Source organism: Asaccharospora irregularis DSM 2635 (assembly GCF_900129815.1).
GTDB classification, from domain to species: Bacteria; Bacillota; Clostridia; order Peptostreptococcales; family Peptostreptococcaceae; genus Asaccharospora; species Asaccharospora irregularis.
Genome location: NZ_FQWX01000012.1, coordinates 1 through 57,671, shown reverse-complemented (window position 1 = coordinate 57,671; position 57,671 = coordinate 1). Strand labels below are relative to the sequence as shown.

The window sequence follows — 57,671 nt, the reverse complement described above, 5'->3', positions numbered from 1 at the left end:
TATACGAGGAAGATTTATTAGAACCTATGGCAAGAGTTCTTATGAACATAGGAATAAAAGGAGCTATGATTGTACATGGTAGCGATGGTTTAGATGAAATAACTATATCAGACACAACAAAAATCTGTGAAATTAAGGGTGAAAAATTAATTAAATACGAATTAGATCCTAGAGATTATGGATTTAAGCTATCAGATAAATCTGAGGTAGTTGGTGGTAGTGCCTATGACAATTCTCTAATTACATTAGATATACTAAATGGAAAAACTGGCCCAACTCGAGATATAGTTTTATTGAATGCAGGGTGTGCCATATACATTTCAGGCAAGGCTAGCACTATATCTGAAGGTATTGAAATGGCCAAAAAGTCTATAGACTCTGGTGCTGCGCTTTCTAAGTTAGAAGAATTAAAAACATTTTCAAATAGTTTTTAGGGGGAAATTCATGATATTAGACCAGATAGTAAAAAAAAGAAAAGAGCAATTAGAACATGAAAAAAATAATATTCCTTTGGAAGAAATAATTTATCTATCTCATTGTAGAACTAGAGACATAAAAGACTTTAAATCAGCTATTGATAAAAAAAATACACTATCTATAATTGCAGAAGTAAAAAAAGCGTCACCTTCAAAGGGAATTATAAGTCATAACTTTAATCCTACTCTAATCGCTAAGAAATACGAAGAAAATGGAGCAAGTGCTATATCGGTTCTTACAGAAAAATACTACTTCAAGGGTGATAAAAGCTATCTAGAGGATATTAGAAATAACATAGATTTACCAATTTTGAGAAAAGATTTCATTATAGATCCATATCAAATATATGAATCAAAGGCTATTGGGTCTGATGCTATCTTACTTATAGCCTCCATATTAGATACTGATACACTTATGGAATTTTTAGATATTGCTAATAATTTAGGGCTCCACTGCCTCACTGAAGTACACAATGAAAAAGAACTATCCTCTGCCCTAAAAGCAAATTCGAGTATCATAGGTATAAATAATAGAGATTTAAAGACTTTTTCTACAGATTTATCAACCACTACACTACTTAGTAAGTTAATACCTAGCAACCTTACTATAGTTTCTGAGAGCGGTATAAAAAATAGATCACATATGAAAACCGCTTATGACTCTGGTGCAAATGCTGTTTTGATAGGAGAAACTTTGATGAAAAGTAGTGATATTAAAAAAACCTTTGAAGAACTTAAATACCCAAATGAGAGATATAATGAAAATTAAAATTTGCGGTATAAGGCGTCATCAGGATATAGAGTATGTAAATGAATTTTTGCCTGATTATATAGGATTCATATTTGCTAAAAGTAAAAGACAGATAACATCGGCAGAATGTTTAGTTTTAAAAAAAGAATTAGATCCTTCTATAAAGACCGTTGGTGTATTTGTAAATGAATCCTTAGAAAAAGTAATCTCTACTACTTTAGTTGCTAATTTAGATGTAATCCAACTTCACGGCGATGAAACAAGGGAATATATACTTGATCTAAAAAATATACTTAAAAACTCTACATCGCTAAAAGATACCCTTGTCTGGAAAGCAATAAGGGTAAAAGGAGAAAAAGATATAATATCGGGTGATAAGCTCCCTGTTGATTGTCTGCTTTTAGATAGCTTTTCAAAACAATCTTATGGAGGAACCGGAAAAACTATAGATTTGGATATTATAAAAAGTTCTACTATAAAAAATCAATTCTTTTTAGCTGGAGGATTAAACATTGATAATATATTAAACACTTTGTCTGAGGTATCTCCGTATGGTGTTGACATCTCAAGTGGTGTTGAAACTGATGGTTTTAAAGATAGAAATAAAATAGAAAAAATAATAAATTGTATAAGGAGAAAGTAAATGAAAAAAATAGGAAGATTTGGTCAATTTGGAGGACAGTACGTCCCTGAAACAGTAATGAATGCTGTCTGCGAACTAGAAAAAGCTTATAACTACTATAAAGATGATGAAGATTTCAAAAAAGAACTTCACGATTTATATGAAAAGTATGCAAATAGACCTTCTATGCTATACTTCGCTAGACATATGACTCAAGACTTAGGTGGAGCTAAAATATATCTTAAACGTGAGGACTTAAATCATACTGGTGCTCACAAAATAAATAATGTTTTAGGTCAAATCCTTCTTGCCAAGAAAATGGGCAAAAAACGTATCATAGCAGAAACTGGTGCAGGTCAACATGGTGTTGCTACAGCTACCGCTGCTGCATTATTTGGTCTAGAGTGTGAGGTGTATATGGGAGAAGAAGATATAGAAAGACAGTCCCTAAATGTCTACCGCATGGAACTTCTTGGAGCAAAAGTAACAGGTGTAAACAGCGGAACTAGTACACTTAAAGATGCAATAAACGAGGCTATGCGTGATTGGGCTACTAATATAGAAAATACCTATTATCTAATAGGTTCTGTTATGGGACCTCATCCCTACCCTCAAATGGTGAGAGATTTCCAGAAAATAATAGGTGAAGAAGCTAAAAAACAACACTATGAACTTGAAAACAAGCTTCCAGATTGTGTAATAGCCTGTGTTGGAGGTGGTTCTAATGCTATGGGAATGTTCTATGATTTTATACCAGATGCTTCTGTCAAACTTATAGGTGCAGAAGCTGCTGGAAAGGGAGCAGATACAGAACTTCATGCAGCTACAATTGCCAAGGGCTCAACTGGAATTTTCCATGGTATGAAATCTATTTTCTTACAAAATGAAGAAGGCCAAATAGCTCCAGTTTATTCTATTTCTGCTGGTCTTGACTACCCTGGAATAGGGCCAGAACACGCAAACCTACATTCAACTGGTAGGGCTGAGTATGTAAGTGTCACAGATGAAGAGGCTGTTTCTTCTTTTGAATACTTATCCAAAATGGAGGGGGTTATCCCAGCTATAGAATCTGCACATGCAGTTTCAGTTGCTAGAAAAATTGCACCTACTATGAGAAAGGACCAAAGCATAATTATATGTTTATCTGGTCGCGGAGATAAAGATGTATACCAAATAGCTAGATACAGAGGAGTTGATATTAATGAATAGAATAGATATGAAATTTGAAGAATTAAAAAAAGAAAACAAAAAAGCCTTAATTACATTTATTACAGCAGGAGATCCAAACCTTGATATGACAGAAAATTTAGTTTTAACTATGGATAAAGCTGGTGCCGATATTATAGAGATAGGTGTTCCATTCTCAGACCCTATAGCTGAAGGCCCGGTAATTCAAATGGCTAGTAAACGTTCGCTTGATAATGGAACAAAGCTAGTTCATATATTTGACCTTGTAAAACGCCTGAGAGAAAATACCGAAAAGCCAATTTTGTTAATGCTATACTTAAACTCAATATTCGGATTTGGAACAGAGAAATTCTTCTCCCTTTGCAATGAAAGTGGAATTGATGGAGTTATAGTTCCAGATATGCCGTTTGAGGAAAAAGATGAAATCCAAAGTTATGCTGATGAATACAAGGTTCATTCTATAAGTCTTGTAGCTCCTACATCTGGAGATAGAATACAAAAGATAGCAAAGAATAGCAAAGGATTTTTATACTGTGTATCCTCTACTGGAGTTACTGGAACAAGAAATGAATTCTCCACTGATTTTGATAAATTTTTTACTGAAATCAAAAAATCAGCAAGTATACCATATGCAGTAGGATTTGGAATTTCTTCCCCAAAACAAGTAAGAGAAATGAAAAAGTACTGCGATGGCGTTATAATCGGAAGCGCTATTGTAAAATTAGTAGAAAAACATAAAGAAAAAGCTGAAAAACCTGTTTTCGACTTTGTAAAATCTGCTAAAATGGCACTAAATGATTATATAGTTTTATAAAGGTATACTATTATCGACGCTTCGGGTAGGTTCGATATGAGTCTCCTTCCAAGCAATCAAGTTGCAATGTCAGTACGACTCATATCTTCTCCTCCCCTTCGCTCGAATTAGTTATTACTTTTATAAATGATTAGGTGAGGGCGCTTCGGGTAGGTTCGATATAAGTCTCCTTCCAAGCAATCAAGTTGCAATGTCAGTACGGCTCATATCTTCTCCTACCCTTCGCTCGAATTAGTTATTACTTTTATAAATGATTAGGTGAGGCGCCTTTTTGCTTATCATTTTATGAATTTGTTTTTTAAGCCTATCTTATTTGTGATATTTGTATATAATATATTTATGGTAGATATTGTGTTATAATAATTTGTTAATACTTTCTACATTTACATATGATGACCAATTAAGGAGATGATTTAAGCGTGATAAAGATAGGCGATTATAATAGACTTGAAGTAAAAAGAAAGACTGACTTTGGATTTTTTTTAGATGCCAAAACTGGGAATACTAAAGATGATGTACTTCTTCACAATAGACTTTTAGGAGATAACAAAGTATCTGTTGGTGATGAAGTCGATGCTTTTATATTTAAAGATTCAGAGGATAGAGTTGCTGCAACTTTAATTAAGCCTCTAGCTAAGGTTGGTGAGGTTGCTCATTTAAAGGTTGTCGATAATACTGATATAGGTAGTTTCATTGACATGGGTCTTCCTAAAGATATATTAGTACCATTTAAAGCTAAAACTTATCCTATATTTAGAGATGAAAAATACTTGTTTTATATTTACTTAGATAAGAGTTCTAGAATAGCTGCAACTACTGATATAGACCCTTATCTATCTACAGAACACACTTATAATGTTGGAGATATGGTTAGTGGAATTGTTTATGGTTTCCAAACTAACGACTCTGCTATGGTTTGTGTTGACAATAAGTATGCAGCAGTTATTCTTCACAATGAATACTTCACAGAACTAAAAATAGGTGACTGTTTAGAAGAATTAAAAGTTATAAAGGTATATGAAGACGGGAAATTAGGACTTTCTCCTAGAGTAAGCAGAGAAAATGAATTAGATAAACTTGAGAGAAAGATTTTGAGTTATTTAGAGGGTTCTGACGGATATATGAGATTTAATGATAAATCTGATCCTAATGATATTTCTATATTATTTAATTCTAGCAAGAAAAACTTTAAACGTGCTCTTGGGGTTTTGATGAAAAAAGGACTTATTACTCAGGACGAAGAAGGGACTTATTTGAAATAAATGTTTGTATTGGCCGCTCGGGTTGGCTATATATAAACTTTGCTCCAGACAGTCAAGCTGCAATGTCGCTAAAGTTTATATATACGCCACCCCTCGCTAGATAATACTTTACATTTTTATCGGCATCGATACGAGGGAAGAACTTTTTAATAAATGAGTATTTAACCACTTAGGGATTATACTTGATATAAACTTTGCTCCAGGCAGTCAAGCTGCAATGTCGCTAAAGTTTATATATACGCCACCCCTCGCTGGATAATACTTTACATTTTTATCGGCATCGATACGAGGAAAGGACTTTTTGATAAGTGAATATGTAATCACTTAGGGATTGATTGATATAAACTTTGCTCCAGACAGTCAAGCTGCAATGTCGTTAAAGTTTATATATACGCCACCCCTCGCTGGATAATACTTTACATTTTTATATGTTGATTCTATAGTGGTTATTGTGAAACTGATATGCTTATAAGTTTTGCAATAACCACTATTTTTATAATGCCTTATCATTATAACTAATGCTCTATTTTAGACTGCACAATTGCTAACATAACAACAATACACATAGTACAGCTATTAGTCGAAATAAGTTATACCTAAAAATAGGTATAGTAAAAATCCCTATACGTGTATAAAATACATATAGAGATTTTCCTTTGAGTTAATCATAATATTTCTTAAATTATATTCTATTTACTCCTGTTTTTATCGCTGCTTCTTTTACTGCTTTGGCTACGTTTTCGACTACTTTTTTATTAAATGCATCTGGTAGTATATAGTCTGGTGATATTTCATCATCGCTTATTGTGTTTGCTATTGCGTGTGCTGCTGCTATTTTCATTTCTTCGTTAATTTCAGAAGCTCTAACATCTAGCGCTCCTCTGAATACTCCTGGGAATGCCAATACATTATTTATCTGATTAGGGAAGTCTGAACGTCCTGTTCCAACTATAAATGCTCCACCTTCTTTTGCCTCATCTGGCATTATTTCTGGTGTCGGGTTTGCCATTGCCATTATTACAGGTTTATCTGCCATAGTTTTGACCATTTCTTTAGTTAATGCATTTGGCCCTGAAACTCCTATAAATACGTCTTTACCTTTTATTACGTCTTTTAAAAGTCCTCTTTCGTTGTTCTTGTTTGTTAGAGGGAGCATATCTCTTTGAGCCCAGTTTAAAGATTCCATATCTTTATGAAGTGCACCTTCTAGATTACATAGTACTATATTTTTCACATTCATACTAAGTAATATTTTAGCTATGGCCATACCAGCTGCACCTGGTCCATTTATTACTATTTCTAAATCCTCTATTTTTTTATCTATTAATTTTACTGAGTTTATTATGGCTGCTGCAAGAATTATAGCTGTACCATGCTGATCATCATGAAATACTGGTATATCCAATTCTTTTTTTAGTTTTTCTTCTATTTCAAAACATCTAGGAGAAGATATATCCTCTAAATTTATTCCTCCGAAAACTGGCTCTAATAACTTTACAGTTCTAACTATTTCATCTACATCATTTGTTTTTAGACATATAGGAAATGAATCCACTCCCGCAAACTCTTTGAATAGTATTGCTTTTCCTTCCATTACTGGTATAGATGCTTCTGCTCCGATATCTCCTAAACCTAGTACTGCACTCCCGTCACTTACTACAGCTACTAGGTTTCCTTTTGAAGTATATTTATATACATCATCTTTGTTTTTATTTATTTCTAAACAAGGTTGAGCAACTCCCGGTGTATATGCAATAGATAAATCATCTTTGTTTTCAACCTTAACTTTGCTTTCTACGCTAATTTTTCCTTTTTTTTCTTCGTGCATATCTAATGCTAATTTTTTGTAATCCTTAGCCATCAAATTTTCCTCCTGCGTTATATGTATATTTCAGTTTTTATATTTCTTTACTTTTCATATAATTTTCTTCCAGTTTCATAAATATTATTGCCTTTACTATCTATGGCAACTATCAGTTGTAAGTCCTCAACGACAAGTTTTCTTACAGCTTCTGCACCCAAGTCATCATATGCAATTACTCTGCATGATTTTATTGAGTTAGATATATAAGCCCCTGCTCCACCTATTGCAGCAAGATACACAGCCTTGTATTTTTTCATCCCTTCTATTACTTCTTGACTTCTCTTCCCTTTTCCTATCATAACTTTTAATCCTCTTTCAAGTAAAGGTACTGTCAAGTCGTCCATTCTATAACTTGTAGTAGGTCCTGCTGAACCTATTACTTCTCCTGGTTTACTTGGAGTTGGGCCTACATAATATATACCTTGTCCATCGACATCAAATGGTAATTTTTCACCTTTATTTATACTATCTATCATTCTTTTGTGTGCTGCATCCCTACCTGTGTAAATAACTCCACTTATACTTACTACATCTCCAGAAACTAAATTTTCTATCTCTACACTATTTGTTGGCATTTTTATCTTTTTCATAGTTTTCCTCCTATATTATTGCCTTTTTATGTCTCGCTGCATGGCAATTTATATTTACTACAACAGGTAATCCTGCTATATGAGTAGGAAAAGTTTCTATATTTATAGCAAGTGCAGTTGTATTACCACCCAAACCTTGTGGCCCTATTCCCAACTTATTGATTTTCTCTAGCATTTCTCTTTCTAAATCTGCTAAAAAAGCATCTGTGCTATGCTCTCCAACATTTCTAAGAAGTGCCTTTTTCGCTATTTGTGCACACTTATCAACTGTACCACCTATTCCTACACCTATTACTATAGGAGGGCAAGGATTTGGTCCAGCTTCTGAGACAGTTTCTATTATAAATTTTTTGATTCCTTCTATTCCATCTGAAGGTTTTAGCATCTTTAGTTTACTCATATTCTCACTACCAAAACCTTTTGGAGCAAATTCTATAAATATTTTATCTCCTTTTACCATTTCATAATGAATGATTGCCGGGGTATTGTCTTTCGTATTTATTCTACTAAGTGGATCCACTACAGATTTTCTTAGGTATCCTTCTTCATATCCTTGTTTTACACCTTTATTTATAGCATCAGTTAGAGTATCTCCCCTAACAATTACTTCTTGTCCTAATTTAACAAAAAACACAGCCATACCCGTATCTTGACAAAGTGGTATACTCTTTTCTTCTGCTATAGTTGCATTCTCAAGCAGTATATTTAATATATTTTTACCTACACTACTCTCTTCATTATCCAAGTTGTATCTTATACAACTTTTTACATCATCGCCCAAGTAAAGGTTCGCATTTATGCAAAGTTCCTTTACTTTTTCTACTATTTCTTCAGACTGTACTATCCTCAAACGAACGTACCTCCTTGCTTTATTAAAAATATTCGCATCTATATTTACACTTTAACATTTTTTTTTATTTTTAACAACTTAAATGAATATTTTTAGAATAAAGTAAAAAAATTTTCTATGCATTATAAAAAAGGCCTTATTAAAACAAGACCTCTTTTCATTCTATTTAATGATGTCAGCAAACTCACACCCTACTACTTTTTGTAAATCTAGTGGAGATAGCTCTATTTGATATCCTATCTTACCAGCACTCATTATCATTGTTTTTAAATTTTTTGCAGTATCATTTACAAAAGTTTTGTACAGCTTTTTCATTCCTATAGGAGAACATCCTCCTCTTATGTACCCTGTAAATTTATTTATATCTTTTACATGGATCATTTCAACACTTTTTTCATTTGCAATCTTAGCCGCTTTTTTTAAATCTAAATTTTCGTGAACTGGTATTACAAATACATATAAACTTTTGCTAACTCCTTGGGTTACTAGAGTTTTGTAAACTTCATCCACTCCTCTACCTATTTGGTTCGCTACCTCTACTCCGTCTACATGGTCATCTTTGACTGAATATGATAGAGTGTTATAACTTATTTTATTAGAGTCCAATATCCTCATCGCGTTTGTTTTTACTGCTTTTGACATAATTCTAAATCCTCCATATCGAATCAACAAAAAAATTTTCTATACTTATATTAAACTATATAAGCTGTTTTTTTCCAAGTTTTTATTGTTATCTAATATATCCTTTATATTTACAGGGGAGTCCCCTAATATAAATATTTTATCCGCTAAAAGCAGTGCTTCTTCTATATCATGAGTTACAAAAATAGCTGTTCTCTTTTCTTTTTTGAAAATCTCCTTTAAACGTTCTATTATCATTTTTTTGTTTTTAGCATCAATTGATTTAAATGGTTCATCCATAATAATAACTTTTGATGGACAAATAAAGGCTCTTGCTATATTTACTCTTTGTCTAATTCCACCACTAAGCATTTGAGGGTAATATTTTTTATACTCTCCAATACCCACCAATTCTAAGTACTTGTCACATACACTGTCTATAACAGATTCGTCATAATATTTTTTACCAATTAATTTTATGTTTTCCTCAACCGTTAGCCACTGTATAAGCCTATCCTCTTGAAATATATAGCTTAATTTGAACCTTTCTAATGTTTCAAAATCCTCTATGTCGCTTTTTATAACTCCACTTATAATATTTAAAAGAGTAGTTTTACCACAACCAGATTTTCCTATTATACAATTTACCTTATCCCTATAAAAATCAATCTCAAAATCTCTAAATATAACTTTATTTCCATATGTCTTATTTATATTTTTTATATTAAAAGTCATCTCTTCCATATAAATGTTCTCCTAACTAATATTCTTTGAACTATTTCTAATATAATAGAGATTAAAATTATAATTATTATCCATGCAAATATACCTGGTGTATTAAAATTTATTTTTTCAATTTGTATCATAGTTCCAATCCCATATGTAGGCTGTCCATGAACTTCTCCGGCTATTACCACCTTTAATGCCAAGGAAAATGTGGATACTAGAATTGGTACCAGCTGAAACTTTATTGACGGAAGATATACTTTTAGTATTTTATCTTTTGTGTTTATCTTGTACAAACTTAGCATTTCTATTAAATTCCTATCTATATTTAACAGTGCACTTAAAACACTATCGTACAAAATAGGAAAAACTATGGCAAATCCAACAACAAATGGTGCATTATCCTTTTCAAACCAAATAAGTGCAAGTACTACAAGTACCATAGTGGGTATTGAGCTAACTAAAGCACTTATTGGTTTTAGAAGATTTCTAAACACTCTACTTATATAAGCTAATACTCCTAAAATAAAAGCAAAAAGAATAGCAAATACAAAACTAAAAATACACCTAGCCATAGATGCGGTTATATCTAAATAAAACCTTTCCTGAGTAGATATCTCCATCATACTTTTTATAACTTCACCTATAGTTGGCAAAAATATATTATTGTTTAACTTTATAGCAATAATCTGCCACAAAAACAATAGGATAACACATGAAAGTGTTATCTCTATTTTGCTTATTAAATCTTCTTTATTTTCTTTATTATTCAGAAAGATAAATTTTTTCATCAGGTAATTTTCCACCTACCGTCTTAATATCATAGTCAAATAATTTTTTAAAGTAATTGTTATAATCCTCAATCATATCTTTTGCTAAAATAAACTTTAAATTTGATCTTTCCATAGATTTTTCTATTATTTTTGGTTCTGTAGATACACCTATTTCTTTTGCATATTCTCCAGCTTCCTTAGAATTTTTGTTTGCCCACTCAATGCTATTTGATAATTGACCTAAAAACGAATCTACAAATTCTTTATTTTCATCGGCAAAGTCAGCTTTTACAATTACTGTAGATTGAGGGTAGCCGTTCTCTGTTTTGTTTGCTTCTTTCCATGCATCATTTAAACTTTTTACTATCTTCATATTTGGATTTTTAATCATCAACGCAGTTAAAGCTGGTTCTGGTACAAATCCTGTAGATATCTTCTCAGTTGCCAATAAAGGTACTAATTCACTTGCTGAATTAACATAGTTAAACTTCAAACTTGATAGATCTACTTCATTGGCTTTTAACACACTTTGCACTGTTATATCTGGAGTCAAGCCTTTTCCAGTATTTCCTACTTCCTTACCTTCTAAATCCTTAATTTCTGATATATTATCTGTGGATACTAGGTAAAACGAACCCATTCCAACCGTTCCTGCTATTTTATAATTTGATGTCTTGTTATATGCTATGGCTGCCATATTTGATGGAACTATAGCTATATCTGCCTCTTGTTTCATAACTGTAGTTGAAAGTGACTCAGGTGATTTCTCTACTGTATATATTAAATCATAGCCATTTTTTATCTCTGGATTTTCTTTTGCTAATTGAGCTATAGCTATAGATGGCAATCCATCTGGGGCTACTATGTTTACTTTTTTAACTGCTTCTTTAATCTCTTCTTTTTTATTCTCTTTAGGACTAGCGCACCCTGCTAAAAGAGTCATACCTAACACCATAGATACAAGTATAGAGATAGTTTTTCTCATATTATTTCCCCCTTCAGAAACCCTTAACATATTAGTTTCTACATTATTTTAGTTCATAAATTGATAATATGGTTTATGTTATTCTACCAAATAATTATTATTTTCTCAAGTAATTTTCAGAAAATTCAGACCTAGTTATATTAATAAATTAATCTTTATCATCAAATTTAGGGCTTACTAAGTTTATTTTTCCGATTTAATTTACCTATAAGACGTATAGACTATAGGCTACAAATAATTTATTTGATCTATACTTAAAATTATAAAAAAAATAGAAATGTATAAAGTTATGATATTAACTCAAGAACCTTATACATTTCATAATTATTTTGTCTACCAATTATATAGTTTCTTTAAAACTATATAATTTCCTTTTTTATTTACTAAAGTTTTTACTTTTTCTTTTTTCTCTTGATATTTGATTTTTTGTCTACTTTGCTAAAATTATTATTTTTATCCCTATTATTTCTATCCCTATTGTTTCTATTCTTACCATTTTTATCTTTTTTATTTTCAGTTTTAGAGCTCTTTTGTTTATTAGATCCATATCTATTTCCATAATATCTATCTTCTCTAGGTTTTATTAGACATCTATGTCCATAACCTATTAAATCTTCTCTACCTGCTTCAACCAAAGCATTATATACCAGGTCATAATTTCTTGGTGCTCTATACTGAAGAAGCGCTCTTTGCATAGCCTTTTCAGTTTTTGACTTAGGTACATATACAGGTTTCATTGTAAGTGGATCGATCTCTGTATAAAACATTGCTGTAGATAAAGTCCCTGGTGTTGGATAAAAATCTTGAACCTGCTCTGGTTGGTAATGTGTATCTCTAAGGTATTCAGCTAATTCAATTGCACTATTTAATGTTGAGCCTGGGTGACTTGACATTAAATAAGGTATTAGATATTGCTTTTTACCTAGCTGTTCATTTATTGCAAAGAATTTTTGTCTAAACTTATCATATGTTTTTCCTGCTGGTTTTTGCATATATTCTAATACTTCATCTGCAACGTGCTCAGGAGCAACCTTTAGTTGACCACTTACATGGTGTTCTATTAATTCTCTCAAGAATTTATTGCTTTTATCTGCCATAACATAGTCATATCTAATTCCTGAACGCACGAATACTTTTTTAATATTAGGCAGATTTCTAACCCTTCTAAGTAAATGTAAGTACTCTTCGTGATCTACATCTAAATTCTTGCACACATCAGGAGATAAACATTGTCTATGCTTACATGCACCCTTTGTAATCTGCTTTTTACATGCGGCTTTTCTAAAGTTTGCAGTAGGTCCACCCACATCGTGAATATACCCTTTAAAATCTGGTAGTGTAGTTATATACTTGGCCTCTTCTACTATTGAATCCTCGCTTCTACTTTGTACGGCCCTTCCTTGATGGAATGTTATTGCACAAAACGAACAACTTCCAAAACACCCTCTAGAACTAACGATACTAAATTTTACCTCTTCTATAGCTGGAATTCCTCCCATCTCCTTATATATCGGATGGTAAGTCTTTTGATAAGGAAGTCCATACACCTCATCTAATTCTTCTCTATTTAAAGGTTTTTCTGGTACATTTTGTACTAAGTACTTATTTCCGTGTCCCTGAACTATAACCTTTCCTCTAAATGGGTCTTGCTCATCATATTGAACTTTAAAAGCCTCTACATATTTCATCTTATCCTCACATACCTCTTTGTATGAAGGTATTTGTATATAATCTCCATATATTTCATCCAAACTATCCGCTAAATAGCATGTACCATTTATATGTCTAATATATTTAGGATCGTACCCATCATTTAATGCATCAGCTACCTCAACTATTTGCTTTTCACTCATACCGTATACTAATAAATCCGCACCACTATCTATAAGCATTGACTTTCTTACTTTATTACCCCAATAGTCGTAGTGGGCAAATCTTCTTAAACTAGCTTCTAGTCCTCCTATTACAACAGCTACATCACTATATGCCTCTCTTATTTTGTTGCAATAAACTATTACAGCTCGATCTGGTCTACATCCCATTTTCCCACCTGGGGAATATAAATCCTTATCTCTACGTTTTTTACTTACCGAATAATGATTTACCATTGAGTCCATGTTACCTGAGTTGACTAAAAATCCAAGTCTAGGCTTTCCTAGTTTCATAAAATCATCAGTTGATTTCCAATCAGGCTGAGCTATTATACCAACTTTATAACCAGCGGCCTCTAAGACTCTAGATATTATCGCAGTTCCAAAACTATGATGGTCAACATAAGCATCTCCCGTTATCAGTACAAAGTCTAATTGTTCCCATCCTCTATCTATCATATCTTGCTTACATATTGGCAAAAATTTATTTTCCATTAACATCACCTATTTCTCTATATTCAAACTTCTATAGTAATTTATTTTATCCTAAACTCTAATTATATCACTAAATTAAAACTTTTTATATCAAATATAATCTGTTGAAACATCATTTTGAAATTTCTAACTAAGTTTTTTTGATATAATATAATGAGCGCTAAATAAATCCATAATTCACATAAAAAATATGGTTATCTATGGATTTAAAGTATCAGAACTTTTTTAACTATTTAATATTATAAAATTGTCAAAACTCAAATGTTATAAATTAGATTATTGACATAGACGTAATTTTTATAAGGAGTGAGTATGAAAATTTCTATTATAATTCCAACTTACAATGAAGAAAAACAAATTAAGTCTTTAATAGATAACCTCAAAATTCTTGAAGGAGACTTTGAAGTTATATTTAGTGATGGAGGAAGTACAGATGATACTCTTTCTATAATTGGAAATGATTATACTGTAATTCATAGCAAAAAAGGACGAGCTAATCAAATGAATTTCGGTTCTGAGTATGCTACAGGTGATATATTATTTTTCCTTCACTGTGATAGTACCCTAGAAAAAGATGCACTTACTAAAATAATAGATAAAATAAACGATGGTTACTCTGTAGGTTGTTTTAAGCTTAGATTTGATTCTAGAAATATATGGATGAAAGTTTGTGCATATTTTTCAAACCTAAGAGTCAAATTAAGATGCATTGCATTTGGAGACCAGGGTATATTTATAAAAAAAGAAGTTTTTTATGATATCGGAATGTTTCCAGATATACCTATAATGGAAGACTATCAACTATCCATATATTTAAAGGAAAAATATAAAATTTGCCAAGTAAACAGCAAAATTACAACTTCTTCAAGAAGATTTTTAGATACTGGAATCTTTAAGACCATGTGGAAAATGCAAAAACTTCAAAGGATGTTTAGAAATGGCGAAGATATTAATTTAATATCAAAAATGTATAGAGATATAAGGTGATTTATATGAAAAAAGAAGCAATTATAATTTTCACAAGAGTACCTATCCCAGGTAAAACGAAAACTCGTCTACAGACGTGTCTATCTCCAAAAGACTGTGCTTTAATACACAGTAATTTTTTGAAAGATATTTTTAATGTATGTAAAAAAACTAAAAAAGATATTCTTATTTTTTATACTCCTAAATCAGACAAGCATATTCTAGTAAATTTGCTTGGAGAAAATAATACCTATATTCCTCAGGAGGGCTCCGATTTAGGTGAAAAAATGGCAAATGCTATTTCATATGTACTTGATAAAAATTATGAATCATGTGTACTTATAGGCACTGATGTTCCTCAAATAAAATCAGTAACACTACTAAATGCCTTTTATTATTTAAATAATAAGGATGTAGTCATAGGCCCTACATATGACAAAGGCTACTATTTAATTGGAATGAAAAAAGTTCATAGGGGGATTTTTGAAAATCAAACTTATGGTAGTGGTGATGTTTTATCAAATACTATAGGACAGTTTAAAAGATTAGGTCTTTCATACGAACTTGTAGATACTTGTTTAGACATAGACGATGAACAGGACCTAAGTATATTAAAAAAAGATATACAAAATAGAAAAACTGTAGATTGTATAAACACAATTAATTTTTTAAAAAATAAATAATAGTTAATATACTTAAAAGTAACTATATACTAGGGGGTTATTTACAATGGATAAACTAGAATACTTAAATAGATATGCAAAAACATCTAAATTTAGAAATGCTCTAAAAATACCACTTGAGTACGACCTAGAATTCAAATTACTAGCCCAGGGTGAATACAATGTCAACTATCTATTCATCCATCCATCCAGTGGCCAAAAATTACTTCTTAGAGTAAACACAGGTAGCCAGATGCATTTAGATAACCAGATAGATTATGAGTACAATGCTCTTAAAGAATTATTTTCTAGTGGCAGAACTCCTCAGGTTTATTATGTGGATGGCACTAAAAAAGATTTTCCTTTTGGGGTTCTCGTTATGGAGTTTTTAGAAGGAAAACCTCTAAATTATTTAACGGATTTAAAAATAGCAGCCGAGTGTCTATCAGATATACATAGTACAAAAGTATCTAGTGATACCACTCTAATTTCACCTAAAAATCTTTTATATGCAATGGTAGATGAATGTGAGAATATGGCAAAAGTATACTTAGATTCGCCACTTGGGGATACTAGAACTAAAAATCAAATTAAAAGACTTATAAATTACTGCAATGAAAAAATTAAATTTGAAAAGGACTATGATGGAGACCGTCATTATATAAATACTGAACTAAACTCCGGAAATTTTTTAATTAACGGTCCACAAAAAAATAATTATATTATTGATTGGGAAAAACCCTTGCTTGGGGAGCCTGCACAAGACCTAGCTCACTTTCTTGCACCAACAACAACTTTTTGGAAAACAGACGTAATACTAGAAAAAACTAAAATGTATAAATTCATAAATGATTATATAGATTTAGTCAAAGATAGATTCGACACATCAAATATAATCGACAGATTTGAAACCTATATGCCACTTACATGTTTAAGAGGTATTACGTGGTGTTCTATGGCATGGATTCAGTACAATCAATCAGAAAAAATCTTACAAAATGAATTTACATATAAAAAAATAGAGTCTTATTTAAAACACAGCTTTTTGGATGAGATAGAAAGTAATTATTTTCTATAATCTTTTTCTATATAAAAAATAAACTCTAAAGGATTTTATTAAAATCTATTTAGAGTTTATTTTTAATAGTTAAACATTAAGCTATTCTAACATCAGCATACTTACTTTCTTCAATTTCATCTCTACAACTTCTCATTATCATTCTAGCCATAACAAGAACTACAACCTCAGATACCACAGTCGCTATCCATATACCCTTGCCTCCAAATAAAAACAGCATTACTACTAAGCTAATTGTTATTACAACAACTCCTCTTCCTATAGAAACTACCCCCGCTAACATAGGTCTTCCTATCGCAGTACAAAATCCAGAGGTAATTACATTGTATCCCATTATTAAAAATGCAAATGAAAATACTCTTAAAGTCGTTACAGTATAATTGAACATATTTTCATCTATTTTATCAATAAACATTGATACTATCTGATTAGTAAAAATAACAACTATTAAAAATGATGCTACAGATGCTACCTTTACGACTTTTAATCCCATATCTAAGATATTAAGCACAGCTTCCCTGTCTTTTTTGCCATAATAATAGCTACAAATTGGTTGCATACCTTGAGAAATACCTATCATTGTACTTAAAATCAATGTATTTACATAGCAAATAACACTATAACTTACAAGTGCATCCTCTCCAATAAATCTTAGTATACTTTGATTGAATAATAATACTACTACCGCCATACTAGCCTCTGTTACACAATCAGGTATACCTATTGACACTATTCTTTTTATAATGTCAAAATCAAACTTAAACTTAGTGAATCTTAGTTTGCCTTTTCTTCTTAGGAAGTGTATAAAGAAAAATGAAAAAGAGAACACTCTTGCAAATCCGGTTGCAATCGCTGCTCCCTCAACTCCCCAGTTTAATTTAAGTACAAATACATAGTCCAGTACTATATTAGTTATTGCCGATATAACAACACCTATTGTTGAAAGGTGAGGATATCCATCACTTTTAATAAGAACTTCCAACGAATACGATACTATATAAAACCCTACAAACAAGATTATATTTCCTAAATAACCTTTCACATATTCAAGTGTCGATGTAGTTGCCCCCAAAAATACTGCTATTCTATCTAAATTAGACAAGCTAAGCACAAGTATAATAGCAGATAAAATTACTAGAACAATTGTATTTAGTGTAAAGTACTCACTTGCTTTTTTGTCATCGCCTCTACCTAGTGTCATAGATACCACGGTTGTTGCTCCTGTTGAAAACAGTATAGATAAAGCAAATATAGTATTTATGTAAGGTGTTGATATATTTACAGCCGCCAACGCCTCACTTCCTACTCCTTTGCTTACAAATATTCCATCTACCATTGAATATAAAGAGAATACCCACATAGCTGATACCGAAGGTATTACATATTTTTTAAATTGTGATTTTAAATCCTTTATTGATTCCATATAAATCCCTCCTTCTTCCTAGAAAACTATAAACTGTGGTATAATACTCAAGTCAAGTTTTTTTAATTTTAGGAGGTGGCTATTATAAAAAGAAAATACTATAAAACAGGTGAGCTTTCAAAAATATATAAAATAGGTAGAGATTCTATAAAATACTATGAAAAATTAGGTCTGTTAAATCCTGACCGTGACACCAATTCTTATAGGATGTACACTATTAAAGATATCTGCAACCTCAATCTCATAAGAGAGCTTAGAAGCCTTGATTTTTCTATGCAAAGAATAAAAGAATACTTGCAGAATAGGAATATTAATAGTACTAAAAATATGCTTCAAGAAGAAATTTCACTTATAGATGAAAAATTAAATGAATTAGCTAGTCACAAGGAATCATTAAAAAAAAGATTATCATCTATAGATAATACTATAAATCATACTAACTTCAATAGAATAGAACTCTTGTATATGCCTAAAAGAAAAGCACTCACTATAAACACTAATGTCACTTTTGATGAAAATGTAGATTTTCTTATACAGAGATTAAATGAAAAGTTCGATGATAAATTTTATCTCTTAGGAAATAGTAACTTTGGTGCTGTATTTGATTCTAAGAGTATATCAAAAGGAATATTTAATAATTTTAAATATATCTTTTGTTTACTTGATGATGATGCTACCAATTATAATTTTGTTTTAGAAGAAGGTTATTATGTCACTTATACATATAAAGGTGACTATAAAAAATCTTCCCAAATACTTCCCATGCTACATAAGTTTATAACCGCTAATAACTATACAATACTTGGGGATCCCGTTGAAATTTATAAGATAGATATATACGAAACAGCTTTAGAAGATGAGTACGTTACCCAGGTTCAAATTCCTGTTAAACTGTTAAGCGAATTATACTTTGTTTAATACCCATATTATAAACTAAAAATAGTGGTAGATTAGCCAAAATTGCTATTCTCCCACTATTTTTATAATATCTTATATTTTTATAGTTTAATATTTTTTACTTCTTCAATAGGAACAGGTTTTGAGTAATAATATCCTTGAATATAGAATCTGGTGTTTTTATTATCCTGTATAATTTGTTTTTGATCATCACTTTCTACACCCTCAACTACTATTGTCTTATTTGTAGCAATAGAAATATTAGATAAAAAGTCCAGTATCTCTTTTCTAAGCATTGACCTTTCTATATCATCTATAAAATATTTATCTAATTTTATCATATCACAGTCTAATTTTTCTAATATATCTAGATTTGAATACTCAACACCAAAATCATCTATAGCTATCATTATTCCACTTTCTTTTAGAGATTTTATTGACTGTTGCATTTTAAACAAATCATTTATCCTTATTTTTTCTACTATCTCTAGGCAAATCTTGTTTCTACCTATTCCACTTTCTTGCTTAATTTCCTTTACTTTTTTTATAAACTTTTCATTTTCAATCTCATTTAAAGAAACGTTTATAGATATATAAAAATCTTTATTAATTACATTTTTATACTCTCTTATTATTTTATAGTCGTTTATTGCATTTTTTAATATCCATAAAGATACATCAAAAATCATATCATTATCTTCTATTTCTTTTATGAATTTATTTGGAGGTAGTATCCCTTCTTTAGAATCGTTTAATCTTAATAATGCTTCAAACCCCATTATACTATTTTTTTTAGGATCAATTATAGGCTGGTAATATAATAGGTATTCATTATTCTTCATTCTATTTTTTATTATATTTTGTGTTCTCTTTTTTATTATAAGTGGAGTTAGTTTATTTAGTACAATAGTTATCATAACTAGAATTAGTAAAATACTTATACTTAAAAGTATTCTTAACCTATATCTATTTTTGTATTTATTTTTACCATGATCCTCCTGATGATATTTTTTTGTATATCATCTATTGGATTTCTTTTTTTTTCTTTATATTGATCTAGCAATCTATCTATTTTATTTATATATTCCATACTATTTTTGTTCCCACATATATACACTGGGCCTAATGAATATTCATATATATTTTTACCTTTGACATCGGAGTCTCCAGCTACACTACACATAGCGTCAACCTTACCTGATTCTAAAAGATCTGCTGATGTATCATAAGAGTTTGTTATGACTTGATTTATACTTATACTTTTTTCTTTCAAGAAATCTTTCATCCACCTTGAATTTATATCATCTTTTACAAAGGCGATTTTGCCTCCATCTAGTTTCTTTAATTCACCGTAATTAATATTTTTATTGGTATACAGTCCATACATTTCAACGGTGATATAATTATCTGTATACTCTAACTTTCTAAGCCTCTCATCAGTCCTATGCAATCCGAAAAGAAGGTCAATTTCTCCGCTTTCCAGTTTATCTATACAGTCTGCAAAATCAGCCATTACATATTCGTATTTTACATCTAATTCGTCTGATATCAAATCCCATACTTCTTTGTAATAACCATCTATCTGTCCTCTATCATTTATGAAATAGTACGGATTTACCTCATAAAAACCTACTTTAAGTGTATCCTCTGTGGTCTTCGAGGCACTATTAACTTTAGCCATAGCAGTATTTGTACTTTAAAAAAATATTATACATACCGTAGCAACTATTTTCTGTTTAAATATCCTCATATAATCATTCCTTAATTTTAAGTTGTTACTATTATGTAATAATGTCTTTTAAAAGACATTATTACATAATATTACATTTATTGTATAATTCTAACATTTTTTTTGATTGTTTAGTATATTTTTTTAAAAATTTTAAAATACCATATAACTTTTAATCAAATATACAAGACAATAATACAAATTTCTAGTATAGATATATATTTTAGTTAAAACTCTATTTTTTAATATTAAAATTCTATATAATCTGGTAACTCGTCTTCTGTATTTATCCACTCATCGCCTTCTAACTCTTCATCTGTTATCTGGCTAATAGGCATCTTCATGTATTTTCCTGTGGCTGTAGCTGCTATATCACCATTTTCTAAAATTATTTCTCCACTTCCTTCAAATAATTTTCTATTTTCTTTTGTTATCCTACCCACTATTTTTATTTGTTGGTCTGTTGGAACTGGTTTTTTATATTTTATCTCTAGTGACACAGTCACTCCCCATATAGTTTCATCATTAATGCTAATAGCCCTTCCTATAGTCTCATCAAGAAGAGCAGCAGAAATTCCTCCATGAACTCTACCTGGATAGCTTTGATGCCAGTCTTTAGTATTGCAAACAGCTAAGAGTTCACCATTTTCAAGTTCATAAAAAGATGTTTTTAATCCTAAATCATTGTCTGTTCCACAAACAATACACCTTCTGCCAACGTTTTGTTTCTTTAGTACCTTATGCTTCAAAATAGTTCCTCCCCACCGAATTATAATCCACTGTATATCATTTAGATTAAAAATTTATTCCAAAGAAATCCACAATCTCATCTTCGTAATAATTTATAATTAATTTATCTGGAAATTCTACTTCTTCTAATACTCCTTTACAATTGTCAAACTTACCTATTGTATAAGATATATGTGAATCACTTCCTAATATGACTTTTGCATCATACTTTTTACAATACTCAAGTAACACCTTTAAGTTATCCTTTACACCAGTTCTATAAGAACCTGTATTCAAAGATGAATTATTAATTTCTAAAAGAACATTGCGCTCCTTTGCTTTCTTTATTATAGGCTCATAGTCTACAGGAAATCCACTATCATCTAGATGACCAATTATCTTTACCTTAGGTTCATCCATAACTTTCAGTATTGCATTTGTATTTTCTTCTTTTGTACCTGGTTCTATACAAGGTCTATGAAGACTCGCAATTACATAATCTAATCGACCCAATATTTCTTGGTCTACATCTATACTTCCATTGTAATCTATTATATTTGCCTCTATTCCTCTAAGTATTGCTACACCATCTACCCTTCTTGGTATTACATGCATATTTTGAAAGTAAAATGGATGAGGTCCTCCAGGCATATTAGGTGCATGGTCTGATATTCCTAGATACTTAATACCATTTTTTTTAGCTCCTTTTATATTTTCCTCTAATGTGCTGTAAGCATGACCACTTACAATAGTATGACAATGTACATCTAATATAGCTTTCATTTCTATTTTCTCCTATCTTGCAATTTTTCCACACTATATATTGTATATATATTCTTGGATTATATGTTACAAACAAGGTCTTTATACACTATAATGACCCGTATATTAAAAAGCCATACTGCATTATGCAAATATGGCTAGTTTTAATAATTATTATAACTCTAAGTCTTTAAACTTATCTTTAAGTAAGTCTCCTAAAGTTCCTAAAGATTCCTCTACTTCCATATACTCTGATATATCTTCCTCTGGCTCTCTATTTGCTTCTTTTATAGATACTAACATTCTCTTGTCCTTTGGCTTGAAATTAAGAACTTTTACCTTAATCTCATCATCAACATTAACTACATTAGTAACTTTTACAACTCTATCATCACTTAGTTCAGATATAGGTAAGTATGCATCTACACCTTCTCTTATCTCAACAAATGCACCTTTTTCTATTATTCTAACTACTTTACCAGTTATAATATCCCCTTCTTCTAGCTCCTTTGATATTAGATTCCAAGGGTCATTATTTATGTCTTTTAATGCTAAGGCTATTCTTCTAGTTTCCCTGTCCACATCTAAAACATATACCTCTACATCCTGACCTTCTTGTAGCACATCTTCTACAGATTCTACTCTTTTCCAAGATAAGTTGTTTATATGAGCCAATCCTTCTAGTCCTCCAATGTCAACAAAAGCTCCGTAAGTCATTATTTTTGTAACCTTACCTTCTCTTTTTTGACCTACTTCTAAAGAGTCAAATAATTCTTCCTTCTCTGCCTTTATGCGGGCTCTCTCTGCTTCTCTATCAGCTTTTATACGTGCTCTTTCAGCTTCCTTTTCCGCTTTTATACGCGCTCTTCTCTCTTCTCTTTCCTTATCTAAACGCTCCTGTAAAACATCTCTATGTGATGCTACAAATTTATTTTTACTTTGGTTTAATTCTATTATATATACCTCTAGGTTTCTACCTATGTACTCATTTGTATTTTTAACAAATTTAGTATCTATATGTGATATAGGTATAAAGAATGTGTGAGTTTTGTAGTTAGCGAATAACCCTTTTTCTATACTTCTCTCCACATTAACAGTTATTATTCTATGCTCTTCAAATGCTTTTTCTATCTCTACGAAATCATTAGCCTTATCAGCAGCTAATTTTGATAGTTTGATTACTCCATCTTTTTGATAAACCTTTGTTATAACTCCTGTTATTTCATCACCTATTTTATATACTTCATCAGCGTATTTACCTTTTTCTATATTTAATTCGTCTATAGATATAGAACCATCAAAGCCGTAATCTAACCCTAATATAACTTCATCAGATGTTATTTTTATTACTTTTCCCGTTATTATCTCTCCAACTTTTATCTTACTAAGTGCTTGTTCTTCTTGATCAAGCAATTCTTGCATTGATAAATTATTTGTCATTATAATACATCCTTTCTCCTAATTATATAACTTTGTAAATATTATACCATTAATACCAGCAATACTTACTACTTTCTTATAATATTTTCATCCCAATTTCAAAAAAATACTCCCATGAATATAACTTTTATCAATGAGAGTATTTTTAACTAAAACTTGATTTTCTATTTCTTCTTTTAATTAATACTATACAGTTACATCATTTACACCTTCGGATTCCCATTTAGCTATTTCCTTTAGTCTCTCTATTATCGGTAAGTGCTGTGTACATTCACTTTCACACTTTCCACAGGCTATGCACTCAGATGCTTGGGCTTTACTATTCATAGTATAATTCCAATACTCAAGTCCATAAACCAATTCAGTCATCTCTTTATCAGTCTTTTTAAACATTTGTTTTTCGTTATAAAATAACATATATGCAGGTGTATTTATTTCTTTTGGACAAACTTTGCAGTACCCACAACCACTACATATTGCATTCATATTTTCGCCTAGTCTATTTTTTATTTTTTCTATATCTTCCTTTGAATAAACTTCATTTTCATCCACTATTTTGCAGGCATCATCTATATCTTGTTTTTTGCCAAATCCAATTAGAGAAACCGTTATCTCTGGACATCCTATATTAAATCTAAGTGCAGCTTCTATTGCTGTTTCTCCCTGTTTTGCTAGAAAAGACAATTCTTCACTATGTTTTGGAATTGTTCCTCCACTTAAAGGATTCATTGCTACTACCCCATATCCATTTTTAGCTGCATATTCAGCACCTTTAAATCTATATGGGAAATTTAATATATTTATTCCCATAGTAACCCCTTCAAATTTGTTTTTATCAAGTATTTCCATAACCTCATCTCCTGGTTGGTGAGATGAAAATACTATATGATCTATTAGACCTTCTTCTTGGCACTTTAGTAGCCCTTCGTATTGTCCACCCTTTTTCATGGCCAACTCATAGTGCTCCATCTTTCTAACACACCATACATGATAAAAGTCTATTTTTTTTACCCCTAATCTTTCTATAGATCTTTTTACTGCAGCTATTGCCTTTTCTGATGTATCAAACATCTTAGGTTTTCCCTTAGTAGATACATAAAAATCAGTCTTACCCTCTTTTATCATTTCTCTAAACGCAACTCCAAAAATATCCTCACTTCTATCATCACAATACCCTGGAGCCGTGTCAAAGTAGTTTATTCCCTTTTCATATGCATATTTTATTAACTGTGCATTTTCCTCGTTGCTCTTATCTAAGTCAAATCTTAACCCACCAAATCCAACTACCGAAACTTTTTTGCCTGTCTTTCCATAATCTACATATCTCATGATAGACTCTCCCCTAAAAATTATTTAATTTTTTTTACATCTTCTTCCCACTTAGATATTTCCTTTAATCTGTCTATAATTGGTAAGTGTTGTGTACACTCTTTTTCACATTTGCCACATGAGACACACTCACTCGCTTTTACCTTGCTACCTGTTGTATAGTTCCCATATCTAGTTCCTAATAACAGGTTTGTCATATCTTCATCGTTTTTCTTAAACATTTGTTTTTCATTGTAGAAAAGCATATACGCAGCTGTATTTATTTCTTTTGGACATACTCTACAATAACCACATCCACTACATATTGCATTCATGTTTTCGCCAATTTTACTTTCTATTTCATCTATATCTTGTTGTGAATAATCTATATTTTCATCTGCTATTCTACAAGCATCGTCTATGTCCTGTTTTTTGCTAAATCCAACTAATGAAATATTTATTTGTGGAATACCTATATTAAATCTAAGTGCAGCCTCTGTTGCTGTTTCTCCATCTTTAGCTAAAAATGATAGCTCTTTGTTATGTGCTGGTATAGTTCCACCATTTAATGGGTTCATAGCCACTACTCCATACCCATTATCTACTGCATGTTGGGCCCCTTTTATTCTATAAGGGAAGTTTAATATATTTATTCCTAGAGTAACACCTTCAAATTTATTTTCATCAAGGACCTTTATAACTTCATTTCCTTCTTGATGTGATGAGAATACTATATGATCTATTAGACCCTCTTCTTTACACTTTAATAAACCTTCGTATTGTCCACCTTTTTTCATGGCTAATTCGTAGTGCTCCATTTTTCTAACACACCATACGTGGTAGAAATTTATTTTTTTTACGCCTAGTCTTTCTATAGATTTTTTTACAGCTTCTATTGCCTTTTCTGCTGTGTCATAGGTTTCTGGCATACCTTTAGTAGATACGTAAAAATCCGTTTTCCCTTCTTTTATCATATCCCTAAATGCTATTCCGTATATATCTTCACTTCTATCATCACAATAACCTGGCGCTGTATCAAAGTAGTTTATACCTTTTTCATATGCATATTTTATTAGCTCTGCATGATCTTCATTACTTTTTTCTAAATCAAATCTCAGTCCACCAAATCCTACAACTGAAACCTTTTTCCCGGTTTTTCCATACTCTGTATATCTCATAAAATGCTCCCCTCTTTGTTATAAAGTCTAATTAAAAATATTATATCACTAAAACATTGTTAAAACATTGATAAAATTTTTCAAACTACCATTATAACCAATCATTTTATTCTATCTAAGTACTCATTTAAAGTAATATTTACATACTCATCTTCTCCATCTATTAGATTTGATGTTGTTATCCCCAAAAGCCTTACACGATTTTCTTTTATAGTTATATTTTTTAAAAGTGAATATACGGTTTCTCTAATTCTTTTATGTGAGTTTACATATTCACTTAAGGTTATGCTTCTAGTAATCTGTTTGAAATCATCATACTTTACCTTCAAGGTTATAGTCTTACATAGTTTTCCTGATCTTATTAATCTATCTGATACCTCTTTACTAATAGCATCTAAAATATCACTTGCCTCTTCGTCATCGATAAATATATCATGATTTAGTGTTGTCTCTGCCCCTACAGATTTTCTCTCTCTATGCGTTTTAACTTCTCTATTATCTATTCCTCTCGCGAACTGATATAGTGTATATCCCTTTTGCTTAAACATATTCTCAAGTTCATACAAACTTAGACTCCTAAGATCATATCCATTGTTTATCCCAAACCGTCTAAGTGTTTTTTCTGTAACCTTTCCAACACCAAAAAACTTATTTATAGGTAAACTATCTAAAATTTCTTGAGTATTTTCCTTGGTTATAACGGTTAATCCATTTGGTTTTTGATAATCTGAAGCAACCTTTGCCAAAAACTTGTTATAGGATACACCTGCTGATGCACTAAGGCCCAGTTCATTTAAAATATCTGACTTTATACTTTTTGCTAATGAGGTAGCATATTTAATATTTTTCTTGTTATGGGTTACATCTAAAAAAGCTTCATCTAAAGAAAGTGGTTCTACTATATCTGTATATCTATAGAATATCTCTCTAATTTGGTTTGATACTTCATGATAAACTTCAAATCTAGGTTTGACAAAAATTGCATAAGGACATCTTTTATATGCTATTTTTGACGGCATAGCAGAGTGAATACCGTATTTTCTAGCTTCATATGAACAAGTAGCCACTACTCCTCTACTTTGAGGATTCCCCCCAACTATAACCGGTTTTCCCTTTAGTTTATTATTATCTCTTTGTTCTATTGATGCATAAAATGCGTCCATATCTATATGTACTATTTTTCTATTATATTCCATAATATCACCTTTTAAAATCTATATTTTTCGAACTTATGTTCTGTCTGTATCATAATTATATCAAATAATAGTTGTATTTCTATAGATTTCCTAGATTTAGCGTTTATTAATAAATATTTTCTAAAAAATCCTTGCAAAATACTAAAAAAAGATTTAAAATAAATATTCCAAGGAACTAAATTATAATTCCTTATTGATAACCAGTTACTAAAAAAGACCATACCTCTTAGCAATGATATGGTCTACTTTTTTTGATTTTTTATTTTTTACTTTTAATTATAATAAAGATTTTGTGATGGATATTCAGGATCGCAAGTAACATCTATACCTAGCTTTCTAAATGTTTGTTCATCATCCTTACTAAGTATAGTAGTTGAATGAGCTTGGGAACCTTTTAGCATATGTAATTTTTCCATCGCAAATTGTGCAATAGGACTTGTAACAGCACATATACTAAGTGCAGTTAATACCTCTTGGCAACTAAGTGAAACATTTCTACTAGATAGTGTTTTAGTTTTTAAGTTTATAATTGGTTCTAGTATTACTGGAGATATCAAATGCATATCATCAGAAATACTTGCTAGATATTTTACTGAATTTAATATTGCAGCGGCTGTTGCATTCATTAAATCAGAACCCTTACCTGTCAATATAGTCCCATCGTTTAATTCTATTGCTACTACTGGACATATATCATTTTTATCGGCATTTTCTCTTAATTTATTGCTATAATTTCTTGCGGGCATAACAACTTTTCTATCTTCTGGTTTTAAATTAAGCTCTTGTAGGATCATGCTCATTCTATCGTAAGCGCCTTTGTCTACTTGACCCTTTTTATATTCACATGAAGTTTTAAAGTATCTTCTTATTATTTCTTCTATAGATGCTTTTTTTACTACTTCATCATCAATTATTCCAAAACCTACTCTATTAACACCCATATCTGTTGGAGACTGGTATATAGCTTCTTTTCCTGTTATCTTTTCTATTATTTTTCTAAGCACTGGAAACAACTCTAAGTCTCTATTATAGTTTACAGACATTTTCCCATATCTTTCAAGATGGAATGAATCTATCATATTAACATCTTTTAAATCTACAGTCGCAGCTTCATATGCAATGTTTAGTGGATGTTTTAGAGGCACATTCCATACTGGGAATGTTTCAAACTTCGAATATCCTACTACATTACCTCTTTTATTTTCATGGTATAGCTGACTTAAACAAGTTCCAAGTTTACCACTGTTTGGTCCAGGAGCTGTAAGTACAACTATAGGCTTAGTTGTTTCTATATATGGATTGGCACCATATCCTTCATCACTTACTATAGTATCTACATCTGATGGATATCCCTTTGTAGGAGTATGTTTATATACTTTTATACCTCTACGCTCTAGTTTATTTATAAATACTGTTGTTGCAGGCTGACCTTCAAATCTTGTTATAACCACACTGTTTACATCTAATTCATACATTCTCAAATCATCTATCAGTCTTAAAACTTCCATATCGTAGGTAATACCAAAATCGCCTCTTATTTTATTTCTTTCTATATCACCTGCATAAACACATATGACTACTTCTACTTTTTCTTTTATCTTTTGTAATACTTTTATCTTAGCATTTTCGTCAAACCCGGGTAGAACTCTCTTAGCATGAAGATCTCCAATAAGCTTTCCGCCAAATTCCAAATAGAGCTTGTCAAAATTATTGACCCTCTCTAGTATGTATTTTGACTGTTCTTCTAAATACTTTTCATGGTCAAATCCTATTTTCATTTTTTGCACCTCACTAAATTAAATTAATTATTGATAACCAGTTTTTATATTTTTTCTAAGCTAATATTATAACTCTAAAAAAATAAATTTTCAAGACAATTTATAACGCAAAACAAAGACTATCGTCTAATTAGACGATAGTCTCTATTTTAATTATTTTTTTATTATTAGCAGCATCCACATCCACCATCAAACATTTCTCCTGCTCCACAAACTATTAATAATAATATTAAGAATGGTATCCATGCAGTTAAATCTATATCAACACAACTATCTTGGAAAGCTAAGAATAAAAAGAATAAAACTATTATCCATATTCCACAACCGCCCATAAAACCATCTTCTCCAAAAAATCTTTCTAACATATATGTTACCCCCTTGTTGATTTCTAATAATGAGTTTTAACTCTAATATATACTATGTATCTGGGGATAATTTTGACATTACTTTCTGGATAAATATATATTAGTCAACAGATTTCAACGATTCTACCATTTGTACTTGCTTTAACTTATAGTACATTGCAAGGTTGACCACTACTCCCATAACTATTGTTAACACAAATGCTATCAAATAGCTTTTAATACTTATCACCCTACCAAACATCATATTTTCAACTTCAACAGTTATCATTATAAATTGGTGCAATAATTTTCCAAGTCCAAGCCCTACAAATGATCCAATTACAGTTAAAATTATATTTTCTCGATATATATATGCCGATACTTCATTGTCATAAAATCCTAAAACTTTTATCGTTGCTATTTCCCTGATTCTCTCCGATATATTTACATTTGTTAAGTTGTAAAGAACTACAAACGCTAAAGATCCCGCAGATAAAATCATTATCAGTACTACATAATTTAGATTTTTTATAGTATCTCCAAAGGTTTCTTTTACTGCTGTGTTATAACTAACTCCTTTTATATTTGTACTTCTAATTATATCCTTAGATAAGCTTTCCTCTAAGTTTTTTGATGTATCTCTTAAGGTTGCTATAACTGTATTATGTTTTGTTTTTCTTCCAAATAGTTTATTGTAATACTCCTCTGACATATACGCATAATGTGAAACATAGTTTTCTGCAATTCCCATTACCTCAGCTTTTACTTTCTTGTCACTACTATTTACAACCTCAATTATATCTCCTGTTTTAATATCTAGTTCCCTTGCTATCTTTTCCGTTATTACAATACCATTCTTTCCAAGCTTTATACTTTCTTTACTCTTCCTATCTTGCAGATGTATAAGTTTACTCATATCATCTATGTCACTAGGAACTAAAATAGAAACATCTTTCTCACTGTTTTTTGATCTTAACTTTCCATTTTGCTGATTTATAAATTGATAATCTTCTATTCTATTATCTTTTTGTATATATTCTGATAGTTTATCTATATCACTTAACTTAGGATTATTATCAAGGGTGATTGTCATATCGTATTTGAATATAGTACCATATTGACCGTCTACTATCATTTGAATAGAATCACGAATTCCAAAACCTGTCAATATTAGAGCTGTACACCCTGCAACACCTAAAACTGTCATTAAAAATCTTTTCTTATACCTGAATATATTTCTAATAGTCACTTTTCCTATAAAACCTATCTTATTCCATATAAAGTCTACTCTCTCCAGTAAAATCCTCTTGCCATTTTTCGGAGCCTTTGGTCTCATTAATACAGACGGAGACTCTTTAAGTTCTTTGTAGCAAGCTAAATAAGCTGATAGTGTGGTTATAGCTATCGATGTTATTGTTACATTTAGTGCTAAAGGTATATTGAATGTTAAAATAGCTTTAGGCAAATTGTACATCATTCCATAAGCATCAAATATTATGGTTGGAAACAAAGTATACCCTATCAATAGCCCCATAGCACTTCCGATTAAGCTAGCTGCTAGTGAATATATTATATATTTTTGAGCTATCTTCCAAGTTGTATATCCAAGTCCCTTAAGCGTACCAATATTTATCCTTTGCTCATCTACCATCCTAGTCATTGTTGTTAGGCAAACAAGGGCTGCCACCGAAAAGAAAAATACTGGAAATATTCCAGAAAGGGCATCTATACTTTTTGCGCATCCTGAATACTCTCTATATGAGTAGTGACTGTTTCTGTCCAGAACATACCACTCTGGTTTTTCTATTTTTGCTATTTTGTCCTCTGCATCAATTATTTTATTTTCTGCTTTTTGTAACTCATCTTTTGCTTTTTTCCTATTGTCTATCAATTCATACTCTGCTTCTTTTATCCTATTTTTTTGTTTACTTAACTCATTTTCCGCTTTTTTGAACTCTACCTTTGATTTAGATTCCATCAAGTCCAAAGTAGATTTTTCTTTTTGTAATTTATTTTTTGCTATAACTATATCATTTTTTGCTTTTTTTAATTTTTCCCTAGTTTCTACTAGTTCCTGTTTTTTTGAATTTAATTGATTTTTGCTACTCTCATATTGAGGTACAATACTGTTTATTATAGCATTATTCTTAGCCATTTCCTGTTTTATAATCTCTTTTTCCGATTCACTTAAATTTGTGTCATTTAACCTAGTTTCTAAAGTTGAATTTAAATTTTTTAATCCTGCTATTTTAATCCCTAGTTCATTTATTTGTACTTCTGCTTTTGAAAACTCATTTTCTGCTAAAGTTTTATTTTGGTTAAAAAGCTTTAGATTTTTCTCATACTCTTTTTCCCCTTGAATTAATTGTTTCTCGGCATTTAATATTTTAGATTTTCCGCTCTTTATCTGACTTTGTACTTCTAATTTTTTTATTTTTAACTGTTTTTCACCAGTATTTATTTTTTGTTTATAATCTTCAAGTTCTCTTTGTGCATCATCCAGCTTTTTATTTACATCTACTTTATTTTGCTCAAATTCTTTTTTGCCTTTACCTAGCTCTTCATATGCCTCTTGTCGCACCTCTTTATATCTTGATTTTATCCTGGAATCTGATATATCTTTTAATTTATTTGTTGTCTTGTCAACTATATTAAAGTACTCATCGGTATAAGAATTTTCATCTTTGGCACCTTTAACTGTCAAGAATATATCTGTGTAAGCATCCATTATGAAATCACTCTGTGGAATCATAATTACACCATTTACAATACCGCTTCCTATGCTACTACTACCTTTCTCGTGTGATAGGTAATACGGTGTTTCTATAAATCCAACCACCTTATATTCTGAGTTATTTAAACTTTTTGTTAGACTTTCATCTGTCCCAGACTTTAGGTTGAGTTTATCACCTATCTTCAGACCTAAGCGATCTATTTTACTTTTTTCTACTACACACTCACCGCTTTTTTGAGGTAATCTTCCTTCTAGCACATTTACTCTATTTATATAATCCTTACTTTCTTTTTTTATATCCTCTAAAGGAAGTGCGTGTATCTTAAATACCTTTTCCTGACTACTATATTTTGCCAATACATCTAAAGAATAAGTCGGTAAAACACCTTCAATACTATCAATTTTAACTATTTCCTCTACGTCTTTATCTGTAAGCCCTAGTGTAGATACCAGCCTTATATCCATTAGATTATTATCATCAAAGTACTTGTCTGAGGTATTTCTCATCACCATAGGAGAAACTTTTACTCCCGAAAAAAAAGCAACCCCTAAAGCCACAATACACATTATAGATAAAAACCTGCCCCTACTCTTTTTTATATCTCTAATAATATCCTTCCATAAAGCACTCTTCATATCTACCATTCAATCCTTTCTACCGGTACTGGATTTTCATTGATAGTAGAACTCTCTATCTTTCCATTTTTAACTTTTATAACTCTATCCCCTATAGGCACCAATGCCAAGTTATGAGTGATTATTATCACAGTCATACCCATTTTTTTGCATGTATCTTGAAGAAGTTTAAGTATTGATTTACCTGTATTATAATCTAATGCTCCTGTAGGTTCATCGCATAGAAGGATTTTAGGATTTTTAGCAAGTGCCCTAGCAATTGCAACCCTTTGCTGCTCACCTCCTGAAAGTTGAGCTGGAAAATTATTTTTTCTCTGCTCAAGTCCTACGGATTCCATTACTTCGTCTATGTTTAAGGGCTCTTTACATATTTGTGTAGCTAACTCTATATTTTCTCTGGCAGTTAAATTTTGAACTAAATTATAAAATTGAAACACAAACCCTATATCATATCTTCTATATGTTATAAGTTCCTTGTTTGAATAGTTATTTACTTTTTTACCATCTACAATTACCTCGCCACTACTAGGGCTGTCCATACCTCCTAGTATATTTAGTATAGTACTCTTTCCTGCTCCACTAGCTCCTGCTACTATTACAAACTCTCCCTTATCCACTGAAAAGTTAACACCACTCAATGCAGAAATTTCAACTTCTCCCATTTTATATACTTTTTTTACATCTTTGAATTCAATATATTTACTCAACAATATTCCCTCTATTCTCATCTAGTTTTTAGTATATTATATCATAACAATATATTTATTTTACCTACACTTTATTACTAACTTATAAGGTTTAAATCTATACCGCATAATGAAAAAAGGTTATCTTTTTTATTATTAAAGATAACCTTTGGTAGTATTTATAATACAGGTTTAAACATCCATTATTATAGGAAATATGATAGGTCTTCTTTTTGTTCTATCATATAGAAGTTGCTCTACTGATTTTTTTACACTTGTCTTTAGTATGTGCCATTCTACTACATTGTTGTTTAAACAAGCTTCTACTTCTTCTCTTGAAATTTCTTTTATGTCGTTTATAAGCTCTTCCGCCTCTCTTGCATATACAAATCCTCTAGTTATTATATCTGGACCTGCTACTATACTATATGTTTCTCTATCTATAGCTATGACAATTGTCACCATGCCGTCTTTAGCCAAATATCTCCTATCCCTAAGGACTATATTTCCTACATCTCCAACTCCTATTCCGTCTACATAAATACCCCCTGTACGAACTCGTTTAGACGTATCAACTCCTTCATTAGAGACTTCTAATACTTGTCCTGTTTCTAATGTAAATACATCTTTTTGATACATACCTAACCTTATAGCTAAATCACTGTGATGTTTTAAATGTCTATATTCTCCATGAACAGGCATAAAATACTTTGGTTTTGCTAGGGTGTGAACTAATTTTAATTCTTCCTGGTATGCATGACCTGATACATGTACCTCTTCTAGATCCTCATATATAACATCTACACCTTTTCTAAATAGTTGATTTATTACTTTAGATATCATCTTATCATTTCCAGGTATAGGAGAGGCTGATATTATAAATAAATCATTTGAGTTTATAGTTATTTTTCTATGAGATCCATAAGCTATCCTTGAAAGTCCAGCCATAGGTTCACCTTGGCTACCTGTTGTTATTATAGTTATATTTTCATCTGAGTATTTTGATGTATCGTCTATATCTAAAATGCTTTCTTCTGGTATGTGAAGATAACCCAAATCCATAGCAACTTTGGATATGTTTTCCATGCTTCTTCCACTAAAGGATATCTTTCTATTATATTTTAGAGATGCGTTTACTATTTGTTGCATCCTGTGAATATTAGATGCAAATGTAGCTACTATTACTCTACCCTTTGCATTTGAAAAAATCCTAAGTAAAGTTTCTCCTATTGTTTTTTCGGAGATTGAGTGTCCACTTCTTTCTACATTAGTACTATCTGCTAATAAAAGTAATACTCCTTCTTCTCCTAGTTCACCTATTCTATTTAAGTCCATTACTAATCCATCTATAGGAGTGTAGTCTATTTTAAAGTCTCCTGTGTGAAGAATGATTCCTAGAGGCGTGTGTATTGCCAATGCGCATGAATCCGCTATACTATGGGTTACTCTAATAAATTCAACCCTTATCTTATCAAGTATTACATCTTCACCTGCATCAACAGGCACTAAAACACAATCAGATAGCATATTATGCTCTCTTAATTTATTTTCAACCAAACCAAGTGTCAATTTTGTACCATAAACAGGCATATTCAATTGTTGTAAGATATACGGTGTTGCTCCTATATGATCTTCGTGCCCATGGGTTAAAAATAGACCTTTTATATTTTCTTTTTTATCTATTAAATAATTTATATCTGGAATCACTAAGTCCACTCCATACATTTCTTCATCTGGAAATGATATACCGCAGTCCACTACTATTATTTCATCACCGTATTCAATCGCAGTTATGTTTTTTCCTATTTCTCCAAGTCCGCCTAACGGAATTACTCTTACTTTTTCTTTGTTCATATCTATAAATTTCCTTTCTAAGATATTTATCAAAATCTATTTATTCTAATATATAAATATATTTTCTATATAAATTAATTGGTTATATATATTTAGTTGTTTATATATATATTGTTTGTTTATATAAGTTTTATAAACCTATTTTTTAAAATTTATATATTCTTTTGTGAATAATACATACATTTATACAAATACTATGGTTGGAGGTGTTTATTATGATAAATTTAACTACAAAAGAAAAATTTCTATTAGAAGATGAAAAACAACAAGAACAACTATGCGTGGACAAATACAATAGTTTTGCCAACAAAGCAGAAGATCCTGAATTAAAAAATCTTTTTTCACAACTTGCACAAAAGGAACAAGAACATTTAGACTCAATAAACCAACTTCTAAGTGGTGTTGTTCCAAGCACAAATCAACAGCAAGGCCAACAACAAAGTCAACAAATGCAAAACTCCCAACAAAATTTCATGAATTTAAATTCATCAAGTATGAATTCTGGACTACAAAATAATTCTTATAGCGAACATGATAAAACTTTATGTATTGATGCCCTTTCAACTGAGAAATATGTTTCATCTACATATAATACTGCTATATTTGAGTTTGTAGATAAAGACGTAAGACAGTTATTAAATCATATACAAAAAGAAGAACAAGAACACGGTGAGAAAATATTTAACTATATGAGCCAAAAAGGTATGTATAACGTACAATAAAAAAATAGCGATGAGAAATTTCTCATCGCTATTTTTTTATTCTATTATTTTGACATTTCCTTGTATTCTTCTGGAGTACCAGGAACTTTTATTTCACCTTTTTTTAACTTACCTTCTATTTCTTTTACATAGTCTATTATTTCTTGTGGAACTAATTTACTTGTAGTATCTGGTATACCTATTCCGTCTTCTTCTAGTCCATAAACTTTACTTGTTCCTCCTGGGAACTTATCTTCTACTAATTCTTTAACTGTTTCAAATACCCCTACATCAACTCTCTTTATAGCTGAAGTTAATATATTATCTGGAGCTTCATTGCTTTGATCTCTATCTACACCAATTGCAAATTTATTATTTTCTCTAGCCGCTTCTATAGCACCTGTTCCAACTCCACCTGCTGCTGCAAATATTATATCAGCATTTTTGTTGTGCATTTGTTGAGCTATAGCTTTTCCTTTAGCTGAGTCAGTAAATGAGTTTGCATATTGTCTTTGTACAGTTACTTCAGGGTTTGTATCTTCAACACCTTTTAAGTATCCATATTCAAAAGTTTGTACAGAAGGTATTTCTACCCCTCCTATAAATCCTACGTTATTAGTTTTTGTCATTTTAGCTGCTACTGCCCCAACTAAATATCCAGCCTCTTGAGCATTAAACAGTATACTCTTTACATTCTCAGGAACTTTGTCGTAAGTAGCATCTACTATTGCAAATTTTTGTTCTGGGAATAATTTAGCTGAATCTTCTATAGCTGGTGCTATTTTAAATCCAACCCCAACTATTAAATCTACTTCTTCATCAACTAATGTTTCTATATTTGACATATAATCTGAATCTTTGTGTGATTCTAAGTATTTTACTTTTACTCCTAATTCTTTTTCTGCTCTTTGAAGCCCTTCCCATGCTGATTGGTTAAATGATAAATCGTTTACTCCACCTGTATCAGTTACCATTGCTATAGTAACGTCCTTCTTTTTATCATCAGACTCTGATTTTGAACCTGAACATCCAACTAATAAAGATGTTGACAGTATAGCTGTTGTCGCTAATGCAACTACTTTTTTGAATTTCATGCTATTTCCTCCTAATGTGTAAGCTATATGTATTTGCAAAAAAGCCTTTCCTAAAATATATTTAAAATCGGCTTTTTAAAAATGACTACTGTGAAACTATATTTATCAGCGATATTAAAGGAATATAATTTCTTAGTCATTATAAGGTAATTTTGACATCTTTTTGTATAATTGTCAATGTTTTTAAATGTTTATTAGTAGTATTTCTAACACAAATAATTTTAGATTTTTGCCCACCTATTTTTTTTAATTTTTCTTAAAATTATGCCTATTATAATAATTATCCCTAGTGCTCCTGATAGAGGATATATAATATTTACTAAAGCTGCAAATGGCAACCTACCACCAAAAAAACCTAGTATACCGCATATAAGTGCTATTATATTAAACTTTACCGTTTTTTCTTTTGCAAAGCTATTACATACGCTCCAAAGTAGAGGAACAGCTGTAGTATATATACCAGCAATTAAAATAAATGAAAACATAGTCCCAACTAGAGGTGAAATCTTATCCGCCATATATAAAGTCGGAATCTCTGTAGTGTATACATTTTTTATATCAGCCATTAGTCCAAAGTTCAAAATTATAGCTGCCGCCATAAATGCTACTCCACCTAAAATTCCACCCCATATACAATTTTTTCTATTTTTAGCAGTCGATCCTACTCCAATTAAAAATGGTGTTACTATTATTATATTTAGGCCGCTATAAATCAGCCCTGACAACCACCATTTATCAACCGCCTTTGTCATATTTAAGCTTGGAAGTATTTCATTTATATGTAAAAGACTTTCATAGTTTCTGGCAATAGTTATAACCCCTATACCTATAGATACAAATATTATTACAGGTCCAATATTCCCAAGTATGTCTATAACCCTATTGATTCCTAATAAAACTGATAGAACCACTACAACACTTAAAATTAAACTTCCTATACTCTTACTTATTCCGTAGTATTGATTCATGGTAGCCCCTGACCCTGAAATCATAACAACAAATGAGCAGAAGAAGAATAACGGCATAAACATCTTGAAAAATTTACCTACAAAATCACCACACAAATATGTAAATATGTCATTACTTGATCTTAGCCTCACAGTATTTCCAATCTCTAATAACTCCCCCCCACAGTAAGATAGTATTACCATGCATATCATACTTCCTAAAATACTAATCATCCCATGTGCCGAAAAAAATTGCATAATTTCTTGCCCTGTTGCAAACCCGGAACCTATACATACAGATATATAAGTTCCGGCAAACTTAATAATTTCTTTAAAGTTACCATTCCTATTCATTTTAACCTCCCAATCTTTGTTAATCCCCTACTAAGTTAATTGTGTTTATAGTAATTTATTTCGTACTCATATTATTTATATGCCTCCTTAACATCAATTAATGTTTACATTGTAGCTATTTTTTTATTTCCAAAAAATAAATGTTGTTTATAATCCGTATTTATGATATATTAATATGACAGACTTATTTTAGTTTGTATTTTAAATATATCGGAGGTTTTTTACAATGAAAAACGGAATAGTAAAATGGTTTAATAGTGACAAAGGATTTGGATTCATATCTGTTGAAGGTGGAGACGATGTTTTCGTACACTTCACAGCTATACAAGGTGACGGATTCAAAACTTTAGAAGAAGGTCAAGAAGTTAGCTTTGAAATAACTCAAGGTGCTAGAGGACCTCAAGCTGAAAACGTAAATAGAATATAATTATATTAATTTATATATATATTTTTAAAAAAAGAACTCTTAAGAGTTCTTTTTTTGTTTTTGAAAATGAATATAATTTCCTATACATTATAAAAAACTAGAATAAAAATCTCTTATTCTAGTTTTTTTATGTTTATATACTATTTATCTAGAGCTTCTTTTTTTAGAATTTCAGCCTTATCTGTTCTTTCCCAAGGTAAATCTATATCAGTTCTTCCAAAATGTCCGTAAGCTGCAACTTTTTTGTACATAGGTTTTCTTAGGTCTAAATCTCTTATTATTGCACCTGGTCTTAGATCAAAGTGCTTGTTTACTAGTTCAACTAGCTTGTCCTCTGAAACTTTTCCAGTTCCAAAAGTATCTATAAATATAGATAATGGTCTAGCTACTCCAATCGCATATGCAAGCTCTATTTCACACTTATCGGCAAGTCCTGCTGCAACTATGTTTTTAGCAACATATCTAGCTGCATAGGCTGCAGATCTATCAACTTTTGTAGGGTCTTTTCCTGAGAATGCTCCTCCTCCGTGTCTAGAGTATCCGCCATAAGTATCTATTATTATTTTTCTTCCTGTAAGACCTGTATCCCCTTGAGGACCTCCTATGACAAATCTACCTGTAGGATTTATATATATTTTTGTTTCTTCATCTAATAGATTTTCAGGTATTACCACTTTTATAACATTTTCTATTAAATCTTCTCTTATAGTATTATTTTCAACATCTTCACTGTGTTGAGTAGATATAAGCACAGTGTGAACTCTGATGGCCTTATCATCATCATATTCAACAGTAACCTGTGTTTTACCATCCGGTCTTAGGTAGTCTAATTTACCACTTTTTCTAACTTCTGTAAGTTTTCTAGCCAATTTATGAGCCAAAGATATTGGAAGAGGCATCAATTCCTCTGTTTCATTACAAGCAAAACCAAACATTATACCTTGGTCTCCTGCTCCAACCTTCTCTATCTCATCTTCTACCATTTCTCCAGCTTTATTTTCTAATGCTTCGTCTACTCCTATAGCAATATCGTTTGATTGCTCATCTATAGATGTTATGACTGCACAAGTATCACAGTCAAACCCGTACTTCGCTCTAGTGTATCCTATCTCTTTTACTGTATTTCTAACTATTTTAGGAATATCTGCATATGCACTTGTGCTTATCTCACCAGCAACAAGCACAAGACCTGTTGTAACTGTAGTTTCACACGCAACCCTAGATAAAGGATCTTGTCGTAATAACTCATCTAATATTGCATCCGATATTTGATCACTCATTTTATCTGGATGTCCTTCTGTAACTGACTCTGAAGTAAATAAATGTCTTGCCATTTTCATCTCACCTTTCATTATCTTTTTCATTTTATTTTACTAATTATCTATTCTTTTACTTTCTATTTTCTAGGTTGTCTCCAATTACTAAACTCAATTCTCTTAAAATCTTGCAAGCAGTAATAGTCGATACATTTGTATTGTCGTAATCCGGACTCAACTCAACTATGTCACAACCAACCAAGTTTATACTTGATTTTTTTATTATCGAAAAAACTTTCTCAAGTTCCTTGTAAGTAATTCCTCCTGGTTCTGGAGTACCTGTTCCAGGGAATATAGATGGATCAAGTATATCCAAATCTATAGTTAAATAGACATTCTTGTTATTTAATTTGTCCAAAATTTCCTCAAAAGTTGTTATCCCACCAACTTCCATATAAGTATGATTTTTATTTAAAGCAAAATCAAATTCTTCTTTGGTTCCTGATCTAATTCCAAATTGGAATATTTTATCATCACCTAATATATCCCATATTCTCTTTATAACAGTTGCATGAGAATTTTTATTGTTGTTGTATTCTTCTCTTAAATCCGTATGGGCATCAAAATGAAGTACATATATATCTTTATATTTCTCATAAACAGCTTTAAATGCAGGTAGCGTTACTAAGTGCTCTCCACCTATCATCATTGGAAATTTATTATCTTGTACTATCTGCTTCGTGCCTTGGTAGATTTCATCTAAAACTCTTTCTGTATTGCCTATGCTTAACTCTAAGTCACCTAAGTCACATATTTTATAATCTTCTAAATCTAATTTCAAAATAGGGCTGTATGTTTCTAATCCATAGAACTCACCTCTCATAGCAGAACTTGCAAATCTAGTCCCAGGTCTATTTGAGGTAGTTCCATCAAATCCAACACCGTACACAACAATATCAGCTAAATCGTATTCACTGTCCATTGCCATGAATTTATCCAAGTAATAAAAATTATTTGTCTTCATTTAGCATATCCTTTACATATTGAGGTAACATAAATGCCCCTACATGTATATCGCTATTATAGTATTTAGTTTTTAGATTTAAACTTTCCCATGCTTCTCTATTTTGATCTTTTATTGGATCAAACTTTTTAGATGCAAATCCAAATAACCAGTGCCCTGATGGATACGTAGGTATATGTGCTTGATATACTTTAGTTATTGGAAATATGCTAGATATTTTATTGTTCGCCCTTTTCATCTCTCTTGCATAACTTTCAAAATACGGTGTTTCATTTTGATTTACAAGTATACCATCATCACTAAGAACTCTATAGCAATCATTGTAGAAATCTACTGAAAATAAACCTTCTCCTGGTCCCACTGGATCCGTAGAGTCAACTATTATTAAATCATAAGATTTATCTTTGGAGTTCTTGATAAATGCTACCCCATCCTCATAATACAGATTAACTCTACTATCATCCAACTTACAAGCACATATATCTATATAATCTCTAGATACATCTACAACCATCTTGTCTATTTCTACCATGTCTATTTTTTCAATTGTTGAGTAACGACTAAGCTCTCTTACCGTTCCTCCATCGCCTCCTCCTATTACTAAAGCTCTCTTTATATTAGGATTTGTAGCCATAGGAACATGAACTATCATATCATGATATATAAACTCATCTTTCTCCGTTACCATCATAAGTCCATCTAAAGTCAAAAATCTTCCGTATTCCTTGCTTTCAAAAACATCTACTGTTTGAAATTCCGACTTTCCACTAAATAAATGTCTATCTGTTTTTATTGAAAAACGTACGTTATCAGTCCACTCTTCTGTATACCAAAGTTCCATATTTCCCCTCCGTGTTTATAATATTTTTGTATATCTATTACTTTTCTTATCTAAGATTTTTCTACTTTTATTTATCTATTTTATATTTATTATTTATATATTTATATTTATTTATATATCTCTAAATCTACTGATATTTTGCATATTTTAGATTTATATGTTAAAATATTTATTCACAATTAAATTTATTTTGTTTTATTTTTTTATATTTAGGTATATTTATTTATATAGCTTCAGGCTTATGAGTAATATTGCCTAAATCTTTTTTTGAGTGTTTCTTTATTTTACTAACTAATCCTCTTGGTATTTCAGTGGATTCACTTCTTTCTGCACATAAAAGTTCCTCTAATAGCTCAAAGCTCTTCCATGGGTCTATATCTCCACAAGTAAAGAAATCTGCAGCTGCATATCCATATTCTGGCCATGTGTGTATTGTAAGGTGAGACTCAGCTATTATAACTGCACCTGAAACTCCCCAAGGATTAAAGTGGTGAAAAACTGAGTCTACTATAGTAGCTTTAGCATTTAAAGCCGCATCATTCATATATTTTTCAATTAATTGAGGGTCTCTTAAAATTTCCTCATCGCAGTTGTAATATTCTACTAATATATGTCTTCCTAAAGTTTCAACGTTCATAATAATCATCCTTTCTATTTCACAGTATTTAATATAACTTCTTTTATAACTAAAATCGTATTTAGATCTTTATCTTTCATATCCGTTAAATATGCATTATTTCTCTTTAGTAGTTTTATATAATCTATAATTTCCTCTGTTATGACCTCGCCAGGTGAAACTATCGGTATCCCTGGAGGGTATGCCATTATAGATTCTGCACATATTCTATTTGCACACTTATCTATATCTACACTTTCCTTTTTTGCATAAAAAGCTTCCCTAGGTTTTAATTTAATCTCCGGGTTTATTTGTTTTATATTGAGTTCTTTTAAAGAATCGTTTTTTCTGTGTGTTTTAGCTATAATACTAAGTGCCTCTATTAAATTATCTATATCTTTCTTCGTAGTCCCTATTGATACAAGAGCCAGTATGTTATATAAGTCTCCAAGTTCTACTTGAACAGAGAAGTTTTGATAAAGCAAGTCGTATACTTCTAATCCAGTTAAGTTTAATCCCTTAACATTTATACAAAGCTTTGTTTCATCTATAAACTCTACACCTTCACTTTCTAAAACCTCAGTAGAAACAAGTTTTATCCCGTTAATTTTATTTATTTTACTCTTTGCGTATCTCGATAAATTTAAGGCCTTTGAGAATTGCTCCTCACCGTTTTCAACCAAATTAGCCCTCGCTCCATCAATACTAGCCATAAGAAGATATGAAGCTGATGTTGATTGCATCATATTTATAGATTGCTGAACACTTTTATAATCTATATTTTTTTTGTTTACTAAAAGAGCAGATGCCTGCGTTAGAGCTCCTCCTGTCTTATGTATACTGACAGCCGCCATATCTGCCCCCACACTCATACCTGATGGTGGCAAATCAAAGTGAAAAGGGAAATGTGCTCCATGCGCCTCATCAACTAACACCAAAACACCTTTCTTATGACAAATTTCTACTACCCTCTTTAAATCAGTACAGGCTCCATAATATGTTGGATTAAGTAAAAACACAGCTTTTACATCTTTGTTTTCCTCTAAAGCACGCTCTATTCTATCTGGGTTAATGTTTAAACTTATCCCCAAATTATAATCAAATTCAGGTTGAACAAATATCGGAACACCCCCACAAAGTATCAACGCATTTATTACCGATTTATGAATATTCCTAGGAAGAAGTATTTTATCCCCAGGATTTAATACACTCAATATCATACAATGTATCGCTTGAGTCGTTCCATTAGTTATAAAGAAAGCCTCATCTGATCCATATGCATCTGCCAATAACTTTTGAGCCATTTTTATTACCCCTTTAGGGTTAGCTACATTATCCATATTAGGCGATGAATTTATATCCATCTTCATCACTTCTTCTCCAAAGTAACGATTTAGTATCTCTACGCCTTGATCCTTAACATGCCCTGGAACATCAAAACAAGATATATCCGTATTTGAATAACTCTTTAGCGATTCTAATAAAGGTATTTGTTCATGATTAGGGTTAATATCCTTTGCAAATTCATTTTTTATACTCCCCACTTAGATACCTCCTTTCAAATACTAATCTCAATTTTAATCATATATTAAAATTTATTATTTATATTTTTAAAATTTACTTTTATTAAACTTATGATATCCATTATATTAAGTTTATATATTTTTTACAAGTACTTTTTTTGATTTTTTTATTTTTTTGTAGCATTAGCCGTGTCCTAGCATTTTCAATGCTTAATTGCGTATTTTTATTTTTTGTGTTCACATTAATTTTCTATAAGTTTAGTATATATAAATTTTTTAAATAATATTTAATTTTCTATTTTCACCTATTTTTTTATTAACAAGTTGATTTTCTAATGTTTTTTGTTTAATATTTTTGAATGATATGTATACTTGAGCTAAACTTTTTATTTTTTAACTACTTTACATATAGTTTAGTATTAATAAACTTATCATCCCTTTTTATTCAAGTATTAATTTTTCATTATCTATAACTTATAATATTTTTAAACATATCGATTAGTGATTATATCTTTAATATTTTAAAACTTTAACAATATAAGTCTTATTTTCTATACAACTTTATAGATTTATGTAAATTTTGTTTTTTAAAATTTATATGGTATACTTATTCTAACAATTATTTTCTAGGAGGCTGATGCATATGTGGAGTTTTAGTTTTAAGCTCTTTATTTAGTTAATCGAACTTAAACTATAACTTTTATTACAGTTTAACCTTAACATCTATAGAGCTTAATAAATATTATTTAAAATTAAAAACGATAGGAGAGGTATTTATTATGTCAAACGTAGCATTTAAGGTATATCAAAGAGATACAAAAGAGAATTTAAAAAATATGAGAAAATCTGGTCAAGTTCCTTGTATAATTTACGGAGAGTTTTTAGAGGAATCAATTCCTGTAAAAATGGACAAACCTGAACTTATTAAGATGCTTAAAGCAAACTACAGCGGTTCTATAATACCATTTGATTTAGATGGTAAACCATTTAACTGTGTTGTTAAAGAAGTTCAAAGAAGTAATGTCAATGAGATACTTCATATGGATTTACAATATGTTAAACCAAATGAAGTAATTAAAATGAGTATTCCTGTTAAATACTTCGGGCAAGAAAACTTAGAACTTAAAAGATTAGTGTTAGAGACATTCAATCAATCCATAGAACTTCAAGGAAACGTTGAAGAAATACCAGAATTCATAGAAATCAATGTAGCCGACATGAATTTTAATGACAAATTATTAGTAAAAGATATAGCTATACCTGAATCAGTGACTGTATTATCAAACCCTGATACTATTTTAGCTATAGTTCATAGTTAATAATAAAGCTATCCTCAAACTAAATTTAGTTTGGGATAGCTTTTATAATTTCAACTTAGAGCAAGGCTCTTATTAACTTTTTTATAATCTAAAAACTCAAATTTACTAGCCTTTACCTTTGTAAAGTACTTAATTTTACCTTCGAGGTCCTCAATCACATCAACCCTAAGCGATCCTTCTATAGCAATCAGTCTTCCCTTTTGGAGATGTTCACAAAATACTTCAGCTTGTCTGTTCCATATTTCTACTCTTATGAAATCTGCCTTTTTTATTCCTTCTTTGTCCTTGTATGATCTATTCACTGCCAACATAAAGTCCACAACAGGAATCTGGGATTCTCCAATATATTTTATTTGAGGGTCTTTGATTAGTCTTCCTACCAAGGTAACTTTGTTCATAATAATCATCCTTATACATTATATATTTATCTCTAAATTAAAAGAGATATAGATTTATGTTTGCTCGAAACACTACCTACTAAGGATAATTACCAAACATTTGTTCTTTTATACAATATTTTATTTAATATCTTCTTTTTTATTTTCATAATTTAAAACTTCTTTTATTCCCTTAAATGATCCAAGGAAATTAACTGTTTCTGATGGCAATACTAATTTAGTTGATTTTCCTTCTGCAACTTTTTCTAAAGCTTCCATAGATTTTAGGGCTAACATATTATCATCAATATTAGATTCCTTTATAGCTGTAAATACAGCCTTCATACCTTCTGCCTTCGCTTCTTGAGTTCTAAGTATGATTTCTGCATCTCCTTTGCCTTTTGCTATAGCTAACTCTCTTATTGCTTCTGCTTCCCCTTGGGCTTTTAATACAGCAGATTCTTTTTCACCTTCTGCTTCACGAACCATAGACTCTTTTTTAGCCTCAGCTCTTAGTATAGCTGCTTGTTTTTCACCTTCTGCTTGAAGTATAGCCGCTGATTTATTTCCTTCTGCTTGTAATATAGATTCTCTTCTTTCTCTTTCTGCTCTCATCTGTTTTTCCATAGCAACTTGAATATCATGAGGTGGCATTATGTTCTTCAGCTCAACTCTATTGACTTTTATTCCCCACTTATCAGTCGCTTCATCTAAGATTAACCTCATCTTAGCATTTATAATATCTCTAGATGTTAAAGTTTCATCTAAGTCCAATTCACCAATTATATTTCTCAAAGTTGTAGCTGTTAGGTTTTCAATTGCTGAAATAGGATTTGCTATTTCAAATACATATCTAGTAGGATCTGTAACTTGGTAATATACAACTGTATCTATTTGCATAGTTACGTTATCCTTTGTTATAACTGGTTGAGGCGGAAAATCTATTACTATTTCCCTCAAGTCAATTACATATGCCATAGTGTCTATAAATGGTACTAAAAAGTGTATCCCTGTATCAGCTGTCTTTTTAAATTTCCCAAGTCTCATAATTATACCAACCTTGGATTGCTTTATTACCCTTACACAAGATACAGCTATTGCAACCGCAATAACTATCAATACTATAGGTAATAGGTATTCAATAATTTTCATAAAAGTACCTCCTCTTATTTATTAGTTGCATATTTTTTTGATTTTACAACTAACTTTACACCCTCAATTTTAACTATTTCAACAGTAGACCCCGCTTCTATTTTTTCGTTGTCTACAGATATAGCTGTCCATTCTTCACTACCTACAAGTACTATACCTGGTTTGTTAGGAAGGATTTCTATCTTTACAATCCCTGGTTTAGATATAATTCCTTGTAAATTAGTGTTATACTTATAACTTGCATCTTTTTTTACCATTTTCTTAGTGACTATCACAAGAGGTATTACTGAAATTATTCCAAATATAACAATTTGGTAAACTATATTATCTATAAAGCTACTTAAAAATATAGATATAAAGGCTCCAATGCTAAACCAGATTAAAGTTAAGCTCGGAGTTAATAACTCTCCTACGCCAAATACAATAGCTATTATAAGCCATACTAACTTCATGCTCATATTTTATTCACCCCTTATTCTTGTTTATACTATTTTTGAATATTACATTTAAAAATCACCAAGTTATCCATTACTTATATTATTAGTTATTATAAAATAACTAATAATATAAGTAGTGAATAACTAGTTTCAGATGTTAAATTATATACTATCATATGTTACATCAATTTTGTAATATACATATATACTTCACTCTTATAAATAGTAACAAACGAGATAAAGAAATGTGACATAATTTATGTTTAATATATAATTCCCTATATATAATAAAAAAATTTTCTATTTAAAAATTTAAATGATATTTTGTTTGAAATGAATATAATTTTCTATGCATTATAAAAAAAATATATTTTTATTTGTTGACTTTTCTAAAAATATAAACTATAATTTTTATTAAATTAAGAAAAAAATGTTTTTTCTAATTTTTCTAATAAAATATTTTAAACTATACTAAAATAAGGAGATATTAACTATGGAAACTTTATTAAACAATAAAAAATACTATTATTATAGCCACTATTGTTAGGGTTTGCAGGTATGTTCTAGCATAGATGCAAACCCCTTAGGATTTTAAATTTAGGGTTGTATCTGTGTTGGCTATATTGTTTATATAAATTTTTCATTAAAATATATAAAAGCCACATGGATTTTGATTATGTGGCTTTTTCGCGTTGCCACATATGTAAAATTATGTGGCTTTTTTACATTTTTATCACTTTATTTATCAATCATTTACTTAAAAGGGGGCTTTATTATGTCAGGTATTATATCTGTAATGACTCAGAGTTTAATTTTATCAATCTTAGCTCTAGGAGTTTATATCACTTACAAAATATTGGATTTTCCAGATATGACTGCGGATGGTAGTTATACATTAGGAGCTGCTGTAGTAGCATCTTGTTTGGTCAATGGAATTTCTCCAATCATAGGAACTTTATTAGCTGTATTATGTGGTGCAATAGCTGGACTTATTACTGGTTTTATTCACGTTAAGCTTAAAATTTCAAATTTACTTTCTGGAATCTTAGTTATGGGTATGCTTTACTCTATAAACCTAAGAGTCATGGGAGGGAAATCAAATTTACCTTTATTTAATTTTCCACACTTATTCAGCGGAACACTTCCTAAAATAGCTATGGCTTTACTTGTATTTCTTCTTTGTAAAATTCTTTTGGATTTATTCCTAAAAACTGGACTTGGGTATACTCTAAAAGGTGTCGGCGACAACCACCAAATGATAAAATCTTTAGGTATAAATATAGGTTCAATAAAAATATTAGGTCTTATGATATCAAATGCTTTGATAGCTTTATCAGGAAGTCTAATGTGCCAATTCTTAGGCTTTGCAGATGTTAATATGGGTATTGGTACCCTAGTTCTTGGTATAGCATCAATAATAATAGGTATGTCTTTATTTAAAAAATTAACTTTTTTCAAAGATTCTACCGCTTTACTTGTAGGGGCATTTATATACCAATTTACAATATACTTCGCAATGAACTTTGGTTTATTATCTAGCGATCTAAAATTAATAACTGCATTGGTGATAGTCGCATTCTTAGGACTAGGAAATGCGAGTATATTATCAGAAAAGAATTCAAAAAAAAATATAAAACTTAAGGAAGGAGATGTTTCAAATGCTTCAAATTAAAGGAATATCTAAAAGCTTCCCTAACCCATACGGTGAGCCAAATACAATATTTGAAAACCTATCTATAAATATAGAAAAAGGTGAGTTCGTAAGCATAATAGGAAGTAATGGTACTGGAAAATCAACTTTACTTAATATAATTTCTGGACTTATAAAAGAGACTTCCGGTGAAATTTTATTAGGAAATAAAAACATAACTAGTTTACCAGAACATAAAAAAACTCAGATTATAAGTAGAGTTTTCCAAAATCCAAGTCTTGGTACTTGTCCTTCTATGACAGTTAGAGAAAACTTATCTTTAGCTTTAAACAAAGGAAAACTATTAAACCTAAGAAAATGTCTTCGCTATAAGACAGATTCGCTAGAAAACTTACTTGAAGGAGTTTCTCTAGACCTAAAAAAATACTTAGATGTACAGGTGAAGTATTTATCTGGTGGACAAAGACAGTCATTGTCTCTAATTATGTCCAGTTTAACAAATCCAGAGGTTTTGCTTCTAGATGAACATACAGCGGCACTCGACCCTAAAACTTCAAACGAAATAATAGCATTGACTGACAAAATTGTTAGAGAAAAAAATATTACAACTTTGATGGTAACTCACAACTTAAAACATGCACTTAGTTATGGAGATAGATTAATAATGCTACACAAAGGAAAAGTTATATTAGATGTAAAAGGCGAGGAAAAATCTAAAATGACTATAGAAGATATACTTGAAAAATTCGAATACGCAGTGTAATTAAATAAACAGGGGGAATAATATCATGATTAAAACAAAAAAAGTAGTAAGCTTTATCTTAGCTGGAATGCTTAGCGTATCAGCACTTACAGGATGTTCTAAAGGAGAAAACTCAAATCAAGGTAATAATGAAATGAAAAAAATAGGGATAACACAACTCGTGGAACACCCTGCACTTGATAGTAGTAGAGAGGGATTTTTAAAGGCATTAGAAGATAATGGATTTAAAGATGGCGAAAATATAGAAGTCGATTTCCAAAATGCACAAAACGATATGCCTACTACACAAACTATAGCCAGTAAATTTGCATCAGATAAAAAGGATTTAATATTTGCAATATCAACACCATCAGCTCAAGCAGCTTTTAATGCCACTAAAGATATTCCTATACTTATGACTGCTATTACAGACCCAGTAAAAGCTGGCTTAGTTGAATCTTTAGAAAAGCCAGGAGGAAATGTATCTGGTACTTCAGACTTTATCCCTGTTGATAAAGCTTTAGAATTAGTTAAACTGTTCTCTCCAGATGCAAAAACTATCGGAGTTGTATGTAACACTAGTGAAATAAATTCCAAACTACAAATAGACGCTCTAAAAAAATACGCTTCTAAAAACAACTTCAAAGTAATCGAAAAAGGTATTACAACTTCAAATGAGGTCAATCAAGCTGTTTCTAGTTTAGTAGGAAAAGCTGATGTATTATATGTACCGACTGATAACCTAGCTGCATCTTCTATGCCTATAATAGCTAAAGTTGCAACAGAAAATAATATACCAGTAATTGGTACTGAAGATGGTCATGTTAAAAAGGGAGCTCTTGCTTGCCAAGGTATAAACTACTTTGATCTAGGGTACAAAACTGGTGAGATGGCAGTTAAAGTTTTAAATGGAGAATCTATCTCCGAAATGCCTGTAACTACTCTAGAAGACACTGAACTAATAGTAAATGAAGGAACTTTAAAAGCTCTATCTCTAGAAAAACCAAAACAAAAAAATATAAAATACATAACTACTGAAGAAAAATAATAAGATAAATAATAAGACAAATAAAAAATTTCTATGCATTATAAAAAGAGGAACTAGCTTGTATTAGCTAGTTCCTCTTTTATCTCCGTTTTGTCGATCATTTTCAAGGTTTATCTTATTTAAAATATTTATTATTTATATTGTTTTATATTTATTATTTATCTTCCCGCTAATTTATCACTTTCACTTAAACTTACAACCGCTATCCCACTCATTGCTGGACCCAAATCCTTTGATACCTCAGCTAAAACTTCTGGATTATTGTAGTTTTTAACTGCTTTAACTATAGCCTCTGCCCTTTTTTTAGGATTATCTGATTTAAATATTCCAGAACCAACAAAAACTCCATCACATCCTAATTGCATCATAAGTGCAGCATCAGCAGGAGTTGCAACTCCACCAGCTGCAAAGTTGACTACAGGAAGTTTCTTGTTTTCATGAACATATTTTACTAGGTCATATGGTGCACCTATTTCTTTAGCTTCGTTCATAAGTTCTTCTTTGCCCATAGAAACAACTCTTCTTATTCCATCGTTCATTGTTCTCATGTGTTTCACAGCTTCTACAACGTCCCCAGTTCCAGCCTCTCCTTTAGTTCTTATCATCATAGCACCCTCACCTATTCTTCTTAGTGCTTCTCCTAAATTTCTAGCACCACATACAAAAGGAGTTTCGAATTTTTCTTTTTCTATATGATATCTATTATCTGCTGGAGTTAGTACCTCACTCTCATCTATGAAGTCTATTTTAAGAGCTTCTAGTATTTGTGCCTCTACAAAGTGACCTATTCTTACTTTGGCCATAACCGGTATACTAACCGCATCTTGGATACTCTTTATCATACTAGGATCAGACATTCTGGCTACTCCCCCGTCTCTTCTTATATCTGAAGGAACTCTTTCTAAAGCCATAACTGCGCATGCTCCAGCTTCTTGTGCTATTTTTGCTTGCTCTGGATTAGTTACATCCATTATTACTCCACCTTTTAAAAGTTCTGCTAAGTTTTTGTTTGGTTTGTTTGACATATATTGTATCCCCCTTTAATTATTATCTTAATTAAAATCTTACTATTATATGGTATTTTTTTCAATAAAAAGAGGGTTTTTGCCTATTTTATAGATATTGTACCAATACAATTAGGGAGTGCCTATAAATCTTATTCTATCGTCCAATCAACTATATTCCAAAATATACCTACTCCATGATGTCCCAATACAGTCTCATCAGTTATTCCTTTTATATTTGATTTAGCTACATATATAGAATCTATATATGAAATAAATGTATAAGGCATATCCTTTGTCATTTCCTCTTGGAACTTTTTGTAGTACATAATTTTTTCTTCATTATTATCTGTTTCTCTAGCCTTTTTAAGCAACTCATCTATGGCTTTGTTGGAATACGAACTATAATTCGAACCTTTACCTGTGCCAAAAACCTTGTAAGTATGGTCATCCGGATCAAAAGGACTTCCCCATCCAATCAAGTAGCTATCCTGATTTTCCCAGTCTATCTTCGAATTAATCCTAACTTTACTCTCAACACCTATTTCTCTTAGCTGTTGAGAACATAAATTAGCCATATCTATTCTAACTTGATCTCCTTCTCCACATACTATTTCAAAAGATAGCTTCTCACCGTTTTTCTCGTATATATTGTCCTTACCTAGTTTCCAACCCAACTTCTCTATTTCTTCCTTTGCTCTATTTTTATCATATTCAAACTTCTCTATATCTGGATTATTATACTCACCCATTTGAAGAGGAGAATATGCCTCTTCACCATGACCTAACAATATGCTATCGATTATTGCATTTCTATCAATTGCATAACTTAGTGCATTTGGTAAACTTTTATTTTCTTTAAAAAACTTTGAATTAAAGTTGTATAATATCCCTCTATAATCAGCCGTTTTCATAATCCTAACATCGAAGTTATTATCCTCTTCAAAATTTTCAATATCCTTAGGGGTTACCTGTGCTAAATCTAGTTCTCCTGATTTTAATTGAACTGATTTAATCTTATCGTCAGGAACTATTTTAAATACAACCTTATCTATACTAGGTTGTTTTGCGAAATAATCTTTGTTTTTTACAAGGATTATATTTTGACCCCTGTCCCACTTTTCAAGTTTGAATGGACCTGTACCTATAGGATTTTGATTAAAGTTATCAGTAGTTATATCTTTACCTTGTAATATATGTTTTGGCAACACCCCTACAGTTAAATAATCAAGCATAGCAGTATTCGGTGCGTTTAAACTTATTTTTATAGTATTATCATCGACTACTTCTACACCAGTTACATCTTCGTAATTTGATGCTATTTCTGATGCATTTTTAGGATTTTTAATAGATTCTACCGTAAACTTAACATCATCTGCACTAAACGGTTGTCCATCATGCCATTTTATATCTTTTCTTAGATTAAAAGTATATGTATTTGTTGATTTATCAAAATTCCAACTTTCAGCTAAAGCTGGTATTATTTTATTATCTTTATCGTGAGCTGTTAAACCGTTAAATATCAGCGAGTTTATTTCCCCATGCTCATATAGCGCTGGGTTTATATTTGTATAATCATTACTTCCATATACAAGCACCTTTTCATTTGGTGATGATTCCTTATTAGAATCTTCTTGCTTTGAACATCCAATCATCAAACCTAAAGCCATGATTATACCGATCAACCTTAACCTTTTTAACCTCGTCAACTTCATTATAGATTTCCCCTTTTATGTTTAAATATTTTTTTACCATTATATTTTCTTGCTATTAATTTCTCTTATATAATTACCTAGACTTGTTATACAAACCAAAGTTGTTATTAAGAAAAAACCTGGTATTACTATTATCCACCATCTATTAGATAGTAATGCTTCTTGTGCTAATGTAAGCATACTTCCCCAAGATATTATTTCTATAGGCAATCCTACTCCCAAAAAGCTAAGTGTTGATTCAAGTAATATCGCATGGCCTATATTATTTACCACAATAAACATTATCGATGCTATAAAATTAGGTAGTAAATGTTTATTTAATATATAAAAAAAGCTACCCCCTGATATTTTTGCATATAATATATAGTCTGAATTTCTAATTTGCCTAACTTCAGCTCTGATTACCTTGGCAATAGTTGTCCAGCTAGTTATACCTATTACTATAGATATTGTAATTGGATTTGAACTTTTAAATATAGATTCAATGAATACTATCAATAATATAGATGGTATACTAAGTATAATTTCAGTGAACCTCATCATTATGTTATCTATTTTTTTTGGAGCTGTAGCACTTACACTACCATAAACTATCCCTATAAAAGTAGAAATTAGAGTTGAGAAAATACCTATAAATAATGATATCCTCCCTCCATACCAAATCATAGAATATATATCTCTACCCATAGAGTCCGTTCCAAACCAAAACACCTCATTTGGCGGTACGTTAATATTATATACATCCATATAAATCGGATTATGATTTATAATAAACTTTGAAAATATACATCCCATTACAATAAAAAATAACGTAAAGATAGATATATGTGGTATTTTAGTACTGTTAAACTTATATTTATTTTTAAAATTCATATTTATCACTTCCGTCGCGTTTCATCCTAAGATTCATGTTTAATTCTAGGATCTATGTTGTTGCTTATTATTTGAGCAATAGCACTTGAGAATAAAACCAGAGCTCCTGTTATTAGAGAAAGTACCAATAACATATTATAGTCATGGTACTTTGCACTTTCAAAACAAAGCGTTCCTAGCCCAGGGTAAGAAAAAACTTTTTCTACTATATAGGTCCCTCCTATTATATGTGGCACAGATACCGCCATCAAATTTATATAAGATGGGATAATGTTTCTTAGGCAGTGCTTGTACATAATTTGTTTGTCACTTAACCCTTTCGCTTTACATAAAAGTACGTATTCTTGCTTTTTTTCTTCTATTAACTTATTTCTAACTAGATATGCATAGTACCACAAATGACTTATTATAATAACCGTCATTGGAAGTATTAAATGCAGAACTCTATCTATAAAACTATTTTCTTTTCCTATAGAATACGCCCCGCTTGTCGGTAGGAGTTTTAGATTAATACTAAAAATAAGTATTAATATTAAAGATATCCAAAACGACGGAACGCTATTTGTTATTATTCCTAATTTGCATATTAATCTATCAATTAATTTACCTTCATTAAATGCACACACCAACCCCAGCAATAACGCAAGTATAAATGTTAATATATACGCTCCACCACTTAGTACTACAGTATTCATATATAACCCCTTTATAACTTCAATAACGTCTTGCTTGTATTTAAATGATATCCCAAATTCTCCTTTACTTGCATTTGACACCCATTTTATATACTGGGTGAAAATTGGCTTATCTAAACCTAATTTATCCGTTGCTATTTTTCTTTCTTGTGTACTAATCCTATCTACTCCCTCTCCATAATACGATGCCAACGGATCTCCAGGTGAAAGTCTTGCAATAAAAAATACTATAAAAGATAAGATAAAAATAGCTAAAATAAATTGCAACAATTTACTAAATAAATCTTTTATCATTTTTTATTTCACCTCTTCACTAATAAATTTATACCTACCAAAAATTATAACATAAAGCTTAATAAATCCTTATAAAATATGTTATTATTAAATTACTTTGGGTAAAAAATAATATTATTAATATATAAAGAGGTGTGAAAATATTGGATTCTAAACTAATACTTGCAATATCTTTTATAACATCTGCTTTAGTCTTATATACTGTGGGAGTATTTAGTGAAAGAAATGCAAAAACTTTAAACAAAAACATGTAATCATATTTTGGTTAGGACTAATATGCGATACACTAGGAACATTAACTATGAGTAACATTGCTAAAAGTAACTCTTTTGTGTCTAACAGTACTTTAACTCAAAATCTACATGGAGTAACAGGCCTTTTAGCTATTATTCTTATGTTGTTCCATGCAAGTTGGGCTACCTTTGTACTATATAAAAATGACGATAATAAAAAGAAAATTTTCCATAAATTTAGTATTATTGTTTGGATAATTTGGCTTATACCGTATTTTATAGGCATGTTTATAGGTATGATGTAATCCTAACTTTAAAATAGGTATGTTATAAATCCTGTTGAAAAATTTATAACATACTTATTTTTATGCCTACTTATTTTTATGCCTATTAGTAAATTTTACAATTTATTATTTTCATTAATGCTTAATTTAACTATAGAATATTTTTCTAAAGTATTTTCTTACTTATTTATTAATCTTTTTATCTTTGTTCATGACTTCTAATCTAGATGAAATTTCTATTTATATAATTATAAATCCTAAATGATAAACCATCCCATGTCTTATCCGACATATCTACTTCCTTATAATAATAAGAACCATTAAGTATACTGTCTACTTTTTTATTTAGCATATCATATAAATCGTTTTCAAACCTAGGCAATTCCTCCTCTACAGGAACTCCTTCACTCTTCATATTTGGAAGTTTTATGTATTCTATCTTACCCGAATTATTTATCTCATCTCCCATCCACTGTCTTACGCCATTTATATCTGTAGTTATAACATCTGTACCACAGGCTAAGGCTTCTAGTATAACAACTGGCAGGCCTTCATAAAATGAAGGCAAAATAAATATATGTGATTTATTGAATACTTCCGCTAAATCTACCTGATTTAATCTACCTAGGAAGTTCACCTCAAAAGGGCATTCCTTTCCAAGACGTTTTATCTTGTCAAATGATGGCTTGTCACTTCCGGTCCCCGCTAAATTAAGCCTTATACTTTCCTTTGGATACTTAAGCCTTGCTAATACCCTTATCAATGACTCCAAACCTTTTGATAAGCATATTTTGCCAGCAAAAGTTATATCTACCTTATTATTATCCAATGTATATTTTTTATTTGTAAATATTTTATCATTATAGCCACTTCCTATCACCACTACCTTATCATCTTCTATTTTAAACTCTCTTATAATCTCTTTCTTCTGTTCATCATGTAGAGCAAATATTAGGTCTAAGTTTCTAATATTAGACTTAATATAGTCTCTTTCTAAATTTATAGTTTTAAGCTGTCTAAGGCAAGTTCCGTGACACACGGCCAAAACCTTTTTATCTTCTAGAAGTTCTCTAACAAATGCAGTCAAAAGGTACAAATGATGACATATAACCACATCTGGATTAAATTTTTTTATAACTAATTCTATTTTTTCTTTAAATGCCTCTTTAAATTTTTTAATCATATCCCCATCAAGGTCCCTGTATCTAGTACTTTCATAAGGCATAGAATCACTCATTCCCAAAACATTAAAATCTAATTTATCAGTATTGTATATAACCGGATAAAATGATATTCCTTCTAAAGAACAATCCAAGCTATCATTTACATCTATCCCCGCAATTACAGATTGATCGTGTCCCAACCTTTTCAGACCACTTATAACTCCACTCATGTAAATTCCACTACCCGTACTGTTTGGTTTTTGAGCTATTATATGAAGAATTCTCAACTCTAAATCTCCCCCCTTGTATAATGTAGTTGTAACATTTGATAGAAAACTTTCTAATAATCTAACGAACATTAACAACTTTTCTTAATTTTTAAATTTGTATAAAATCCTATCGGATCTTAATTCATTTCTTTAATTGTTTTCTATTAAAATTCTCCCTAATGGATGATTCAACTTTGACAAATATAGTATAATCTTTACTGAATAGAGGATAGATGTATCCCCCCTGGGTGATCTTAGAGATCCTATACCCGAAAAATAGCGTATCATTCCATCAGTAATAGTTCTATGTTTAGCTGGTTGAATTTCCCCGAAGGGAATTATTC

At 30.7% G+C, this 57,671-nt stretch carries 55 protein-coding genes (1 of these 55 running past the window's edge); 17 read left to right on the top strand and 38 right to left on the bottom strand.

The genetic code is table 11. The features are described from left to right. The 6 genes from BUB34_RS06750 to BUB34_RS06725 form a co-directional block, all read left to right on the top strand. Positions 1-434, top strand: the final stretch of a protein-coding gene (locus tag BUB34_RS06750; RefSeq protein WP_073125779.1) for a bifunctional anthranilate synthase component II/anthranilate phosphoribosyltransferase. 1,198 nt of this gene lie to the left of the window's left edge; 434 of the gene's 1,632 nt are visible here — the last part of the coding sequence; the start codon falls outside the window, past its left edge; its stop codon occupies positions 432-434. A 10-nt stretch (positions 435-444) separates the two neighbouring features. After that, the gene (trpC, locus tag BUB34_RS06745) at positions 445-1,245 is read left to right on the top strand and encodes an indole-3-glycerol phosphate synthase TrpC (RefSeq protein ID WP_073125776.1); all 801 of its coding nucleotides are present in this window, start codon (positions 445-447) and stop codon (positions 1,243-1,245) included. Then, positions 1,235-1,870, top strand: coding sequence for a phosphoribosylanthranilate isomerase (locus BUB34_RS13075; protein ID WP_073125806.1), 636 nt, complete (start codon positions 1,235-1,237; stop codon positions 1,868-1,870). Before trpC ends, BUB34_RS13075 begins: the two co-directional genes overlap by 11 nt. Beyond that, positions 1,871-3,058 (top strand): tryptophan synthase subunit beta, encoded by a 1,188-nt coding sequence (trpB, locus tag BUB34_RS06735; RefSeq protein WP_073125773.1) that lies wholly within the window; start codon positions 1,871-1,873, stop codon positions 3,056-3,058. After that, positions 3,051-3,851 carry a tryptophan synthase subunit alpha gene (trpA, locus tag BUB34_RS06730; protein WP_073125770.1) on the top strand — a complete coding sequence of 267 codons (801 nt, stop codon included), beginning with the start codon at positions 3,051-3,053 and terminating at the stop codon, positions 3,849-3,851. Before trpB ends, trpA begins: the two co-directional genes overlap by 8 nt. 419 nt (positions 3,852-4,270) lie before the next feature. Further along, positions 4,271-5,113 carry a CvfB family protein gene (locus tag BUB34_RS06725; RefSeq protein ID WP_073125768.1) on the top strand — a complete coding sequence of 281 codons (843 nt, stop codon included), beginning with the start codon at positions 4,271-4,273 and terminating at the stop codon, positions 5,111-5,113. A gap of 682 nt (positions 5,114-5,795) precedes the next feature. Here the strand turns inward: BUB34_RS06725 and BUB34_RS06720 are convergent. From BUB34_RS06720 to BUB34_RS06685, 8 genes are all read right to left on the bottom strand, one after another. Further along, on the bottom strand, positions 5,796-6,974 hold the full coding sequence (locus BUB34_RS06720) for an NAD(P)-dependent malic enzyme (RefSeq protein WP_073125765.1): 1,179 nt from the start codon (positions 6,972-6,974) through the stop codon (positions 5,796-5,798). A gap of 47 nt (positions 6,975-7,021) precedes the next feature. Continuing rightward, positions 7,022-7,567, bottom strand: coding sequence for a Fe-S-containing hydro-lyase (locus tag BUB34_RS06715; RefSeq protein WP_073125762.1), 546 nt, complete (start codon positions 7,565-7,567; stop codon positions 7,022-7,024). 10 nt (positions 7,568-7,577) lie between these two features. After that, positions 7,578-8,417, bottom strand: coding sequence for a fumarate hydratase (locus BUB34_RS06710; RefSeq protein ID WP_073125759.1), 840 nt, complete (start codon positions 8,415-8,417; stop codon positions 7,578-7,580). Between the two features lie 162 nt (positions 8,418-8,579). Continuing rightward, positions 8,580-9,059 (bottom strand): Cys-tRNA(Pro) deacylase, encoded by a 480-nt coding sequence (ybaK, locus tag BUB34_RS06705; protein WP_073125755.1) that lies wholly within the window; start codon positions 9,057-9,059, stop codon positions 8,580-8,582. A 45-nt stretch (positions 9,060-9,104) separates the two neighbouring features. Continuing rightward, positions 9,105-9,782: an ABC transporter ATP-binding protein gene (locus BUB34_RS06700; RefSeq protein WP_143153338.1), complete on the bottom strand. Its 678-nt coding sequence runs from the start codon at positions 9,780-9,782 to the stop codon at positions 9,105-9,107. Next, complete coding sequence (locus tag BUB34_RS06695) at positions 9,770-10,555, bottom strand: ABC transporter permease (protein WP_073125752.1); 786 nt, start codon at positions 10,553-10,555, stop codon at positions 9,770-9,772. Before BUB34_RS06695 ends, BUB34_RS06700 begins: the two co-directional genes overlap by 13 nt. Continuing rightward, a complete protein-coding gene (locus BUB34_RS06690) occupies positions 10,530-11,522 on the bottom strand; it encodes an ABC transporter substrate-binding protein (protein ID WP_073125749.1) in 993 nt (330 codons plus the stop codon). Before BUB34_RS06690 ends, BUB34_RS06695 begins: the two co-directional genes overlap by 26 nt. A 392-nt stretch (positions 11,523-11,914) precedes the next feature. Then, on the bottom strand, positions 11,915-13,888 hold the full coding sequence (locus BUB34_RS06685; protein WP_073125746.1) for a YgiQ family radical SAM protein: 1,974 nt from the start codon (positions 13,886-13,888) through the stop codon (positions 11,915-11,917). A 312-nt stretch (positions 13,889-14,200) separates the two neighbouring features. Between BUB34_RS06685 and BUB34_RS06680 the strand changes: the two genes are divergently transcribed. Genes BUB34_RS06680 through BUB34_RS06670 form a run of 3 tightly spaced genes read left to right on the top strand, consistent with a single transcriptional unit; the run spans position 14,201 to position 16,594 of the window. Then, positions 14,201-14,875 (top strand): TIGR04283 family arsenosugar biosynthesis glycosyltransferase, encoded by a 675-nt coding sequence (locus tag BUB34_RS06680; protein ID WP_073125743.1) that lies wholly within the window; start codon positions 14,201-14,203, stop codon positions 14,873-14,875. 5 nt (positions 14,876-14,880) lie between these two features. Next, on the top strand, positions 14,881-15,537 hold the full coding sequence (locus BUB34_RS06675) for a TIGR04282 family arsenosugar biosynthesis glycosyltransferase (RefSeq protein ID WP_073125740.1): 657 nt from the start codon (positions 14,881-14,883) through the stop codon (positions 15,535-15,537). Between the two features lie 46 nt (positions 15,538-15,583). Continuing rightward, on the top strand, positions 15,584-16,594 hold the full coding sequence (locus BUB34_RS06670) for an aminoglycoside phosphotransferase family protein (RefSeq protein WP_073125737.1): 1,011 nt from the start codon (positions 15,584-15,586) through the stop codon (positions 16,592-16,594). Positions 16,595-16,670: 76 nt separating this feature from the next. Here the strand turns inward: BUB34_RS06670 and BUB34_RS06665 are convergent, their stop codons facing one another. Next, entirely contained in the window at positions 16,671-18,017 is a 1,347-nt protein-coding gene (locus BUB34_RS06665) for an MATE family efflux transporter (protein WP_073125735.1), read from the bottom strand. Between the two features lie 75 nt (positions 18,018-18,092). Here BUB34_RS06665 and BUB34_RS06660 point away from each other — a divergent pair, with 75 nt between their 5' ends. After that, a complete protein-coding gene (locus tag BUB34_RS06660) occupies positions 18,093-18,935 on the top strand; it encodes a MerR family transcriptional regulator (protein WP_242948844.1) in 843 nt (280 codons plus the stop codon). Between the two features lie 80 nt (positions 18,936-19,015). Here BUB34_RS06660 and BUB34_RS06655 read toward each other — a convergent pair whose 3' ends face one another. From BUB34_RS06655 to BUB34_RS06595, 13 genes are all read right to left on the bottom strand, one after another. Continuing rightward, positions 19,016-19,831: an EAL domain-containing protein gene (locus BUB34_RS06655; protein WP_073125732.1), complete on the bottom strand. Its 816-nt coding sequence runs from the start codon at positions 19,829-19,831 to the stop codon at positions 19,016-19,018. Between the two features lie 38 nt (positions 19,832-19,869). Beyond that, the gene (locus tag BUB34_RS06650) at positions 19,870-20,595 is read right to left on the bottom strand and encodes a substrate-binding periplasmic protein (RefSeq protein ID WP_073125729.1); all 726 of its coding nucleotides are present in this window, start codon (positions 20,593-20,595) and stop codon (positions 19,870-19,872) included. Positions 20,596-20,891: 296 nt separating this feature from the next. Next, positions 20,892-21,392 carry a PaaI family thioesterase gene (locus BUB34_RS06645; protein ID WP_330392753.1) on the bottom strand — a complete coding sequence of 167 codons (501 nt, stop codon included), beginning with the start codon at positions 21,390-21,392 and terminating at the stop codon, positions 20,892-20,894. Positions 21,393-21,438: 46 nt separating this feature from the next. Next, positions 21,439-22,155 (bottom strand): phosphatase, encoded by a 717-nt coding sequence (locus BUB34_RS06640; protein ID WP_073125723.1) that lies wholly within the window; start codon positions 22,153-22,155, stop codon positions 21,439-21,441. A 153-nt stretch (positions 22,156-22,308) separates the two neighbouring features. After that, a complete protein-coding gene (locus BUB34_RS06635) occupies positions 22,309-23,574 on the bottom strand; it encodes a 30S ribosomal protein S1 (protein ID WP_073125720.1) in 1,266 nt (421 codons plus the stop codon). A 186-nt stretch (positions 23,575-23,760) separates the two neighbouring features. Beyond that, positions 23,761-24,903, bottom strand: coding sequence for an aldo/keto reductase (locus BUB34_RS06630; RefSeq protein ID WP_073125716.1), 1,143 nt, complete (start codon positions 24,901-24,903; stop codon positions 23,761-23,763). Between the two features lie 20 nt (positions 24,904-24,923). Then, on the bottom strand, positions 24,924-26,060 hold the full coding sequence (locus BUB34_RS06625; RefSeq protein ID WP_073125713.1) for an aldo/keto reductase: 1,137 nt from the start codon (positions 26,058-26,060) through the stop codon (positions 24,924-24,926). Positions 26,061-26,161: 101 nt separating this feature from the next. After that, positions 26,162-27,256 (bottom strand): DNA polymerase IV, encoded by a 1,095-nt coding sequence (gene dinB / locus BUB34_RS06620; protein WP_073125710.1) that lies wholly within the window; start codon positions 27,254-27,256, stop codon positions 26,162-26,164. A gap of 272 nt (positions 27,257-27,528) precedes the next feature. Continuing rightward, positions 27,529-29,034, bottom strand: coding sequence for a DUF1846 domain-containing protein (locus BUB34_RS06615; protein ID WP_073125708.1), 1,506 nt, complete (start codon positions 29,032-29,034; stop codon positions 27,529-27,531). A gap of 167 nt (positions 29,035-29,201) precedes the next feature. Beyond that, positions 29,202-29,399 carry a hypothetical protein gene (locus BUB34_RS06610; protein ID WP_073125705.1) on the bottom strand — a complete coding sequence of 66 codons (198 nt, stop codon included), beginning with the start codon at positions 29,397-29,399 and terminating at the stop codon, positions 29,202-29,204. A gap of 100 nt (positions 29,400-29,499) precedes the next feature. After that, positions 29,500-32,757 (bottom strand): ABC transporter permease, encoded by a 3,258-nt coding sequence (locus BUB34_RS06605; protein ID WP_073125703.1) that lies wholly within the window; start codon positions 32,755-32,757, stop codon positions 29,500-29,502. Next, the gene (locus BUB34_RS06600) at positions 32,751-33,476 is read right to left on the bottom strand and encodes an ABC transporter ATP-binding protein (RefSeq protein ID WP_200787871.1); all 726 of its coding nucleotides are present in this window, start codon (positions 33,474-33,476) and stop codon (positions 32,751-32,753) included. The genes BUB34_RS06605 and BUB34_RS06600 overlap by 7 nt, the downstream gene beginning before the upstream one ends. Before the next feature lie 150 nt (positions 33,477-33,626). Beyond that, complete coding sequence (locus BUB34_RS06595) at positions 33,627-35,288, bottom strand: ribonuclease J (RefSeq protein ID WP_073125697.1); 1,662 nt, start codon at positions 35,286-35,288, stop codon at positions 33,627-33,629. Between the two features lie 215 nt (positions 35,289-35,503). On the opposite strand from BUB34_RS06595, the gene BUB34_RS06590 reads away from it, so the two are divergent. Further along, positions 35,504-36,010 (top strand): spore coat protein, encoded by a 507-nt coding sequence (locus BUB34_RS06590; protein WP_073125693.1) that lies wholly within the window; start codon positions 35,504-35,506, stop codon positions 36,008-36,010. A 44-nt stretch (positions 36,011-36,054) separates the two neighbouring features. Here the strand turns inward: BUB34_RS06590 and BUB34_RS06585 are convergent, their stop codons facing one another. Then, positions 36,055-37,083: a BMP family lipoprotein gene (locus tag BUB34_RS06585; protein WP_073125689.1), complete on the bottom strand. Its 1,029-nt coding sequence runs from the start codon at positions 37,081-37,083 to the stop codon at positions 36,055-36,057. 221 nt (positions 37,084-37,304) lie between these two features. After that, positions 37,305-38,384: a YkvI family membrane protein gene (locus BUB34_RS06580; protein ID WP_073125686.1), complete on the bottom strand. Its 1,080-nt coding sequence runs from the start codon at positions 38,382-38,384 to the stop codon at positions 37,305-37,307. Positions 38,385-38,610: 226 nt separating this feature from the next. Between BUB34_RS06580 and BUB34_RS06575 the strand changes: the two genes are divergently transcribed. Beyond that, positions 38,611-38,811 carry a cold-shock protein gene (locus BUB34_RS06575; RefSeq protein WP_073125684.1) on the top strand — a complete coding sequence of 67 codons (201 nt, stop codon included), beginning with the start codon at positions 38,611-38,613 and terminating at the stop codon, positions 38,809-38,811. Positions 38,812-38,951: 140 nt separating this feature from the next. Here BUB34_RS06575 and metK read toward each other — a convergent pair whose 3' ends face one another. The 5 genes from metK to BUB34_RS06550 form a co-directional block, all read right to left on the bottom strand. Further along, complete coding sequence (gene metK / locus BUB34_RS06570; RefSeq protein WP_073125681.1) at positions 38,952-40,145, bottom strand: methionine adenosyltransferase; 1,194 nt, start codon at positions 40,143-40,145, stop codon at positions 38,952-38,954. Positions 40,146-40,200: 55 nt separating this feature from the next. Continuing rightward, a complete protein-coding gene (gene speB, locus BUB34_RS06565; RefSeq protein ID WP_073125678.1) occupies positions 40,201-41,091 on the bottom strand; it encodes an agmatinase in 891 nt (296 codons plus the stop codon). Further along, a complete protein-coding gene (gene speE / locus BUB34_RS06560) occupies positions 41,078-41,932 on the bottom strand; it encodes a polyamine aminopropyltransferase (protein ID WP_073125675.1) in 855 nt (284 codons plus the stop codon). Before speE ends, speB begins: the two co-directional genes overlap by 14 nt. A 223-nt stretch (positions 41,933-42,155) precedes the next feature. Then, positions 42,156-42,569, bottom strand: a complete 414-nt coding sequence (gene speD, locus BUB34_RS06555) for an adenosylmethionine decarboxylase (RefSeq protein WP_073125672.1) — start codon at positions 42,567-42,569, stop codon at positions 42,156-42,158. A 14-nt stretch (positions 42,570-42,583) separates the two neighbouring features. Next, a complete protein-coding gene (locus BUB34_RS06550; RefSeq protein ID WP_242948843.1) occupies positions 42,584-44,092 on the bottom strand; it encodes an aminotransferase class I/II-fold pyridoxal phosphate-dependent enzyme in 1,509 nt (502 codons plus the stop codon). A 758-nt stretch (positions 44,093-44,850) separates the two neighbouring features. Here BUB34_RS06550 and BUB34_RS06545 point away from each other — a divergent pair. Beyond that, a complete protein-coding gene (locus tag BUB34_RS06545; protein ID WP_073125670.1) occupies positions 44,851-45,390 on the top strand; it encodes a 50S ribosomal protein L25 in 540 nt (179 codons plus the stop codon). A gap of 50 nt (positions 45,391-45,440) precedes the next feature. Here the strand turns inward: BUB34_RS06545 and BUB34_RS06540 are convergent, their stop codons facing one another. The 3 genes from BUB34_RS06540 to BUB34_RS06530 form a co-directional block, all read right to left on the bottom strand. Further along, positions 45,441-45,788, bottom strand: a complete 348-nt coding sequence (locus tag BUB34_RS06540; protein ID WP_073125667.1) for a single-stranded DNA-binding protein — start codon at positions 45,786-45,788, stop codon at positions 45,441-45,443. 120 nt (positions 45,789-45,908) lie between these two features. Continuing rightward, positions 45,909-46,919: an SPFH domain-containing protein gene (locus BUB34_RS06535; protein ID WP_143153337.1), complete on the bottom strand. Its 1,011-nt coding sequence runs from the start codon at positions 46,917-46,919 to the stop codon at positions 45,909-45,911. 14 nt (positions 46,920-46,933) lie between these two features. Continuing rightward, positions 46,934-47,377 (bottom strand): NfeD family protein, encoded by a 444-nt coding sequence (locus BUB34_RS06530; protein WP_242948842.1) that lies wholly within the window; start codon positions 47,375-47,377, stop codon positions 46,934-46,936. Positions 47,378-48,131: 754 nt separating this feature from the next. Here BUB34_RS06530 and BUB34_RS06525 point away from each other — a divergent pair. Genes BUB34_RS06525 through BUB34_RS06515 form a run of 3 tightly spaced genes read left to right on the top strand, consistent with a single transcriptional unit; the run spans position 48,132 to position 50,797 of the window. Then, positions 48,132-49,028 (top strand): ABC transporter permease, encoded by an 897-nt coding sequence (locus tag BUB34_RS06525; protein WP_073125663.1) that lies wholly within the window; start codon positions 48,132-48,134, stop codon positions 49,026-49,028. Next, on the top strand, positions 49,015-49,770 hold the full coding sequence (locus tag BUB34_RS06520) for an ABC transporter ATP-binding protein (RefSeq protein WP_073125660.1): 756 nt from the start codon (positions 49,015-49,017) through the stop codon (positions 49,768-49,770). Before BUB34_RS06525 ends, BUB34_RS06520 begins: the two co-directional genes overlap by 14 nt. A gap of 25 nt (positions 49,771-49,795) precedes the next feature. Further along, positions 49,796-50,797 carry an ABC transporter substrate-binding protein gene (locus tag BUB34_RS06515; protein WP_073125657.1) on the top strand — a complete coding sequence of 334 codons (1,002 nt, stop codon included), beginning with the start codon at positions 49,796-49,798 and terminating at the stop codon, positions 50,795-50,797. A 158-nt stretch (positions 50,798-50,955) separates the two neighbouring features. Here the strand turns inward: BUB34_RS06515 and pdxS are convergent, their stop codons facing one another. From pdxS to BUB34_RS06495, 4 genes are all read right to left on the bottom strand, one after another. Next, on the bottom strand, positions 50,956-51,822 hold the full coding sequence (pdxS, locus tag BUB34_RS06510) for a pyridoxal 5'-phosphate synthase lyase subunit PdxS (protein WP_073125654.1): 867 nt from the start codon (positions 51,820-51,822) through the stop codon (positions 50,956-50,958). A 131-nt stretch (positions 51,823-51,953) separates the two neighbouring features. Further along, positions 51,954-53,516, bottom strand: a complete 1,563-nt coding sequence (locus tag BUB34_RS06505) for an ABC transporter substrate-binding protein (RefSeq protein WP_073125650.1) — start codon at positions 53,514-53,516, stop codon at positions 51,954-51,956. A 39-nt stretch (positions 53,517-53,555) separates the two neighbouring features. Further along, positions 53,556-54,389: an ABC transporter permease gene (locus BUB34_RS06500; RefSeq protein WP_073125645.1), complete on the bottom strand. Its 834-nt coding sequence runs from the start codon at positions 54,387-54,389 to the stop codon at positions 53,556-53,558. A 26-nt stretch (positions 54,390-54,415) separates the two neighbouring features. Continuing rightward, positions 54,416-55,378, bottom strand: coding sequence for an ABC transporter permease (locus tag BUB34_RS06495; protein ID WP_073125641.1), 963 nt, complete (start codon positions 55,376-55,378; stop codon positions 54,416-54,418). A gap of 253 nt (positions 55,379-55,631) precedes the next feature. Between BUB34_RS06495 and BUB34_RS06490 the strand changes: the two genes are divergently transcribed. Then, entirely contained in the window at positions 55,632-55,916 is a 285-nt protein-coding gene (locus BUB34_RS06490) for an HsmA family protein (RefSeq protein WP_330392757.1), read from the top strand. 202 nt (positions 55,917-56,118) lie between these two features. Here BUB34_RS06490 and BUB34_RS06485 read toward each other — a convergent pair whose 3' ends face one another. Both BUB34_RS06485 and BUB34_RS13400 read right to left on the bottom strand, forming a co-directional pair. Then, positions 56,119-57,417, bottom strand: a complete 1,299-nt coding sequence (locus tag BUB34_RS06485; protein ID WP_242948841.1) for a glycosyltransferase family 4 protein — start codon at positions 57,415-57,417, stop codon at positions 56,119-56,121. Between the two features lie 60 nt (positions 57,418-57,477). Continuing rightward, on the bottom strand, positions 57,478-57,671 hold a 194-nt coding region (locus BUB34_RS13400), incomplete at its 5' end, for a hypothetical protein (protein WP_207647850.1).

Coding starts and splice junctions, on each gene's coding strand:
- BUB34_RS06650 (WP_073125729.1), bottom strand. CDS start 20,595: ATGGCTAAAGTTAATAGTGCCTCGAAGACCACAGAGGATACACTTAAA.
- speB (WP_073125678.1), bottom strand. CDS start 41,091: ATGAAGACAAATAATTTTTATTACTTGGATAAATTCATGGCAATGGAC.
- speE (WP_073125675.1), bottom strand. CDS start 41,932: ATGGAACTTTGGTATACAGAAGAGTGGACTGATAACGTACGTTTTTCA.
- BUB34_RS06525 (WP_073125663.1), top strand. CDS start 48,132: ATGTCAGGTATTATATCTGTAATGACTCAGAGTTTAATTTTATCAATC.
- BUB34_RS06610 (WP_073125705.1), bottom strand. CDS start 29,399: ATGTTAGAAAGATTTTTTGGAGAAGATGGTTTTATGGGCGGTTGTGGA.
- BUB34_RS06665 (WP_073125735.1), bottom strand. CDS start 18,017: ATGGAATCAATAAAGGATTTAAAATCACAATTTAAAAAATATGTAATA.
- BUB34_RS06580 (WP_073125686.1), bottom strand. CDS start 38,384: ATGAATAGGAATGGTAACTTTAAAGAAATTATTAAGTTTGCCGGAACT.
- BUB34_RS06585 (WP_073125689.1), bottom strand. CDS start 37,083: ATGAAATTCAAAAAAGTAGTTGCATTAGCGACAACAGCTATACTGTCA.
- BUB34_RS06630 (WP_073125716.1), bottom strand. CDS start 24,903: ATGAGATATGTAGATTATGGAAAGACAGGCAAAAAAGTTTCGGTAGTT.
- BUB34_RS06695 (WP_073125752.1), bottom strand. CDS start 10,555: ATGAAAAAATTTATCTTTCTGAATAATAAAGAAAATAAAGAAGATTTA.
- trpA (WP_073125770.1), top strand. CDS start 3,051: ATGAATAGAATAGATATGAAATTTGAAGAATTAAAAAAAGAAAACAAA.
- BUB34_RS06530 (WP_242948842.1), bottom strand. CDS start 47,377: ATGAGCATGAAGTTAGTATGGCTTATAATAGCTATTGTATTTGGCGTA.
- BUB34_RS06500 (WP_073125645.1), bottom strand. CDS start 54,389: ATGAATTTTAAAAATAAATATAAGTTTAACAGTACTAAAATACCACAT.
- BUB34_RS06590 (WP_073125693.1), top strand. CDS start 35,504: ATGATAAATTTAACTACAAAAGAAAAATTTCTATTAGAAGATGAAAAA.
- BUB34_RS06625 (WP_073125713.1), bottom strand. CDS start 26,060: ATGAGATATACAGAGTATGGAAAAACCGGGAAAAAGGTTTCAGTTGTA.
- BUB34_RS06635 (WP_073125720.1), bottom strand. CDS start 23,574: ATGACAAATAATTTATCAATGCAAGAATTGCTTGATCAAGAAGAACAA.
- BUB34_RS13075 (WP_073125806.1), top strand. CDS start 1,235: ATGAAAATTAAAATTTGCGGTATAAGGCGTCATCAGGATATAGAGTAT.
- BUB34_RS06685 (WP_073125746.1), bottom strand. CDS start 13,888: ATGGAAAATAAATTTTTGCCAATATGTAAGCAAGATATGATAGATAGA.
- BUB34_RS06505 (WP_073125650.1), bottom strand. CDS start 53,516: ATGAAGTTGACGAGGTTAAAAAGGTTAAGGTTGATCGGTATAATCATG.
- dinB (WP_073125710.1), bottom strand. CDS start 27,256: ATGGAATATAATAGAAAAATAGTACATATAGATATGGACGCATTTTAT.
- BUB34_RS06575 (WP_073125684.1), top strand. CDS start 38,611: ATGAAAAACGGAATAGTAAAATGGTTTAATAGTGACAAAGGATTTGGA.
- BUB34_RS06670 (WP_073125737.1), top strand. CDS start 15,584: ATGGATAAACTAGAATACTTAAATAGATATGCAAAAACATCTAAATTT.
- speD (WP_073125672.1), bottom strand. CDS start 42,569: ATGAACGTTGAAACTTTAGGAAGACATATATTAGTAGAATATTACAAC.
- BUB34_RS06535 (WP_143153337.1), bottom strand. CDS start 46,919: ATGAAAATTATTGAATACCTATTACCTATAGTATTGATAGTTATTGCG.
- BUB34_RS06520 (WP_073125660.1), top strand. CDS start 49,015: ATGCTTCAAATTAAAGGAATATCTAAAAGCTTCCCTAACCCATACGGT.
- BUB34_RS06615 (WP_073125708.1), bottom strand. CDS start 29,034: ATGAAAATAGGATTTGACCATGAAAAGTATTTAGAAGAACAGTCAAAA.
- BUB34_RS06600 (WP_200787871.1), bottom strand. CDS start 33,476: ATGAGAATAGAGGGAATATTGTTGAGTAAATATATTGAATTCAAAGAT.
- BUB34_RS06545 (WP_073125670.1), top strand. CDS start 44,851: ATGTCAAACGTAGCATTTAAGGTATATCAAAGAGATACAAAAGAGAAT.
- BUB34_RS06605 (WP_073125703.1), bottom strand. CDS start 32,757: ATGGTAGATATGAAGAGTGCTTTATGGAAGGATATTATTAGAGATATA.
- pdxS (WP_073125654.1), bottom strand. CDS start 51,822: ATGTCAAACAAACCAAACAAAAACTTAGCAGAACTTTTAAAAGGTGGA.
- BUB34_RS06700 (WP_143153338.1), bottom strand. CDS start 9,782: ATGGAAGAGATGACTTTTAATATAAAAAATATAAATAAGACATATGGA.
- BUB34_RS06675 (WP_073125740.1), top strand. CDS start 14,881: ATGAAAAAAGAAGCAATTATAATTTTCACAAGAGTACCTATCCCAGGT.
- BUB34_RS06515 (WP_073125657.1), top strand. CDS start 49,796: ATGATTAAAACAAAAAAAGTAGTAAGCTTTATCTTAGCTGGAATGCTT.
- ybaK (WP_073125755.1), bottom strand. CDS start 9,059: ATGTCAAAAGCAGTAAAAACAAACGCGATGAGGATATTGGACTCTAAT.
- BUB34_RS06720 (WP_073125765.1), bottom strand. CDS start 6,974: ATGGCTAAGGATTACAAAAAATTAGCATTAGATATGCACGAAGAAAAA.
- BUB34_RS06690 (WP_073125749.1), bottom strand. CDS start 11,522: ATGAGAAAAACTATCTCTATACTTGTATCTATGGTGTTAGGTATGACT.
- BUB34_RS06540 (WP_073125667.1), bottom strand. CDS start 45,788: ATGAACAAAGTTACCTTGGTAGGAAGACTAATCAAAGACCCTCAAATA.
- BUB34_RS06640 (WP_073125723.1), bottom strand. CDS start 22,155: ATGAAAGCTATATTAGATGTACATTGTCATACTATTGTAAGTGGTCAT.
- BUB34_RS06655 (WP_073125732.1), bottom strand. CDS start 19,831: ATGATAACTATTGTACTAAATAAACTAACTCCACTTATAATAAAAAAG.
- BUB34_RS06495 (WP_073125641.1), bottom strand. CDS start 55,378: ATGATAAAAGATTTATTTAGTAAATTGTTGCAATTTATTTTAGCTATT.
- BUB34_RS06715 (WP_073125762.1), bottom strand. CDS start 7,567: ATGAAAAAGATAAAAATGCCAACAAATAGTGTAGAGATAGAAAATTTA.
- BUB34_RS06485 (WP_242948841.1), bottom strand. CDS start 57,417: ATGTTCGTTAGATTATTAGAAAGTTTTCTATCAAATGTTACAACTACA.
- BUB34_RS06680 (WP_073125743.1), top strand. CDS start 14,201: ATGAAAATTTCTATTATAATTCCAACTTACAATGAAGAAAAACAAATT.
- trpC (WP_073125776.1), top strand. CDS start 445: ATGATATTAGACCAGATAGTAAAAAAAAGAAAAGAGCAATTAGAACAT.
- BUB34_RS06595 (WP_073125697.1), bottom strand. CDS start 35,288: ATGAACAAAGAAAAAGTAAGAGTAATTCCGTTAGGCGGACTTGGAGAA.
- trpB (WP_073125773.1), top strand. CDS start 1,871: ATGAAAAAAATAGGAAGATTTGGTCAATTTGGAGGACAGTACGTCCCT.
- metK (WP_073125681.1), bottom strand. CDS start 40,145: ATGGCAAGACATTTATTTACTTCAGAGTCAGTTACAGAAGGACATCCA.